The sequence below is a fragment of the Corynebacterium sp. genome (assembly GCF_030152825.1).
In the GTDB taxonomy this organism is placed as follows: Bacteria; Actinomycetota; Actinomycetes; order Mycobacteriales; family Mycobacteriaceae; genus Corynebacterium.
Window position 1 is genome coordinate 1 of the sequence record NZ_JASLIP010000011.1, and the last position, 50364, is coordinate 50364.

The 50364-nt window shown below is 66.6% G+C and carries 43 protein-coding genes, 1 tRNA gene and 1 pseudogene; 22 read left to right on the forward strand and 23 right to left on the reverse strand.

Annotated elements, in window-relative coordinates; translation table 11 throughout:
* Positions 1 to 554 (reverse strand): annotated as a pseudogene (locus tag Q1V78_RS01940) (DNA polymerase III subunit delta'); the annotation flags it as partial.
* On the opposite strand from Q1V78_RS01940, the gene Q1V78_RS01945 reads away from it, so the two are divergent.
* Positions 553 to 2079: an adenylate/guanylate cyclase domain-containing protein gene (locus Q1V78_RS01945; RefSeq protein WP_300611041.1), complete on the forward strand. Its 1527-nt coding sequence runs from the start codon at positions 553 to 555 to the stop codon at positions 2077 to 2079. The pseudogene Q1V78_RS01940 and the gene Q1V78_RS01945 sit on opposite strands and share 2 nt — an antisense overlap.
* A 236-nt stretch (positions 2080 to 2315) precedes the next feature.
* Here Q1V78_RS01945 and topA read toward each other — a convergent pair whose 3' ends face one another.
* Together topA and Q1V78_RS01955 are read right to left on the reverse strand one after the other, a co-directional pair.
* Positions 2316 to 5225: a type I DNA topoisomerase gene (gene topA, locus Q1V78_RS01950; RefSeq protein WP_300611043.1), complete on the reverse strand. Its 2910-nt coding sequence runs from the start codon at positions 5223 to 5225 to the stop codon at positions 2316 to 2318.
* Positions 5226 to 5530: 305 nt separating this feature from the next.
* A complete protein-coding gene (locus Q1V78_RS01955) occupies positions 5531 to 5734 on the reverse strand; it encodes a cold-shock protein (protein WP_300611045.1) in 204 nt (67 codons plus the stop codon).
* 259 nt (positions 5735 to 5993) lie between these two features.
* On the opposite strand from Q1V78_RS01955, the gene Q1V78_RS01960 reads away from it, so the two are divergent.
* Both Q1V78_RS01960 and Q1V78_RS01965 read left to right on the forward strand, forming a co-directional pair.
* Positions 5994 to 8489 (forward strand): DEAD/DEAH box helicase, encoded by a 2496-nt coding sequence (locus Q1V78_RS01960; protein ID WP_300611047.1) that lies wholly within the window; start codon positions 5994 to 5996, stop codon positions 8487 to 8489.
* 331 nt (positions 8490 to 8820) lie between these two features.
* A complete protein-coding gene (locus tag Q1V78_RS01965; protein WP_300611049.1) occupies positions 8821 to 10284 on the forward strand; it encodes a lipase family protein in 1464 nt (487 codons plus the stop codon).
* Between the two features lie 258 nt (positions 10285 to 10542).
* Here Q1V78_RS01965 and Q1V78_RS01970 read toward each other — a convergent pair whose 3' ends face one another.
* The 6 genes from Q1V78_RS01970 to Q1V78_RS01995 form a co-directional block, all read right to left on the reverse strand.
* A complete protein-coding gene (locus Q1V78_RS01970) occupies positions 10543 to 10848 on the reverse strand; it encodes a flp pilus-assembly TadE/G-like family protein (protein ID WP_300611051.1) in 306 nt (101 codons plus the stop codon).
* Positions 10826 to 11146 (reverse strand): hypothetical protein, encoded by a 321-nt coding sequence (locus Q1V78_RS01975; RefSeq protein ID WP_300611053.1) that lies wholly within the window; start codon positions 11144 to 11146, stop codon positions 10826 to 10828. Before Q1V78_RS01975 ends, Q1V78_RS01970 begins: the two co-directional genes overlap by 23 nt.
* Positions 11147 to 11350, reverse strand: a complete 204-nt coding sequence (locus Q1V78_RS01980) for a DUF4244 domain-containing protein (protein ID WP_300611124.1) — start codon at positions 11348 to 11350, stop codon at positions 11147 to 11149.
* Between the two features lie 213 nt (positions 11351 to 11563).
* A complete protein-coding gene (locus Q1V78_RS01985) occupies positions 11564 to 12724 on the reverse strand; it encodes a hypothetical protein (protein ID WP_300611055.1) in 1161 nt (386 codons plus the stop codon).
* Positions 12721 to 13983, reverse strand: a complete 1263-nt coding sequence (locus Q1V78_RS01990) for a TadA family conjugal transfer-associated ATPase (protein ID WP_300611057.1) — start codon at positions 13981 to 13983, stop codon at positions 12721 to 12723. Before Q1V78_RS01990 ends, Q1V78_RS01985 begins: the two co-directional genes overlap by 4 nt.
* Positions 13970 to 15079 (reverse strand): hypothetical protein, encoded by a 1110-nt coding sequence (locus tag Q1V78_RS01995; RefSeq protein WP_300611059.1) that lies wholly within the window; start codon positions 15077 to 15079, stop codon positions 13970 to 13972. The genes Q1V78_RS01990 and Q1V78_RS01995 overlap by 14 nt, the downstream gene beginning before the upstream one ends.
* Positions 15080 to 15360: 281 nt before the next feature.
* On the opposite strand from Q1V78_RS01995, the gene Q1V78_RS02000 reads away from it, so the two are divergent.
* Entirely contained in the window at positions 15361 to 16254 is an 894-nt protein-coding gene (locus tag Q1V78_RS02000) for an HAD family phosphatase (RefSeq protein WP_300611061.1), read from the forward strand.
* A gap of 45 nt (positions 16255 to 16299) precedes the next feature.
* On the opposite strand, the gene Q1V78_RS02005 is transcribed toward Q1V78_RS02000, so the two are convergent.
* On the reverse strand, positions 16300 to 17094 hold the full coding sequence (locus Q1V78_RS02005) for an oxidoreductase (RefSeq protein WP_300611063.1): 795 nt from the start codon (positions 17092 to 17094) through the stop codon (positions 16300 to 16302).
* Between the two features lie 111 nt (positions 17095 to 17205).
* Between Q1V78_RS02005 and Q1V78_RS02010 the strand changes: the two genes are divergently transcribed.
* Positions 17206 to 17724: a phage holin family protein gene (locus tag Q1V78_RS02010; RefSeq protein ID WP_300611065.1), complete on the forward strand. Its 519-nt coding sequence runs from the start codon at positions 17206 to 17208 to the stop codon at positions 17722 to 17724.
* An 87-nt stretch (positions 17725 to 17811) separates the two neighbouring features.
* Positions 17812 to 18681 (forward strand): alpha/beta hydrolase, encoded by an 870-nt coding sequence (locus Q1V78_RS02015; RefSeq protein WP_300611126.1) that lies wholly within the window; start codon positions 17812 to 17814, stop codon positions 18679 to 18681.
* 34 nt (positions 18682 to 18715) lie between these two features.
* Here the strand turns inward: Q1V78_RS02015 and Q1V78_RS02020 are convergent, their stop codons facing one another.
* The 4 genes from Q1V78_RS02020 to nth are packed head-to-tail and all read right to left on the reverse strand — an operon-like array spanning position 18716 to position 22481.
* Positions 18716 to 19909, reverse strand: coding sequence for a MarP family serine protease (locus Q1V78_RS02020; protein ID WP_300611067.1), 1194 nt, complete (start codon positions 19907 to 19909; stop codon positions 18716 to 18718).
* Positions 19910 to 19920: 11 nt separating this feature from the next.
* Entirely contained in the window at positions 19921 to 20733 is an 813-nt protein-coding gene (locus Q1V78_RS02025) for a CoA pyrophosphatase (protein WP_300611069.1), read from the reverse strand.
* Positions 20734 to 20737: 4 nt separating this feature from the next.
* The gene (locus tag Q1V78_RS02030; protein ID WP_300611071.1) at positions 20738 to 21607 is read right to left on the reverse strand and encodes a TlpA disulfide reductase family protein; all 870 of its coding nucleotides are present in this window, start codon (positions 21605 to 21607) and stop codon (positions 20738 to 20740) included.
* A gap of 4 nt (positions 21608 to 21611) precedes the next feature.
* Positions 21612 to 22481: an endonuclease III gene (nth, locus tag Q1V78_RS02035; RefSeq protein ID WP_300611073.1), complete on the reverse strand. Its 870-nt coding sequence runs from the start codon at positions 22479 to 22481 to the stop codon at positions 21612 to 21614.
* Between nth and glxR the strand changes: the two genes are divergently transcribed.
* Positions 22468 to 23151 (forward strand): CRP-like cAMP-activated global transcriptional regulator GlxR, encoded by a 684-nt coding sequence (gene glxR / locus Q1V78_RS02040; protein ID WP_070760459.1) that lies wholly within the window; start codon positions 22468 to 22470, stop codon positions 23149 to 23151. The two genes, nth and glxR, sit on opposite strands and share 14 nt — an antisense overlap.
* Positions 23152 to 23315: 164 nt before the next feature.
* Here glxR and Q1V78_RS02045 read toward each other — a convergent pair whose 3' ends face one another.
* The 4 genes from Q1V78_RS02045 to Q1V78_RS02060 form a co-directional block, all read right to left on the reverse strand.
* Positions 23316 to 24179 carry an MBL fold metallo-hydrolase gene (locus tag Q1V78_RS02045; protein ID WP_300611078.1) on the reverse strand — a complete coding sequence of 288 codons (864 nt, stop codon included), beginning with the start codon at positions 24177 to 24179 and terminating at the stop codon, positions 23316 to 23318.
* A gap of 34 nt (positions 24180 to 24213) precedes the next feature.
* Positions 24214 to 24702: a RidA family protein gene (locus tag Q1V78_RS02050; protein WP_300611080.1), complete on the reverse strand. Its 489-nt coding sequence runs from the start codon at positions 24700 to 24702 to the stop codon at positions 24214 to 24216.
* A gap of 2 nt (positions 24703 to 24704) precedes the next feature.
* Entirely contained in the window at positions 24705 to 24860 is a 156-nt protein-coding gene (locus tag Q1V78_RS02055; RefSeq protein ID WP_095075344.1) for a DUF4177 domain-containing protein, read from the reverse strand.
* A 181-nt stretch (positions 24861 to 25041) separates the two neighbouring features.
* Positions 25042 to 25425, reverse strand: a complete 384-nt coding sequence (locus tag Q1V78_RS02060; RefSeq protein ID WP_300611086.1) for a WhiB family transcriptional regulator — start codon at positions 25423 to 25425, stop codon at positions 25042 to 25044.
* Between the two features lie 653 nt (positions 25426 to 26078).
* Between Q1V78_RS02060 and Q1V78_RS02065 the strand changes: the two genes are divergently transcribed.
* The 3 genes from Q1V78_RS02065 (at position 26079) to Q1V78_RS02075 (ending at position 29548) form a co-directional block, all read left to right on the forward strand.
* Complete coding sequence (locus tag Q1V78_RS02065) at positions 26079 to 28130, forward strand: transglycosylase domain-containing protein (protein ID WP_300611128.1); 2052 nt, start codon at positions 26079 to 26081, stop codon at positions 28128 to 28130.
* A gap of 294 nt (positions 28131 to 28424) precedes the next feature.
* Complete coding sequence (locus Q1V78_RS02070; protein ID WP_300611130.1) at positions 28425 to 29339, forward strand: metallophosphoesterase; 915 nt, start codon at positions 28425 to 28427, stop codon at positions 29337 to 29339.
* A gap of 135 nt (positions 29340 to 29474) precedes the next feature.
* Positions 29475 to 29548, forward strand: a tRNA-Pro gene (locus Q1V78_RS02075).
* A gap of 41 nt (positions 29549 to 29589) precedes the next feature.
* Here Q1V78_RS02075 and Q1V78_RS02080 read toward each other — a convergent pair.
* A complete protein-coding gene (locus Q1V78_RS02080; protein WP_300611088.1) occupies positions 29590 to 29865 on the reverse strand; it encodes a hypothetical protein in 276 nt (91 codons plus the stop codon).
* A 408-nt stretch (positions 29866 to 30273) separates the two neighbouring features.
* On the opposite strand from Q1V78_RS02080, the gene Q1V78_RS02085 reads away from it, so the two are divergent.
* From Q1V78_RS02085 to Q1V78_RS02110, 6 genes are read left to right on the forward strand one after another with little or no spacing between them, the layout of a single operon-like run.
* Positions 30274 to 33645 (forward strand): DUF4040 family protein, encoded by a 3372-nt coding sequence (locus Q1V78_RS02085; RefSeq protein WP_300611090.1) that lies wholly within the window; start codon positions 30274 to 30276, stop codon positions 33643 to 33645.
* Positions 33642 to 34148, forward strand: a complete 507-nt coding sequence (locus Q1V78_RS02090) for a cation:proton antiporter subunit C (protein WP_300611091.1) — start codon at positions 33642 to 33644, stop codon at positions 34146 to 34148. The genes Q1V78_RS02085 and Q1V78_RS02090 overlap by 4 nt, the downstream gene beginning before the upstream one ends.
* Entirely contained in the window at positions 34148 to 35914 is a 1767-nt protein-coding gene (locus Q1V78_RS02095) for a monovalent cation/H+ antiporter subunit D family protein (protein ID WP_300611093.1), read from the forward strand. Before Q1V78_RS02090 ends, Q1V78_RS02095 begins: the two co-directional genes overlap by 1 nt.
* Positions 35914 to 36624 carry a Na+/H+ antiporter subunit E gene (locus Q1V78_RS02100; protein ID WP_300611095.1) on the forward strand — a complete coding sequence of 237 codons (711 nt, stop codon included), beginning with the start codon at positions 35914 to 35916 and terminating at the stop codon, positions 36622 to 36624. The genes Q1V78_RS02095 and Q1V78_RS02100 overlap by 1 nt, the downstream gene beginning before the upstream one ends.
* Complete coding sequence (locus Q1V78_RS02105; protein WP_015382033.1) at positions 36625 to 36903, forward strand: MnhF protein; 279 nt, start codon at positions 36625 to 36627, stop codon at positions 36901 to 36903.
* Positions 36904 to 36906: 3 nt separating this feature from the next.
* Positions 36907 to 37338, forward strand: coding sequence for a Na+/H+ antiporter subunit G (locus tag Q1V78_RS02110; protein ID WP_300611102.1), 432 nt, complete (start codon positions 36907 to 36909; stop codon positions 37336 to 37338).
* A 101-nt stretch (positions 37339 to 37439) separates the two neighbouring features.
* On the opposite strand, the gene Q1V78_RS02115 is transcribed toward Q1V78_RS02110, so the two are convergent.
* Both Q1V78_RS02115 and Q1V78_RS02120 read right to left on the reverse strand, forming a co-directional pair.
* Positions 37440 to 37865: an organic hydroperoxide resistance protein gene (locus Q1V78_RS02115; RefSeq protein WP_300611105.1), complete on the reverse strand. Its 426-nt coding sequence runs from the start codon at positions 37863 to 37865 to the stop codon at positions 37440 to 37442.
* A 52-nt stretch (positions 37866 to 37917) separates the two neighbouring features.
* Positions 37918 to 39534 (reverse strand): catalase, encoded by a 1617-nt coding sequence (locus Q1V78_RS02120; RefSeq protein WP_300611107.1) that lies wholly within the window; start codon positions 39532 to 39534, stop codon positions 37918 to 37920.
* A 228-nt stretch (positions 39535 to 39762) separates the two neighbouring features.
* Between Q1V78_RS02120 and Q1V78_RS02125 the strand changes: the two genes are divergently transcribed.
* The 4 genes from Q1V78_RS02125 (at position 39763) to Q1V78_RS02140 (ending at position 44938) form a co-directional block, all read left to right on the forward strand.
* Entirely contained in the window at positions 39763 to 40425 is a 663-nt protein-coding gene (locus Q1V78_RS02125) for an RNA polymerase sigma factor (RefSeq protein ID WP_300611109.1), read from the forward strand.
* A gap of 48 nt (positions 40426 to 40473) precedes the next feature.
* Positions 40474 to 41958 (forward strand): TIGR01777 family oxidoreductase, encoded by a 1485-nt coding sequence (locus Q1V78_RS02130; protein ID WP_300611111.1) that lies wholly within the window; start codon positions 40474 to 40476, stop codon positions 41956 to 41958.
* A 3-nt stretch (positions 41959 to 41961) separates the two neighbouring features.
* On the forward strand, positions 41962 to 43227 hold the full coding sequence (locus Q1V78_RS02135; protein ID WP_300611114.1) for a ferrochelatase: 1266 nt from the start codon (positions 41962 to 41964) through the stop codon (positions 43225 to 43227).
* A 133-nt stretch (positions 43228 to 43360) separates the two neighbouring features.
* A complete protein-coding gene (locus tag Q1V78_RS02140; protein ID WP_300611116.1) occupies positions 43361 to 44938 on the forward strand; it encodes an ABC transporter permease in 1578 nt (525 codons plus the stop codon).
* Positions 44939 to 45063: 125 nt separating this feature from the next.
* Here Q1V78_RS02140 and Q1V78_RS02145 read toward each other — a convergent pair whose 3' ends face one another.
* Together Q1V78_RS02145 and Q1V78_RS02150 are read right to left on the reverse strand one after the other, a co-directional pair.
* A complete protein-coding gene (locus Q1V78_RS02145; protein ID WP_300611118.1) occupies positions 45064 to 46101 on the reverse strand; it encodes an aspartate-semialdehyde dehydrogenase in 1038 nt (345 codons plus the stop codon).
* Between the two features lie 106 nt (positions 46102 to 46207).
* Positions 46208 to 47473 carry an aspartate kinase gene (locus Q1V78_RS02150; protein ID WP_300611120.1) on the reverse strand — a complete coding sequence of 422 codons (1266 nt, stop codon included), beginning with the start codon at positions 47471 to 47473 and terminating at the stop codon, positions 46208 to 46210.
* 167 nt (positions 47474 to 47640) lie between these two features.
* On the opposite strand from Q1V78_RS02150, the gene Q1V78_RS02155 reads away from it, so the two are divergent.
* Positions 47641 to 48486, forward strand: coding sequence for a DMT family transporter (locus tag Q1V78_RS02155; protein ID WP_300611132.1), 846 nt, complete (start codon positions 47641 to 47643; stop codon positions 48484 to 48486).
* A 100-nt stretch (positions 48487 to 48586) separates the two neighbouring features.
* Complete coding sequence (locus tag Q1V78_RS02160; RefSeq protein WP_300611122.1) at positions 48587 to 50362, forward strand: long-chain-fatty-acid--CoA ligase; 1776 nt, start codon at positions 48587 to 48589, stop codon at positions 50360 to 50362.
* The last annotated feature ends 2 nt before the right edge of the window (positions 50363 to 50364 follow it).

A 50364-nucleotide genomic window follows, 5' to 3' on the forward strand; every position in this document is an offset into this window, starting at 1 on the left:
CGCAGCGTGATCGAGATGTCCAGCGGGTCGGTGGACGGGGCACACAGCACAAACACGGTGTGCGCGGGTGGCTCCTCCACGGACTTCAGCAGTGCGTTCGAACCGGCCTCGTTGAGGCGATCGGCGTCCTCGACAACGACGACGCGCCACCGGGAGACAGTGGGCATCGACGCGGCGGAACTGATGACCTCCCGGACGTCCTCGACAGGGATGATGGAACCGGTCGTCGCGATCCACACGATATCCGGGTGCGTGCCGGCGGCCGCGGACTGGCACTGCTCGCACTCCCCGCAACCCCCATTCGGGCACACCAGCCCGGTGGCGAAGGCCTTGGCCGCGATCGAGCGCCCCGAACCGGGCGGGCCGGTGAACAGCCAGGAGTGCGTCATCGCCTGCGGGTTCGCCGCCGCGCCCACGAGCAGCTCCCGAACCGGCTGGGCGGTGATCTTGCGCCACACGCCGCGGCCGGCTGCGGGGTCGAATCCAGAGCTATCCACGTTCACGAAGCACAGTCTAGCCCCCGCTGTAGACGGGTTCGATAATGTAATAGCCATGCAACAATTCGCGCGCTACTTGAAATGGGTCTGGGGCACCTACTGGCCCTTGTATGCCGCGATGATTCTGATGACGAACGTGGTCGGCGCGATCGCCGTCGCGACCTTCCTGCGCTTCCTCATCCCGCTGCGCGGTGCACGCGAGCTGACCAGCCCAAACACCGTCACCTCGATTGCTTATTTGAGTTATTTCATTTTCGCGATCGTGGCTGGCGTGGTGTTCACGCTGATCTTCTTCGCCCCCGTGTTGCGCTGGCAACGCAACCCCGATGCCTATGACCCGAACATGATCCGGCATCTGGTGCTGCGCATTCCCTTCCTGCAGTCCGTGACGGGTGCGGTGCTGTGGGCCATCGGCGTGGTGATTTTCACGACGGTGGCCGCGCAGTTCTCCTCGCGGTGGGCGATTACGGTAGCCGTGACCGCCGTGCTAGGTGGGTTGATGGTGACGTTGATGACGTACATGGAGGCCGAACGGCTGGTCCGCCCCGTCGCCGCCCGCGCCCTCGAGCAGGGGTCCCTGGAGCAGTCCGACCTTTCGCCGATGTCCACCCGCCTCATGGCGACCTGGGTGCTGACCAACGCGGTGCCGGTGCTGGGCATCCTGCTGCTGATTTTCGCGCAGGCCCGGAGCTTCTTCGACGGCTCCATGGAGGATCTGATTCCCGCGCTCGTGGCTCTGGCGGCCACCGCCCTGGTCACTGGTTTCCTGGGTGCGCGCTTGAGCGCGATGAGCGTGGTGGACCCGGTGCGCGAGCTGCAGTTCGCCATCAACCAGGTGCGCCGCGGCAACCTGGAAACCACGGTGCGTATCTACGACTCCTCCGAGATCGGCGTGGTTCAGGCCGGGTTCAACGAAATGATGCGTGGCCTGCAGGAGCGCCAGCAGGTCTCGGACCTCTTCGGCCGCTACGTGGGCACGGAGGTCGCCCGCCGCGCGCTGGAGGAGGACCCGGAGCTGGGCGGCGAGTCCCGCGACGTCGCGGTGCTGTTCGTGGACGTCATCGGTTCCACGGGCTTCGCCACGCAGCGCTCCCCGGAGCACGTGGTCTCCGCGCTCAACGAGTTCTTCGACCGCGTCGTGGAGGTCGTCCACGAGCACAAGGGAATCATCAATAAGTTCCAGGGCGACGCCGCGCTCGCCGTTTTCGGTGCCCCGCTGCCCCTTGAGGACGCCGCTGGCCACGCGCTGGCTGCCGCCCGGGAGATGCACTCGAAGCTCACGGATCTGGAGTTCGAGGCGGGCGTTGGCGTGGCTGCGGGCTCGGTCGTCGCCGGTCACATCGGGGCGAAGGACCGCTTCGAGTACACCGTCATTGGCGACGCCGTGAACCAGGCTTCCCGCCTGACCGACCTGGCGAAGGACACGCCGGGGCGCGTGCTGACGAGCGCGGCGACGGTGCGGCTCGCCAATGAGGCAGAGCAGCGCCGCTGGACGATGCTGAAGTCCGTGGAACTGCGCGGCCGCCGCCAGATGACGCAGCTGGCCCGCCCGGTGCGCGCCACCCTCGCGGACCGCCACTAGTCGGCGGGGCGCTGTTCGATGGCGCTTCGTAGGCCTTCTTGACTGCCGCTCAGGGCATCTTCTCACTCATCTTCGTACTTACTTCTCACTGTACGAAGATGAGTACGAAGTTAAGTGAGAAGTTCTCGCCGGACCCAGCAGACACAGCGCGCAACTAAAAGCCCGGGTCGTGGCTCCCATTGGGAGATCACGAGCCCGGGCCGAGCGCTGCTTAAGGCTCTAGCGACGCTTGAGGGCTAAGCCTTCTTGGCCGCCTTCTTCGCGGTCTTCTTGGTGCTGCGCTTCGTGGCCTTCTTCGCAGTCTTCTTCGTGCTCTTGCGGGTGGACTTCGCCGGTCCCGCGGCAGCCTTCTCGGCGTCCTTCGCCCGGCGCTCCGAAAGCAGCTCATTGGCCCGCGCGTCCGTCAGGGTCTCCGGGGTGTCCCCGCGGCGCAGCGACGCATTGGTCGTGCCATCGGTGACATAAGGCCCGAATCGACCCTCCTTGACGGACATCGGCTTGCCGGAGACGTCGTTGTCCCCCAGACGCTTCAACGGCGGCTTCGCGGCAGCGCGGCCGCGACGCTTCGGCTCCGCGTAGATGCGGCGCGCCTCGTCCAGCGTGATGGTGAACAGCTCCTCCTCGCTGCCCAGGGAGCGCGAGTCCGAACCCTTCTTCAGGTACGGGCCATAGCGGCCATTCTGCGCGGTGATGACCTCCCCGTCGGCGGGATCCACGCCCACCTCGCGCGGCAGGCTCATCAGCTTCAGCGCATCCTCCAGGGTGACGGTGGCCGGCTCCATGCTGGCGAACAGCGAGGCGGTCTTCGGCTTCAGGGTCTCCTCAAGGATCTCCTTGATCCGCTTGGCCTTCTTATTCTCGAAGGTCTTGGTCTCACGCGACAGGGGCTTCTTGCCCTCCTTCGCACGCTCGGCGTCCTCCTCATCGCGCTCGGCGAGGAAGACCTTCTCCGCCTTCGCGGTGACCTCGGCTTCCTCGTCCTCGCCCAGCACCTCGGTGACGTACGGGCCGAAGCGACCCTCGCGGGCCACGATCATGCGCCCGTTCTCCGGGTTGCGGCCCAGCTCGCGGCCGGACTGCGGGGTGGCGAAGAGCTTCTCGGCGACCTCCAGGGTCAGCTCGTCCGGGGTCATGGACTCCGGGAGGTTGGCGCGCTGCGCTTCCTCCTCGCCCTTATCGTTTGTCACCATGCGCTCGAGGTACGGGCCGTAACGGCCGACGCGGACGACGATCGGCACGCCGTTGGCGTCGTCGAAGAGGTGGAGGGAGTTCACGCGGCGGGCGTCGATGCTCTCCAGGTTCTGGGCGACCACATTCTTCAGGCCGTAGTTCTGGGAGCTGGTGCCGCCACCGAAGTAGAAGCCCTCCAGCCACTTCGTGCGGTCCTCGTTGCCCTCGGCGATGGCGTCCAGCTGATCCTCCATCGCGGAGGTGAAGTCGTAGTCCACCAGCGCGCCGAAGTTCTGCTCCAGCAGCCCGACGACCGCGAAAGCCACCCAGCTGGGGACAAGCGCATTGCCACGAGGCAGGACGTAGCCGCGGTCCTGAATGGTGCGGATAATCGACGCGTAGGTCGACGGGCGCCCGATGCCGAGCTCCTCCATCTTCCGCACGAGGCTGGCCTCGGTGTAACGGGCCGGCGGGGTCGTCGTGTGACCGTCGGCGGTGACATCATCCGCGGTGAGGAACACGCCCTCGGTTACCTGCGGGAGACGCTTCTCCGCGTTATCGGCGACGTCCTTACCTTCCGCGGTGCGGGAGACCTCGACGTAGGCCTTCAGGAAGCCCGGGAAGGTGACGGTGCGGCCGGTGGCGGTGAACTCCACCTCGGTGCCCGCCTCCGGCTCGCCGGACGTGCCCGCGATGGTGACCTTCATGGAGGTGCCGCGGGCGTCGGCCATCTGGGAGGCGACGGTGCGCTGCCAGATCAGCTCGTAGAGCTTGAACTCCTCGGCATCCAGCTTCTGCGCGAGCTGGCCGGGAGTCTGGAAGCGCTCGCCAGCTGGGCGGATCGCCTCGTGGGCCTCCTGGGAGTTCTTCACCTTGCGGGTGTACTGGCGCGGGCCGTCCGCCACGAACTGCTGGCCGTACAGCTGGGCGGCCTGCGCGCGGGCAGCGTTAATGCCAGCAGTGGACAGCGTTGTGGAGTCCGTACGCATATAGGTGATGTAGCCGTTTTCGTACAGGCGCTGCGCGATGCGCATCGTGCGCTCCGAGGTGAAGCGCAGCTTCCGGCCGGCCTCCTGCTGCAGTGTGGAGGTCATGAACGGCGGGTACGGGCGGCGGGTGTAGGGCTTTTCCTCCACGTTTGCGACGTGCAGTTCCTCGCCCTTAATTCCGGACGCCAGCTGCTTGGCGCGCTGCTCGTCCAGGACCAGCGGGGCGCCGGACTTGCTGGCCTTGAGCGTGGCGTCGTCCTTAAAGTCGCGACCCTGCGCGATGCGCTGGCCACCCACGGTGGCGAGCTTGGCCTGGAAGGACGCCGGGTCGCCGTCCAGCCGGGCGGCGGGGTCGATCGTGAGCTCGGCGGTCAGGTCCCAGTAGTCGGCGGCGCGGAAGGCCATGCGCTCACGCTCGCGCTCGACGATCACGCGGGTGGCGACGGACTGCACACGCCCTGCGGACAGGCGCGGCATAACCTTCTTCCACAGCACCGGGGAAACCTCGTAGCCATAAAGGCGGTCGAGTACGCGGCGGGACTCCTGGGCGTCCACGAGGTTGTAGTCCAGCTCGCGGGTGTTTTCCACAGCCTCGAGGATCGCGGACTTGGTGATCTCGTGGAAAACCATGCGGCGGACCGGCACCTTGGGCTTCAGAACCTCCAGCAGGTGCCAGGCGATGGCCTCGCCCTCACGGTCGGGGTCTGTCGCGAGCAGCAGCTCATCGACCTGCTTGAGCTTGGCGCGCAGATCGGCGACGCGCTTCTTCTTATCCGGGGAGACCACATAGAGGGCCTCGAAGCCCTTATCCACGTTCACGCCGAGGCGCGCCCACGGCTCCTTCTTATACTTCGCCGGAACGTCCGCGGCGCCGCGTGGGAGGTCACGAATATGCCCAACTGAAGCCTCGACGATGTAATCGGACCCCAGCATTGGGGCGATCTTCTTGGCCTTAGTTGCAGACTCGACAATGACTAAACGCTTCACGTGACCTCCGCATGGATTTGCTCCTTAGATTGCCACAATAGGCAAGTGATACCTGCTTAGTGGAAATCGGGCGGTGTGTTATCCCCACCTTTTGGGCAGCTCCCCACCCCTGTTGCAACCCGACCGGATGGTGCGAGAAGCCCGAAATAGGTTCTTGCTGCCGTTGGGGATTGAGGTTAGCGGGTGGTGCAAACACGGGGGTGAAGAAAAGCAAAAGGGGACGGTGGAAACCACCGCCCCGGGGCGTTTGCTCTTCGCTGTGCCTACTGCCTAGTCGGCAGTCGGCTTCAGCTCATACTCGCTGCTTACAGCGGCTGGACGTTCTGAGCCTGCGGGCCCTTCGCGCCTTCGCCGACCTCGAACTCGACCTTCTGATCCTCCTCGAGAGTGCGGAAGCCGCTGCTCTGGATCTCGGAGTAGTGGACGAAAAGGTCCGCGGAGCCATCTTCTGGGGCAATGAATCCATAGCCCTTCTCCGAGTTAAACCACTTCACAGTTCCCTGCGCCATTTTCAAACAACCTAACTTTCTTGGCGTACCAGCCCCGCCAACTTTCAGCGGAGCAGGGCCTTCACCGCCACATCAACGGTTGACACCGCGCATGGGATTGGGACCACACACCAGTGTGCCATGTTTTTTTCGCCACCGATAGGGCTTTGAGGTGAACAATCGGTCGAACGCTTAATGCAGCGCTGCCGGGTGCCGCCCCACCCCACCCTTTTAAGGCACCCCGTGCCGTGTCTGGCGCTCGGGCTAGACTGCCCTCATCATGGCTGAGCAGTCCACCACCCCCACCCCCGGCGCAAGTAGCGCGCCCCACTCGCCCAGCGCAGGTAGTGCGCCCCACTCGCCCAGCGCAGGTAGTGCGCCCAACTCACTCGGTGCCGAGCTCATCGAGGACTTGCGCGCGGCCATGCCGGACTCCACCGTCACGCACGTCCGCCACGTCCCGGCGCGCCTGTCCACCCCCGCGGACTGGCCCGACTGGTCGCTCCCCTCGCTCAGGAAGACGCTGCGCCGAGGCGGCGTCCAAAAACCGTGGTCCCACCAGGCCGAAACGGCACAGCATGCGTGGGAGGGCAGGGACGTCATCGTCGCGACCGGAACCGCTTCCGGTAAGTCGCTGGGCTACCAGCTGCCGATCCTCACCACGCTGGCCGAGGACCCGACCGCCACCGCGCTGTACCTGGCCCCGACGAAGGCGCTGGCACAGGACCAGATGCAGGCCCTAGCCCGGCTGTGCGCGGCAACCCCGGAGCTCGCGGACGTCATGGTCGCCACCTACGACGGCGACACCCCACCCGAGGCCCGGCGCGCGATCCGGGAGCAGGCGCGAATCATCGTGACGAATCCGGACATGCTGCACGCCTCGATCCTCGGCAATCCGAAGCGGTGGGCACGGCTGCTGAAAACCCTGCGCTACCTGGTGGTTGACGAGTGCCACGTGTACCGCGGGGTCTTCGGTGCGCATGTGGCGATGGTGCTGCGGCGGCTGCTGCGGCTCACTCCGGGGGCTGGTCCTTCCGGTTCGGGGCTGACTGGTTCGTCGTCGGTGGCGGGTCCGTCGTCGGTGACTGGTTCAGAATCGAGGACGTCAGGACCCACCGTGATCATGGCCTCCGCGACCAGTGTGGACCCGGCTGCGCACGCGCGTCTGCTGACCGGGCGGGCGGAGGTTGCCGCGGTGACGGAGGACGGCTCACCGGCGGGCGAGCGCACGATCGCGTTGTGGGAGCCCGGCTTCCTGGAGGGCGTGGAGGGCGAGCACGGCGCACCGGTGCGCCGCAGCGCAAACTCGGAGGCCGCGGAGGTCATGGCCCGGGTCATCGCAGCAGGTGCGCGGACTTTGAGCTTCGTGCGCTCCCGGCGCGGGGCGGAGATCGTGGCCCTGGCCGCCGCGGAGGAGCTCGGCGGGATGGGCCGGGCGGAAGACGCCGCGCGGGTGGCCGCCTACCGGGCCGGATACACCCCGGAGGACCGCCGCTACCTGGAAAAGGCCCTTGACGAAGGCGAGCTGCTGGGCGTGGCCGCAACCAACGCACTGGAGCTCGGAATCGACGTGGGCGGGCTGGACGCCGTCGTCGCCGCGGGATTCCCCGGCACCATCGCGAGCTTCCGGCAGCAGGCCGGGCGCGCAGGACGGCGCGGGCAAGGGGCGCTCGTGGTGCTGGTCGGCGCGGACGACCCGATGGACACCTACCTCATCCACCACCCGTCGGACCTGCTGGACCGGGAGGTGGAGAACACGGTCTTCGACCCGCACAACCCTTATGTGCTGGCCGATCACCTAGTGTGCGCGGCTGCGGAGCGCGCGCTGAGCGATGGGGAGATCGCGGAGTGGCAAGGCGAAGCGGTGGCCGAGCACCTGATCTCCCGCGGGGTGTTGCGGCGGCGGCCGCACGGGGTGTTCGCGGATCTGCAGGCGGCGGAGCAGATCCACGGGCAGGTGGCGATCCGCGGCGGGGCGGCGGGCCAGGTGGCGATCGTGGAGTCAGAGTCGAGGCGCATGCTCGGCACGGTGGACGAGGCGCGCGCGGTCTCGGACGTGCATTCCGGCGCGGTGTATGTGCACCAGGGCGAGACGTACCTGGTAGATGACCTGGATCTTTCCGCGGGCGTGGCGTGGCTGCATCAGGCGAGCCCGGAGTACAGCACGCGGGTGAAGCGGGATACGGATATCCAGATTCTGCGCACCCAGGGTACCCGTCAGCTGACGGAGGGTGTGTGGCTGGCGGACCTGAATGTGGAGGTCTCGCACACCGTGACTGGCTTTACCAAGCGGCTGCCGGGCGGGGAGATCATCGATAACGTGCCGCTGGATTACCCGCCGGAGCGGCTGCGCACGCGGGCGGTGGCGTACACGATTGCGCCAGATGTGTTGCTTGACCTGGGCCTTCCGGAGCCAACGTGGCCGGGAACCTTGCATGCGGCGGAGCACGCGGCGATCGGATTGTTGCCGCTGATCGCGACGTGTGACCGGTGGGATATCGGTGGGGTGTCGATCGTGCAGCACCCGGACACGGGACTGCCCACGGTGTTCGTGTACGACGGCTATACCGGCGGGGCGGGGTTCGCGGAGAAGGGCTTCGCGGATTTCGGCCGGTGGATGGCCGCGACCGCGGAGGCCGTGGAGTCGTGCGAGTGCGAGGCGGGGTGCCCGTCGTGCGTGCAGTCCCCGAAGTGCGGGAATGGCAATGACCCACTGTTCAAGACGGGCGCGCTGGAGTTGCTCCGTTTCCTGGCTGCCGCGACGGCCCAGAACTAGCCGGCCCGCTGAATGCTCCATCGATGCGTTTTGCAGAGTTTGATGCCGTTTTCCACCCGATTTCCGGCATCAAACTCTGCAAAACACCCTGAGGGAAGCGAGGAGAAGCCGGGGAGGAGCTGCGGGGAAGCGAGGGCCGCGGGGGGATGCCCTGAGGGCAGCCGTGGGGGAGCCGGGGTTCCAGCGAGGACGCAATGCAATGGCACAGTACGAGAACACCGGGCAACGCGGAGCTTTCAGTGAAAAGGGCGAAGCAGACAGACCGGGGCAGCTACTGTGATGAACACCAAGTATTTTTACACACGAAGCTAATAATCGTGAAGGAGCGCCGATGCCCGCCTTTCCTCGCTCACTGAGCACTCGCCCCCGCCGAGCCACCGCCGCGCTGAGCGCCGCGACCCTGGCGTTCGGGGTTCTTGTCGCAGGGAGTGGGGCCGCCACTCCTGCCCCTGGCTCCTCCGCGGGCGGGGCCGAAAACCCGAACGCAGGCTCCTCCCAGGTCTTCGGTTCCATCGCGGACACCACCCCGCGCCCGCTGGTCAACCTCGGCGATCCGATGCGCGACCCAGCCCCGTACACCAAGCCCACTGCGGATTCCGGCCTCGCGTGGAGCTCGGTCCCGGCATCCCCGGGCGAGCACATCGCGCAGGTCCCGCTTGACGAGTCCCTGCGCCTGGCCAACGCAGGCGCCCAGTACCGCGTCGCGCACTCCACCACTGACCAGCACGGAAAGGTCGTGGCCTCCACGGGGGCGATCTTCCTCCCCAAGGGCACCCCGCCCGAAGGCGGCTGGCCGGTCCTCGCCTGGGCCCACGGCACAGTGGGAATGGACGACATTTGCGCACCCAGCATCAACGACCGCGGCGAGCGCGATAGCGCCTACCTGAACCACTGGCTCTCCCAGGGCTATGCCATCGTCGCCACGGACTATGCGGGGCTCGGTACACCTGGCCTCATGAGCTACCTCAACTCTCAGACCACCGCGGATTCCGTCGTGGATTCCGTGATCGCCGCCCACAAGGCCGACCTCTCAGCGGCACTCCCCGCAGAGAGCAAGGGCCAGCCCGTGCTCTCCAAGAAGTGGGCCGTGATCGGCCAGTCCCAGGGCGGGGGCGCGGCACTGAACGTGGCACATGGCGCGACGTCCCGCTCCCAGCCCGCGGGCCTGGACTTCCGGGGCACCGTCGCCACCGGTGCACCCGCTTATATTGAGGAGATCGTGCTCGCGGGCGGCCCCACCTTCCCGGCTATCCCACTGCCAGCAGGCCTGAACAGCTACGCGCTGTACATTCTCGCCGGGTTCCGCGAGGCCAACCCCGATATCGACGTGGACTCCGCGCTAACCAAGGAGGGCCGCAAGATGGTCGATGCTTCCCTGAAGAGCTGCCTCTCCGAGACCGCCGACGCCGTCCGCGGCACCAACCTTGCCCGCGCGTTCAAGAAGCCGTTGCGGGACGTCCCTGGCCTACCGGAGGCGCTGCGCAACTACATGGCGACCCCGACCACCGGCTATGACCGTCCGGTCTTCCTCGGCCACGGCCTGGCGGACATGGACGTCCCCACCCCGATCGGGCTCTCCCTGAACACGGAGATGTGGCTCAAGCAGTTCTCCGGCAGCCCCCGCAACGCGCGCGTGGAGGTCCGCTGGTACCCGACCGACCACGGTGGCACGGTACCGGCGTCCCAGGTTCACTCCACCCCATTCCTGAAGTCCATCTTCGACGACGACGCCGCTCCGGGTCCCGTCGGCTCGCTCGGTTCCGCCGATCCGTCGGGCGCCCCCGCGAAGTCCTAGGCCGTAGTTCCGGCGCCCCGCACCACATCGACACGTTTTGCAGAGTTTAATGCCGCTTTTCAGCCGATTTCCGGCATCAAACTCTGCAAAACTCCCTAGGAGCTCTGCAAAACACCCTCAGGGGAGGCCGCGGGGAGCCGCGAGCAAGCCACGGGGAGCCGTGGGGAGCCGTGGGGGGCCGCGCGAGCGGGGGGGGAAGCTGTAAGGGTGCCCGCGGGGCTCCAATGCCGGCTCACATCGGGCCGGTCCCACGACGGATCACATCGGGCCGGCAACCGCCGTAGCGTGCCGACCCTTCAAGGAAATTTCCACGCCCACTGTGTCCGGCCCCTCCGGCCCCACCTCACAGCCCACCAGTTCCGCGGCGTTGGCCCGCGCGAGGATCCCGGCAATCCCGCAGGCATCCGCGTCCCCGGCCACGTGCGCCTGCGCAGCAGACAGTGCCACTAAGTCGGCGGCCACCACCGCCCGCTGGTGAGCGTCCACCTGCCCGAACCCCAGCACGATCACCCCGCACAGGGTGATGAGCCCCAAGATGGAGCTAACTCCCGCTGCTGTCGGCATTGGGCTCCTCCAGGATCGATTCCTCGACGGTGACGTCGAACAGCGGGGCCTGTTTCGTCAGCCGCACCGTCACCATGGACCACGGCGTCTCCCCCACGGGCTTGCGCGTGATCTCCACCGTCTCCCCCTCGCGGCCGGTGAGTTCGCCATCGCCCACCCCGAGGGCCGCCATGCGCGCGACATCCCGGGCGCTCGAATGCGCCGCCATGCTGGTCGCCAGAGTGCTGAGCCCCGCGACCAGCAGTCCGACGGTCACGGCGATGGCGGTCAGTACGGATGCCCCCTCCACCGTGTTCATCTACTTGCCTTCGCTTAGGGCCCGCTCGAAGATGCCGCTGAGCGCTCTCTCCACTGCATCCGACGTCACCACCGTGTACAGCAGCGCCCCGAGCGCCGCGGCAGCCACGCACCCGAGCGCATACTCAATCGTGCTCATCCCAGATTCATCCTCGTACTGCGCCCTCGCAGCACCCCGAATCCACAGCTCAGCGCGCTGAAACACGGTCAACCCGCCGGAAGTATCCGCAATCGCGATCTCCGTTGTCTGAGTGGCAGTGTTCTTGGTGTTCATGGTCATTGTTCTCTCCCTTTCGGTCTCATTTCTTCGGTGTTCTTGTGTCGCCTTTGACGTATGCCTATTTCCTTCATGCCTTCATTCTTTTGCCCTCGATTTGAGCCCCCTCCTTGTTCCTTTTCGACGTCGCCCCCGCCGGCCTTAGATCCCCGCCAGCCCGATGACCAGTGGCACCAAGCCGATAAGCACGAATGCCGGCAGGAAACACAGGGTCAGCGGTGCGGCGACAGCGATGAGCACGCGTTCCGCACCCGCCTCAACCTGGTTCAGGCTGTGTTGACGGATGCGCCGAGCCTGGGCCTTCGCGCCGTCGGCCAGCCTGGTCCCGGCCCTGGTCTGCTGAGCCGCCTGGCGTGCCACGGGGCCGTAGTGCTCGTGGCTTTTCAGTGGCTCCCAGGCCGCCGGGCCTGCTCCCAGCTGGAGCAACGGCTCAACATCGTGGGCCGGCCCCTTGCCCGGCCCGACCGCTACGCCCCATGCTGCGGCCACCGGTAGCCCTGCAGCCAGGGCCAGCGCAAAGATGTCCAGGTGCCGGGCGACGGCCAGAGCCTGCCCGGTGGGCCCGGCGCGCCGACCCACCCCACCCAGTACCTTGGCGGTCAGCGCCTCGGTCCACAGCACACCGGCGCAGGCGAGCATCGCCCCAATAAGCAGAAGGCCAAGCCCGATCACGCTGCCGAAAAGCGTGCCGCCGGGGTCCAGTCCCATGCTCTGACCGATGCCCACCGCCCCCACGGGCATCGCGAGCAGCAGTACCTCCGTGAGCCGGGCCCCGGCCATCGCCGCTGCGGTTTTCTCTTGCTGGGCAGAGTGCGCTTCCAGATCCGCGACGATGCTGTCCGCCAGCGGCGCGAAGCTCATGCCCGTGCGCTCGGCGAGCTCCCAGAGTTCGCAGAACTCCTCAACATCCTGGACCACCAGCTTGGCAGGGCTAATCCCCTCTCCAACCGCACGCCTGTCACCCGCAGGGCGAATCTCTCCCCGGTTCCGCAGCACCGCCGCGGGGCTTGCGCCCAGGCGGACCTGCCCGGCGATGAGTGCCAGCTGTCCGCCGAGCCCCTCCCCGATATGTCCGCCCTCTCCGACCTCTTCGTCCTCGCAATCCGCGGCCGCGGACTCCACCGCGTCCACCACCCGAGCCCCGGCGGCGACCTCCCGGGCGCAGCTGTCCGCGAGATCCCGGAACAGCTCTAGCTGCCGGCGCTGGACCCTCCCATGACGGATCCGCACGCCCACCCGGTAGCCGGTGAACGCCCCCATCGCGGCCACGGCGGTCAGCGTCAACACGATCAACAAGGTCATGGCAGCTCCTCCCAACCGTCGAGGGGACGCCCGTCCCACACCGGTCGGAGCCGCAGCCCGCGGTGCTTACTTCCTTCCGGCACCGTTCCCGACTCCCTGTCCGTCACCGCGATCGTGGCCACACGCCGTCGCCCACCCGCGCGTTCCAGATGAACGAGGACGTCGATCCCGTCGGCAGCCTGCGCATGCAGCGCCTCCGGGTTCATCCCCGCCATCGCCCCGAGCGCGGCCAGCCGGCCCGGCACCGCTGCCACCGAGTTGGCGTGCATCGTGCCGGCCGACCCGGCGTGCCCCGTATTCAGCGCAACCAATAGATCCGAAACCTCGGCGCCACGGACCTCGCCCACGACGATCCGGTCCGGCCTCATGCGCAAGCACTGCCGCAACAGCAGCTGCATCCCGATCTCGCCCGCACCATCAGCGTTCCCTTCACGCGCGGCCAGGGCCACGACGTGCGGATGCACCGGCATGAGCTCCGGGGTGTCCTCCACCAACACGATGCGCTCGCGCTCGGGAACCTCCCCCAGCAGGGCGGCGAGCAGGGTCGTCTTCCCCGTGCCGGTACCGCCCGTGACCAACAAATTCTTGCGTGAAAGCACGAGCCTGCGCAGCACGTCGCGCACCTCGGCCGGCATCATTCCCGCCTCGCAGAGATCCTCCAGCCCCAGGCGCCCCCTCGTCAGCGTCCGCAGGCTCAAACACGCCCCACCCCGCGCCGGTGGCGAGAGCATCGCATGCACCCGCAGGGCCGCGGCGGGAATCCCGGGCGGCAGGTCGTCGATGATGCCGTCGGCGAAGGGCCGCGCGTCGTCCAGCCGCACCCCACACACCGCGGCGAGCCGTACCGCAAGCTCCCGCACCTCGGGTGGCTCAAGGCTCACCGGGGTGCGCTCAACGCCGTGACCCCGATCCGCCCACACCGCACCGTCGGGATTGACCACCACGTCGGTCACGCCCGGCTCCGCAAGCACCTCGGTGAGCACGCCCAGCCCAGAAAGCTCCCGCTGGATATCCCGCAGTTGCCGCACGGTATCCGGGATATTTTCATACGACGTCGCCCCGGTCACCGCCTCCATCGCGTTTAGGATTTCGGCCTCGCTGGCCTGCCTGGCGCCCTGCACTGCGAGCTGGTGGCGGACCTTATCCAACAAAGAATTATCGGTGGCCACCGCTGCGTCAGCGCCTTGCTCCCCGGTTGCCTCAGCCACGGCCCCTCCCGGGATCAGGCGCAGCTTGTTCAGCCCCTCAGCAATCCACATCCTGGCCCCTCCCCAGCGCGCTCGCTCCCGGCAGATACCCCAGGATGCGCGCGCCGAACTGCAGGTCATTGGCGCTCGCCTCGCCTGAACACCCGTCCAGCGGCTCCGCGGCGATCGCCCCGTCCCACGGCCACAGCTCCACCGGAGCCCTGCCCAGCATCTGCCGCAGCGCGATCGGGGTCTCCAGTCCTGCTTCCTCCCGTAGGACGCCCACCGCCGGCACATCCACTCCGTCCAGTTCCGCCAGGCATCGGCCCAGCGCGTGCACCCCGGCCACGGTCGGGCGGGTCACGCACACCACGAGGTCAGCGCCCCGAGCAGCCGGGCCTGGGGCACCTGCCACCGAACTTCGCGATTCGGCCTGCCCTGGCGGTGCCACGTTCCTGACATCCGCCATCGGGTTCACCCGGCCGCGATCCACCACCGCGACCCCCGCTGCGAGATAACCCGCGACCCCCGCCACGGGGTACTCCGCAGCGGGCTCCGCCGCCTGCCCGTCCCCAGCGCCGAGCCGCCGCGAGCGAAATCTCAGCCCTGTCCCGCCCGGCGCGACCGGCCAATCCTCCACCGGAACGCCCTCGCGCTCCCCTATGCCTGGCTCACCCACGCGCCGCCCCGGCACCGCTTCCCAGCCGAACAGCAGATCGAGCCCCACGGAATCCGGATCGGCGTCCACCAGGCTCACCGGGGTGGCGTCCTGAAAAAGACAGTGCGCCAGGGCCAGCGCGAGGTGCACCGCGAGGCTGCTGGTGCCCGCCCCACCCTGCACGCCGTGGACGTGGATGCGTGGCGTGTCGATCACACCGAGATTCTCGGCGAGTTCCAGCGCCCCACCAGCGGTGACGGCTTCGCTCAGGCTCGCGAGCAAGGCGTCGTCGATGCGCCGCAGACCGCGGTGCAGGCCGTTCGGGAACTTCGACTCCGCCTCGTCCCGCCGCAACTGCTCCCGCCCCGTCGCAGCGACGGCCATGGCGACGGCGTCGGCACTATCGTGATCGGCCACGTCCACGATCACCGGCGTGCGCAGCATGCCCCGCAGCACCTCCGCGTGCCGCGCCCGGTCTGATCGAAGTAGCTTGCTCCCCCATGCATTCATGGCTTCACTCTCACACGCGGGCACCGGGCACCGACAGGCCTGCCAGCAGCCTGTGGACAGACACCCGCCGGGCCGGTGTTCACGCCCCGCTATGGCCCCCGAAGCCCTTTTTTCTGTGGATAACCCGCCCCGCCGCGTCACCGGCCACGCCGCCCACCACTCAGCACGCCCCATCACCCACCGCGCCGCCACGCCATTCACCCCATCACGCGTCCGCACCCACCCACCGCCCCTGTGAAAACTGTGGACTTTTGTGAATATTGATACCTAGAATTGATGCCGTGACGCCTCTACCCAGGATCAGCAACCGCATCGCGAGCCGCCGGACGGCCCCAGGTCGCACGGCCCGGCGCACGCTCGCGGTGTTCGACCTGGATAAAACCATCGTGGATACCAGCGCCTCCATGGCCTACGGTCGCCCGATGGCCAAGCGCGGGATCATCACCACGGGGGAAATGCTGCGCATCGGCGCGATGCTGTTCAGCTACATGATGACCACCCACACGGACGAGAACCTGGACGCCACCAAGGAAGCCCTGGCCTCCATGATCCGCAACCGCCCCGCGGCCTCCCTGCGCGCCATCGCAGAGGACGCGCTGCAGGAGGTGCTGATCCCTTATGTCTACGCCGAGGCCCGCGACTTCATCTTCGAGCACCACAAGTTGGGCCACGACGTCGCCATCATCACCGCATCCGCCCGCGTCCTGGTGGACCCCATCGCCCGCGAGCTCAAGGCGGACTACCTGATCGCCACCGAGCTAGAGGAGATCGACGGCACGTACACCGGCAAGGTTCTGCACTTCAACAAGGGGCAGGCGAAGGTGGACAAGCTGATGGAGCTGGTCGAGCGCGGTGGCTACGACCTCTCCCGCAGCTACGCCTACACGGATTCCCACACCGACCTGCCCCTGCTTGAGGCAGTCGGCCACCCCTATGCGATCAACCCGGATCGCCAGCTACGCAAGATCGCCCGCGAGCGGGACTGGCCGATCGAGTACTTCAGCCGCCCGGAACCGCTCTTCAAACCGGGCAAGGTCATCGCTGGCGCGGGGACGCTCGCGCTCATCGGCGCGGCCACCACCGGCCTGATCCTGTGGTTACGCCAGCGCGCTCAGGACGTCGGTTCCGCCAGCACCCCGCAGCTCCTGGCGCGCCTCATTCCGCGTCGCGCCTAGTAGAACCAGCGCCCAGCTGACACCGGGGTGGCTGCTGCTCCGCTTCTACTGCTTCGCGTCGGCGATGGACTTCGCCTCCAGCGAGCCCTCGGCCAGCCCCTCGGCGTGGAAGATGATCCATTCGGCCATCGCCTCCGAGCCACCCTTCGCAAAGGCCTCCGCCTTCGCGCGGTACTCGTCGCGGTGGCGGTTCCACCAGACCTCCGGCACACCCAGCCCGCGCGGATCCAGGCCGCCGGTGATGGTCGCCAGCCGGGAGCAAGCGCGGGCGGTGACCCCGTTGGCGTCGGCGAAAGGCTCCAGGGTGAGCAGCTCGCCGTGGATGATGGCGGACAGCACCACGGAGTTGACCTTCGTTCCCCCGGCGATGAGGGAACCGAGCAGCTGCAGGCGGCCATCGGTGGCGCGCTTGGGGCGGCCCGGCACGAGAAACTCGGCGTTGTGGGCGGCCTTCGCGCGGAAGTTCTCATCCGACATCTGCGGCGAGGCCACCCCGTTGATCTTCGCGATCACCTGCAGCGGGGCGCGCTGCCAGGTGGTGCGGGTCTCCGCGATGCCATCCGGGGCCAGCAACTCCGCGGCACGCAGGGAACCGGCCAGGATCGGGTCCTCCACCTGGCCGTCCTCGGGCAGCCGCGGGGTGCCGCCGTCCAGCTGGGCGGAGGCGCGGGCCCCGCGCAGCACGGACTCGGAGCCGGTGACGTCCCAGCCTCGCAGGTTGGCGGGGTGGCGGTGCGCGCGGGCGATGAAATCGGAGGCCCGTTCGACGGCCTCGGGCACCCCGGGCAGCTCCGCGAGCGGGGCGAGGGGATCGGTAGTGAAACGACCTTGTGCAGACATGGCCACCACAATAATTCACCCCACCGCCCCACGCTCACCAATGGTCTGGCAAAATGGTGTGCAGTAATTTCTGCGCAGAATATTGACCATTAATTGTCAGGAGTATCGATCATGAGCAATAAGAGCGAAGGCCTATTCACCGATAGCGATAGCTTTAACCCTCATGTCAACGCTATCCCGCTGTCCGACGTGGACACCCGCCCGAAGGGTCAGGGCAGCATCGGCGACCTGGTGAAGGACGCCACCGCACAGGCCTCCTCCCTCATCCGCTCCGAGGTTGAGCTCGCGAAGACCGAGATCGCACAGTCCGGCAAGAAGGTCGGCCTGGGCGTGGGCCTGTTCGCCGCCGCCGGCGTGATCATCGCCTACTCCTCCTTCTTCCTCTTCCTCGCCCTGGCATGGCTGCTGGATCACTTCATGCCGCGCTCCCTGGCCTTCCTCGTGGTCTTCCTGATCATGGCTGTGCTCACCGGCATCCTGGCGCTGGTCGGCGTGAAGCAGCTCAAGGGCGCGAAGAAGCCAGAGCACACGATCAACTCCCTGGGCGAGCTCAAGCAGCTGACCCCGGATAAGGAGCGCTACACCGAGGGCAACTCCGTGGCCACCAAGGAGCCGGGCCTGTTCACCTAGGCCCCACACACGTAGCTTCCCGTGAGCACTCCCTCCCCGCACACCCCGCAGCACACGTTCGTGCATTCGCGGGGTGTGCGTTTGCATGTGCTGCTCCAGGGGCCGGTCAAGCCCAAGGGCTCAAACGAGCGGAACCCGCTGGTGCTGTTCATCCACGGCTTCGGCGGCGGCTACTTCGACTTCGAACCACTCTTCGCCCAGCTGGAGGGCGCCCCGCTGCGGCTGGCTGCGGTGGACCTTCGGGGTTACGGCCGCTCGGATAAGACGCCCCGTGGCTACGACCTGACCACCGCCGCATCCGACATGGCCGGCGTCATCCGCCGCCTGGGGTACAGCAGCGCGCACGTGGTGGGCCACGACTACGGCGGGCTCGTCGCCTGGACGATGGCCGCCCACGAGCCAGAGCGCATCGACCGGCTGGTTACGCTCTCTTCTGCCCACCCCACCGAGCAGGCGAAGTTCCTGTTCTCCCGCCCGCTGCAACGCTGGCGGCACACGCGAGGCACCCTGTTTGCACAGCTCCCCCGCCTCCCGGAACGCTCCCTGACCAAGGACGGCGCCGCCTCGGCCGAGAAGATCTTCCGCACCGGCGTGGCACCGGGCTTCCGCGACACCCCCATCTACCGGGAGTTCGTCATCAAGCGTCGCGAGGCGATGCAGGTGGATAAGGTCGCCCACCTGGCCAGCGAATACCGCCGCTGGGCTTTCCGCTCCCGGTTCCGTCCAGAGGGTCGGATCTTCGACCGCACAATCCCGCACCGCATCGAGGCCCCGGTGTTGGCGATCGACGGGTCGATGGACCCAAACTACTCCCCCGAGCTCGCAGCCCGCTCACTGGAGCGCGGCGCGGCAGGCTCCCGGGCGGAACTGCTCTACGGGGTCGGTCACTACCCGCACATCGAGGATCCCGTCACCGTCGCAGAGCTGCTCCGCGCCGAGCTGCTCACCACCGACTAACCGCGCGGCTCAGCAACGCTTAAGCAACTACTCCCTAGTCAGCCACGCAGCTGCGCGTATCCACCGGCGAGCTCCACCGGGCGGTATCCCCCACGCGCTCCAGCACTTCCTTCTTCGTCAGCGCATAGCCGGTGTCCGCCTCATTCGAGTCCGCGCCGAAGATCAGCCCCAGCACCTCCCCATTCGGGGCGACCAGAGGCCCGCCGGAGTTGCCCTGCACGATCTTGCCGCGCAGCGAGTACGCCTCGCGCTCGACCCGCTGGTCGGCATAGATATTCGGTCCCGCGATCCGCATCTGCTCACGCACGCGAACCGGGGCCGCCTTGAAGGGACCCCCCAGCGGGTAGCCCAGCGCGATGGCGTCGTCCCCGGACACGGCGGGCCTATCCGCCCAGCGCAACGGCTGCAGCTGCAGCTCCCCGGTGGCTCGCAGCAGCGCGATATCGTGCTCCGAATCGTAGAAGACCACATCCGTGTCCACCGGACCGTTGACCGTGGACAGGGTGACCTTGTTCGTCCCCGCGACGACGTGCGCGTTCGTCATCACCACTCCCGGTTCGACGACGAATCCGGTGCCTTGCTGCATCCGGCTGCACTGCTCCGCGATGCCCTCGACCTTGACGATGGACGGCCCGATGGCAGCGACGTCCGGAAGGTCCTGCAGCGCGGGGTCCGGCGGCTGGACCTCACGCTTCGTGACGGAGGCGAAGGGGTCGGTGACCGCGGGGATCTCGCTGCGGTTGATCAGGGCGTTGATGCGAGCGGGCAGGGTACGCATCCAGTTGGGAGCGATCTCGCCGATGGTGGCGATGATGCGGGAGTCCTGCGCCTCCCGGGCGATGCGGGAGTCCTGGCTGCTGACCACGGGCACCGCGATCATCCACATCACCACCATGGCGGTGACGACGGCCACCAGGGACCCCACGGCGGAATCAGCCTGGTAGAGCCGGCGCGTGCGGATGTTGTCGCGGATTCGCTGCCCGATGCCGGACCCCAGGAGGTAGCCGATCACCACGCAGCCCGCGAGAGTAAGCAGCGCGATGACCAGTCGGGAGCCTTCCGTGCCCTCGTCCTGGATAAGCCGGACAACCGGCCCCACGGCTTGCAGCCCCAGATAGCCACCGATCAGCACGCCCGCCAGGCTCAGCAGCGCGGCCACCCCGCCTTGCCGCAGCCCGGAGAAGAAGGCGGCGAGGGCGCAGATCACGAACGCGATATCAACGATCATGGGTGGGGTTTCTACTCTCCTGTTTCCTTCTTACGCTCGGCAGCGAAGTGGGCGCGCAGGGCGCGAGATTCGCCGTTACGGGATTGTTCCAGGGTACGAAACAGATCGAATTGGGTCTCCTCGTCCCAATCCTCGTGCCAGCCCGCGAGGCGCAGCAGGGCGTCGAGGACCCCGGCGGTGAAGCCCCACAGCACCATGCCGGAAACGTCGAAGGCAGGCCCCGACCAGCCGGCGAACCCCAGCTTGAAGCGGTAATCCGGGTGGACTAGCTCGCGGACGGCCACGGGCTGCACCCAGTCGTTTTCCACGGTGGCGGGGTGGACGGGCGAGAACTCCCGCCAGTAGGCGATCACCGGCACGACCGCGAAGTTCGTGCGGTCGATGTACACCGGGTCCATCACGGCCACGGGTTCCACGCCCTCGGGGTTGAGGCCGGTTTCCTCGACGGCCTCGCGGACGGCGGTGTCGATCGGGGTGGCGTCCTGCGATTCCCAAGCGCCGCCGGGGAAGGCCATCTGCCCGGAGTGGTTGCGCATGTCCACCCCGCGGTGGGTCAGGACGACGGTGGCGTCCTCCGGGAAGGGGTGGATCGCGGTAGGACGGTAGTCGGGGTCCCCGCCGAGCAGGATCAGCACGGCGGAGTAGCGCGGCGGCACGCCGTCCTCGTTGGCCTCCGGGACGTGGCGCGCGGGGTCGTTGAGCGCCTCGTGCACGCTGCCGCTGCGCGCGGCGGTGGCCAGCCTGGTGAGCCATTCGGGCAGGTCAGCGGCGAGTGACGGTTGGGTGGCGATGGCGGCACGCCAGTCTTCGAAGGGATAGGGCATGGTGTTAATTCTGCCCGCTCAGGGCGGCGTTCACAGCGGCTTCGAGTTCCTCGTAGTCACGGAAGACTTGGGGGTACATCTGCGCGCGGGTGCCGTCCGCGCGGTAAACCACCGTGATGGGGACGACCTTCGGCAGGCTGGTTGCGGTGTCGAAGCGGTGGGAACGGTCGGCGTAGACGGGCATGGTCGTGACGTTCAGCTCGTCCAGGAAGTCCGCCCCGGCCTGGGACTTCTTGTCCAGGTGGATGCCGGCAACGTTCCACTCCGGGTGTTCCTTGGCGAGCTTGTCGAAGTGGGGGAGCTCGCGGCGGCAGGGCTCGCACCACCAGGCCCAGACGTTGATGATCGTGGGCTTGCCAGCCAGGGCCGCGCCGAGGTCGGCGGTCTCGTTTTTGCCGCTAGTCAGGCAGGGCAACTCGATGCCGGTGAGTTCCGCGTCCGGGACAGGCTGCGCTCCGGCTTCCGGGGCGGGGCAGCGGCGGGGGTTCTTGATGCTGACGGGCTGCTCGGGGCCGGGGTCCGCATCGCCGTCCGCGCCGCGGTCTGACTCGCCTGGAGCGCCGGGCGCCGAGCCGGCGCCACCGACCATGCCCGGTTCGGCTTGCTGCTGTTGCAGGGAGTGAGCGCCGGGCTGATCATCACCGCCGCTCATCACGCCCGCGACCAGCGGGATGGCCGCGACAAGCAGGCCGATGATGATGGCGAAGACAAGCAGGAAGACGCGAGGGCGCGGCGCACCTGCACCGTCCCCGGAACCGCGGGCGACGTCGACGTCCTCGCGAGTCGCGGTGGGTTCGTCGGAACCGCCGCCGGGCGCAGCGTCGTGGTCTGGCCCAGCGCCGTTGGGATGGGAGCCGGAAGGGGTTGTGGCCATGGCGTTAGTCCTCTCCGAATCCGGCCAGGGCGAGCAGGTGTTCGCGGTCTGGCGAGGTGATGCGGGTCATCGCTTCCTCCGGGTCAGGGGTGCCCGCAAGCCCGAAGCTGGGGCACTGCCAGGCCAGGAAGCAGGCGCCACAGGCCGGCTTGCGGGAGTGGCAGACGCGACGGCCGTGAAAGATGACCCGGTGGCTGAACATGGTCCACTCCTTGGGCTCGATGAGCTCCATGAGTTCCCGCTCCACCTTGACCGGGTCCTCCTGCTCGGTGAGCTTCCAGCGGCGCACGAGGCGACCCAGGTGGGTGTCCACGGTGATGCCAGGCACACCAAAAGCATTGCCGAGCACAACATTCGCGGTCTTGCGCCCCACCCCCGGCAGGGCGACGAGCTCCTCGAGGGTGCGGGGAACCTCACCGCCGTGCTTCTCGGCGATGGCGGTGCCGAGCCCGATGAGGGAACGGGTCTTGGCCTGGTAAAAACCGGTGGGCCGGATAACCTCGGCGAGCTCCTCCGGGTCCGCGGCCGCGTAATCGGCAGCGGTGGGATATAACGAAAATAGGACCGGCGTCACACTATTGACCCGCACATCGGTAGACTGTGCAGATAGGACTGTTGCTACGAGAAGCTCCAGTGGCGTCGAAAAGTCGAGCTCCGCATGAGCATCGGGATAGCCGACCGCGAGAGTGCGGTTGAGTTTCCTCGTTCGGCGCTTGAGCGCCAGCGGGGTTTCCACATGCGAAGGATCTGCGGCGCGATGGCTGCCAGGTTTCGGCAAGCGAGGCGCTGAGGTTTTCGGCATGGCTACTACTGTAGTGTGAGTCCGGTTAAACGTCGTCAAGTGGGAGTGTAAGGAACAGATGGCAGAGAACACCGAGATTCTGTCCCGCGCTGGAATCTTTCAAGGGGTAGACCCCGAGGCCGTGCAGGCTCTGGTTGAGCAGCTGGAGACCGTCGACTTCCCGCGCGGAACCACGATCTTCGAGGAGGGCGAGCAGGGCGACACCCTGTATATCATCACCTCCGGCAAGGTGAAGCTGGCGCGCCACTCCGCAGACGGCCGCGAGAACCTGCTGACCGTCATGGGGCCTTCGGACATGTTCGGTGAACTCTCGATCTTCGACCCGGGCCCGCGCACCTCCTCGGCAGTGTGCGTCACCAAGGTCTCCGCTGGCGTGATGACCTCCCAGATGCTGCACGATTGGATCGCCGAGCACCCGGGCATTACGGAGCAGCTGCTGCGCGTGCTGGCTCGCCGCCTACGCCGGACGAATAACAGCCTGGCCGACATGATCTTCACGGACGTTCCGGGCCGCGTGGCCAAGTCGCTGCTGCAGCTGGCCAACCGCTTCGGTATCCAGGAAAACGGCATGCTGCGCGTGCACCACGACCTGACCCAGGAAGAGATCGCCCAGCTGGTGGGCGCTTCCCGCGAGACCGTAAACAAGGCGCTGGCAGAGTTCGCCCAGCGTGGCTGGATCCGCCTGGAGGGCAAGTCGGTGCTCATCGCGGACACCGAGCGCCTCGCACGTCGCGCGCGCTAATCCCCCGGCGCTCACAACGAGGTCTGCGCCCCGTGTTGAAGCACAACGGAGCCAGCCCCGCGCACCGGATCGGCGCGAACCGGAATATAAAAAAGACCAGCCTCTCGGCTGGTCACCCCACTTGAATGCCTAGCGAGTTTCCCACTCGCTAGGCATTATCGCTTTTACTGCTGCTTCTTCAGGTACTCGATCGTCACGCGGGTGGACTGTGCGGCGGCATCGCGCAGCACCGGATCCACGTCCGTGTAGATCTCGTCGACAACATCCATGACGTCGGCGTCCTCACCGAGCTTGGCCAGTGCCTCGCGGACCTGCTCGAGGCGGTGTTGACGGCGCTCGATGTAGCGCTCGGCGAGCTCGCTGGTGTCCTCGCGGTCCGGACCGTGGCCCGGCAGCAGCGGTACGCCAGCGCCGCGGCGCTTCAGCTCCTTGAGGGACTCGATGTAGAGGCCGAGGTCGCCGTCGGTCTCGGAAATCATGGTGGTGTGGCGGCCGGCGATCGTATCGCCGGTGATGATCGCCTCCACGTCCGAATCATCGGATCCACCCTTGGAGTGGATGAGGAAGCACACGGAGTCGGAGGTGTGCCCCGGGGTGTGCAGGACCTCGATCGTCGGGGTGAGCCCCTCGATGCGGATGATCTCGCCATCCTTCACCGGCTCGGCGGCGATGCAGTTGTGCTCGTCGAAGGCGCGAACCGGAGCGCCGGAGAGCTGACGGAAGCGCTGGGCACCGTTGGAGTGGTCGTTATGACGGTGCGTGAGGAGCACGAGGCCGATAGTGGCCTGCGGGCCATCCTCGCCGCTGGTTCCTGCGCCGATGCTCTCCCCCACGGCCTTGCTGTGCAGGACGTTGAGGTGTCCCTCGTCCTGCGGGCCCGGATCGATAACGACCGAGACCGGGTCACCCGGACCGCGAACTACCCAAGAGTTCGTGCCTTCGAGCGCTGCATAGCTGGGGTTTGGCGCCAACACCACACCGACGTTCTCGGTGACCGGGCGAAGCTGACTGTACGCGGGATGTTGCATAACTCTAATTCTACGAAAACTCGCGACTAAAGGCCTATTGACGTACCTGAACGATGATGTCGACCTCCACCGGGGACCCCAGCGGCAGCTCTGCAACACCAACGGCGGCGCGGGCATGCTGGCCAGCGTCGCCGAAAATCTCGCCGAGGATATCGCTCGCGCCGTTGACGACGCCAGGCTGGCCGCCGAAGCCGGTGGCGGAGGCGACGTAGCCCGTGACCTTCACGATGCGTTCGATGTTCTCCAGACCGACCTCTGCGGCCGCGGCCGCCACGGCGTTGAGCACGGCGATGCGAGCCAGCTCGTAGGCCTCTTCCGGGCTGACCTGGGCTCCCGTGTGGGTGCCGATCTCGCCGACGAGGCCGAGCTTCGGCAGCTCACCGTTGACGAACGGCAGCTGGCCGGAGGTGTAGACGACGTCGCCACAGCGGACGGCGGGGACGTACGACGCGACGGCGGCCGCAACGGGCGGCAGCTCGATACCGAGCTCGTCGAGACGGGCTGGAACCTGAGACTTGGCCATGATTAGTCCAGCTCTCGCTTCATGTAGGCGACGTGCTGCTCGCCAGTCGGACCTGGCAGGACGGAGACGAGCTCCCACCCATCCTGGCCCCAGTTATCGAGGATCTGCTTGGTCGCGTGGGTGAGCAGTGGCACGGTGACATATTCCCATTTCTTCATGCCCTCGAGCATAGCGATCGCGCGCGAGTTATGGAGAGGACGAGCTGGGGCTATAGACAGAAAAATCCCCGGCCGGGGAGGTTTTAGAACCTCACCGTCGGGGGAGCTGCAGGCACATCGGTTAGCTTCCAGCTACTGCGAAATTAAAGACGGGCCGGGGTGTGGCCCTACTGAGCGGGGCTTAGGCCTGCCCCTCAGCCTCGCGCTGCGCAGCGGCAGCCTCGAGCTGGCCGGCGAAAAAGTCGGCCCAGTCGGTGACGTCCGGGCGGCGGCGCAGCAGGGCGCGGCGCTGACGCTCCGTCATGCCACCCCAGACACCGAACTCCACCTTGTTATCAAGGGCATCGGCGCGGCACTGCAGAACGACGGGGCAGTGACGGCAGATAGCGACAGCCTTGCGCTGCGCGGCACCCTTCACAAAGAGTTCTTCTGGATCCACGTTGCGGCAGTGCGCGTGGGTAATCCATTCACCGCGGTTCTTGAAAGACTCGCGGGTCGTCAGCTGCTTCACGGTCTGACGCACGGGCTTTGCTGCTGGTCGGGACTGGGAGCTGAATTCAGCCATTCTTCGCCTCCAAGCTGGATCTAACGTTCTTCGTTGCGATGTTCTTTGGGGAACTGATGTGCTTGCTCTTTCCTCAGCGATCAACAGGATGTGTTGCATAGCCTGCTGAAGCATTGCCCAGAATGTTACGGGGATCACATTTTGGATGTCTAATGCATCACAACGCCGGGGGTACTTAAGTGAGGAAAAATTTTTCATAGGCCACGCACCGCTATCACAACTCGCGCAAACATCCTCGACAGAGCACGGGAGCGGACCGTGCACATGGCGCGAAAATAGGTCGCGGCCGGTTTATGCACGTCAGGACAGAGCTTTCTTGAAATACCTTTAAAATGTGATGCGTCCCACATTTTCTGCCGGGCGTGCCCGCACGTGATAATTGTCCCCGAAAAGCCTGAAGAATATCGTCGGATAATTCTTTCCCCAAAACTAGCTCTGGCGGGGGTAGTGAGCCCCTACCCCACCGCACGGTCCCCAGCCGCAGCTTGTGATCTCACAATGCAACCGCGGGTGCTTTAGCCACGCTAAGGGCGTCCCGTGCGTCGACTAATGTGTGTCGCGTGGAGAAGAACAACGAGCAAGACACGGCAGCTTCCGACCGCGCCCGGCCCAGACCGGCCCTTCAGCTGATCGGCGCGACGCTCGGTATCGCCATGCTCCTTGCCCTGGGAATGCTCCCCTTCGCCGGCCTTGGCGGTGCAGTGGTGAACTCCTCCGCGAACACGATGAACGCCAACTTCGCGGATATCGAGACCAAAAAGTCCCTGCCACAAGCCAGCACGGTTCTGGACCGCGAGGGCAACACCATCGCCTGGATCTACGACCAACGGCGCTTCGACGTCCCGGCGGACAAGATCTCTTCCGCGATGAAGGAGTCCATCGTCGCTATCGAGGACCGGCGCTTCTACGAACACAACGGGGTGGATCTGCGTGGTTCGGCCCGCGCGCTCGCAGCCAACCTCTCCAGCGGCGGGGTGGCTGAGGGCGCCTCGACCCTCAATCAGCAGTACATCAAGAACTACCTGTGGCTGATCAGCGCCAAGAATGACGACGAGCGCGCCGCCGCCACCGAAACCAGCCTGGCTCGCAAGCTGCGGGAGATGAAGCTCGCGGGTGATCTCGACGAACGCTTCTCCAAGGACGAGATCCTCACCCGCTACCTCAACCTCATCTCCTTCGGCCGCGGCGCCTACGGGGTCGAGGCCGCCGCCCGCACCTACTTCGACCACTCCGCCGAGAAGCTGACGGACGCCGAGGCTGCACTCCTCGCCGGGGTCGTCCAGTCCACCTCCGCGCTCGACCCGTGGGATAACCCGGACGCCGCGCTGACCCGCCGCAACCAGGTTCTCCAATCGCGCGTCGATAACGGTTCCCTCACCCAGGAACAGGCCGATAACGCGGCCGCCGAGCCACTGGGAATCGCGGAGAAGCCCGCCGGTGAGCCCAATGGCTGCGTCGCCGCCGGGGATGATGGCTTCTTCTGCGACTACGCCCTGAACTGGCTCGAGGAGAAGGGCTTTAACCACGAAAAGATCGCCCGCGGCGGGTACACCATCACCACCACCCTGGACCCGGCCGCACAGCAGCACGCTGTGCAATCCGCCCGGAGCAATGTGGCCCCCGGCCAGCCCGGGGTCTCCGAGGCCCTGAGCTTCATTGCGCCAACGGAGGACTCCCACGAGGTCATCGCGATGGCGTCCTCCCGGAAATACGGGCTGGACCAGGAGAATCACGAGACCGTCCTGCCGCTGCCGCACTCCCTCCAGGGGCACGGCGCGGGCTCGGTCTTCAAGATCTTCGCCGCCGCTGCCGCCATCGAGAAGGGCATGGGGCTGGAGACCAAGCTGAATGTTCCGCCCCGGGTGGAGGTCGACGGCCTCGGCAACGGCGGTGCTGCTGGCTGCCCGCCGGGCAAGTACTGCGTCGAGAATGTCGGCCCCTATAAGCCTTCGATGACGCTGAAGGAGGCGCTGGCGACCTCCCCGAACACTCCCTTCATCTCGATGCTGCAGGATGTGGGCCTGGAACGCACCGTTGATCTGGCCGTGATACTGGGGCTGCGCAGCTACGCGAAGGAGGGCACCTCCGGGGATAAGTCCATCGCGCAGCGCATTAAAGAGGAAAAGACCGGTTCCTTCGTACTCGGCCCCACCCCGGTGGACCCGCTGGAGCTAACGAATGTCGGCGCCACGCTCGCGGACCAGGGCCGTTGGTGCGAGCCCTCTCCCATCTCCTCGATGACGGACGCCTCGGGGAAGAAGGTGGACATCCCCCGCGAGGACTGCGAGAAGGTGCTCAACCCGGCCGTGGCTAATGCGCTGGCCAATGGCATGGCGGGTGACGTATCGAATGGCACCGCCGCGGATGCTGCCCGCGCCACCGGCTGGAGCGGCCCGATCTCCGCGAAGACCGGCACCACCGAGACCAGCAATTCCGCGGCCTTCCTGGGCTTCACCCAGAACGTCGCCGGCAGCAGCTATATCTTCAACGATTCCGGCACCGCCTCCAGCCTGTGCACCTCCCCGGTTCGCCAGTGCGGGTCCGGCAACCTCTACGGCGGCAATGAGCCCGCCCGGAGCTTCTTCACCGCCGCCGGCCCGATCGCGGACTCCTACGGTGGCAAGAAGCTGCCGCCCGTGCGGCAGAAGCAAAAGAAGGGCACCGGCGAGCTCGCCGACGGTGGGGCGGCAGCCGCCCGGCGCTAGCCGGGGCTAGACCGGGCTGGTCCGGGACTGGCCCCGGGGCCTGACGCTCACCCGGGGACCGAGCGGTAGCTGGAGACGGCCGGCTAGAGCGGGCGGGAGGGCCACGACCGGCGAGCGGTGGATAGACTTAAGCCCGTGTTGAAACGCAAGACCTCGAAGTTCCGTGCCCACCTGCCCCAGCTGCCGTGGGTAGCGGGGAAGCCGAACGCCCCGCTGGGGGTTGACGTCCTAAAGAAAAAGGCAGGGAACGGCAACCGCACCGCATCTCGCCTGGTCCGGGTGATCGGCGCTGGGGTGGCGGGGCTCGCCGCGGCGGGAGCCGGCGTGCTGCTCGCGGCGAACCGCGAGATTCGGCAGTTCGAGCTGAAGGAAGTCACCGTCCCGCTGCTGGAACCGGGCACGCTGCCCTCGCACTGGGATTCACTGCGCATCCTGCACGTCTCTGACCTGCACATGCTGGCAGCTCAGCGACTAAAGCAGTCGTGGGTCGCGGGCCTCATCGAGCTCGACCCGGACCTGGTGGTGAACACGGGCGATAACCTCGGCGAGCACGAGGCAGTGCCGGGCGTACTGCGCGCGTTGGGCCCGCTTTTTGAGCGCCCGGGCGTGTTCGTCTTCGGCAGCAATGACTACTTCGCGCCGAAGCCGGTGAACCCTTTCGTCTACCTGCTCGGCAAGAAGCGCAAGCCCTCGCGCGTGCAGTTGCCGTGGCGCGGGATGCGCGCGGCCTTCCTCGAGCACGGTTGGCAGGACGCCACCCACGCCCGCCTGGAGTTCCCACTGAGCACCGATGCGCCGGTGGGCAGCGGGGAGCCGAAGATGATCCGGCTCGCGATCACCGGTGTGGACGACCCCCACCACGACCTGGCGGATTACTCGCAGGTGGCGGGCGCGCCGAACACGGATGCGGACTTGAGCATCGGACTGTCCCACTCCCCCGAACCGGCGGTGCTGGACCAATTCGCGGCCGATGGCTACCAGCTGGTGCTCTCCGGCCACACGCACGGCGGGCAGCTGTGCCTGCCGGGGAGCCGGGCGATCGTGACGAATTGCGGCATCGACCGCTCCCGCGCGCAAGGCTTGTCCCGGTGGACGGAACGGACGTGGCTGCACGTGACGAACGGCCTGGGGAACTCGAAGTACGTACCCTTCCGGATTTTCTGCCGTCCATCCGCGACCCTCATCCACGTGGTGGAGCGGTCGGACTAGCGGGTACGACCTGCGTTCTTAACCCTTAACCCCACCCCGGTTTTTCTCTTCCGGGGATCACGCGTTATAGTAAGGAACCGTTGCGGAGATCTTCCGACCGGATCAGCCGGCAGGAAAGCCCCCGCAGCCCATGACCGGGATATGGCGCAGTTTGGTAGCGCACCTCGTTCGGGACGAGGGGGTCGCAGGTTCAAATCCTGTTATCCCGACAAGTTAATGAAAGCCCTGGCCTTCCGGCCAGGGCTTTTTCTTATCCATGTGGCTTCCGCGCATCCGCACCATCCGGTCCGCATACCGTCTCATCAACACACAGCGCCGCACTCGGCACCCCGCCAAGATCCAACTTCTTGATTCCAAGATACGCGCCGATCAATAACAGGTAGGGAACCAGCATTGCCGCGACGCCGACGAGCACGTCCTTCAATGCGGGTCGCACGCTCAACGGATCGGAGTGGGCAACGTCGTCAGCAAGCTTCACCGAGCGTTCAGCTTCAGTAGCGGTCGTATAGGAGTCTTCGGCATTCATCGCGACCAAGGTCTCAATGAAAGCCGCGACTCATTCGACTGGCACAACAACAGCTGAGCCCCCAGCTCTACCGTTCGCGTGACAGATGTGGCAGGTGTGACAAAAGTGCCGAAAGGGGCCTCGTGTTGGATCTCACAACCTGGCTGATAGACTAAGAAAGTCGCATAACTGCTATCCGCATCACATTGTGACGTTCGAGCCTCCGGGTTTCTCCGTATAGCGCGCCGTCACCGCGAGCCGCGCCGCAGGAAAGCAACCGATGCCCGCGCGCCACAACAGCCACCGGACAACGCAGGTCTGTGCGTTAGACCTTTTGCACGCCGCGCCTCCAGGGTCCGCGACCAGCAGCCGCTGGCTCCGGGTCGCCCGGAGCCGCTGACCGAATCCTTAGTTGGGGTGTTTTAGCACGTGGCTCTGCTCGCGATCCCAGCCACCGTTGCGGTGGCCCTCGTTCTAGTTCCACTGCTGGTCAAAGTTCTCGACCGCAACGCGGGCTGGCCACTAGCAATCACCTTCGTCGCGCTGGCGGGGTACGTCCTCAAGCACGCGCGCGTCCCAATGGAGGGCGGTGCGCACCGCTGGTCAGCCACCTGGATCGAAGGCGCGTTGCCCACCTCCGCCGCACACCCCGAGGGCGGGGACATTACCTTCGGGCTGACGATGGATGCGCTCAGCCTCTTCTTCACGCTGCTTGCCCTGCTCATCGGCGCGATCGTGTTCATCTATTCCACGCGCTACCTGCACCCAGGCGAGAAGATCCTCAGCTTCTACCTGCTGATGACCGCCTTTATGCTCGCGGTGCTGTTGCTGGTTTTGGCTAGCGACGTTGCCCTGCTGTTCATCGGCTGGGAGCTCGTCTCGCTGGCTTCATTCTTCCTCATCGCCCGCTCCGGCAGCTCTGGCCAGGCTGGTGCCACCCGAACCCTGATCCTAACCTTCGTCGGTGGGCTCTTTCTCATCGCCGCGCTGGGCATCATGGTCGGAGTGACTGGTTCCACCCAGTTGGCCGACATCCTCGCGAACCCGAGCTGGGGCAATAACGCGGTGCTCACGGGCGTGACCGCCGTGCTGATCGCGATGGCGGGCTTCTCCAAGGCTGCGCAGATCCCCTTCCACTTCTGGCTGCCGGAGGCCATGGCCGCGGACACCCCCGTTTCCGCGTTTCTGCACGCCGCAGCGGTCGTGAAGGCGGGTGTCTATTTGCTGCTGCGCTTCTCGGGCATCTTCACCGGGACGATGATCTGGCACTACACGCTGATCATCATCGGCATGGTCACCGCCCTCATGGCGGCACTGTTCGCCATGCAGAAGACGGACCTGAAGAAGCTCACCGCGTATTCCACGGTCTCCCAGCTCGGCTGGATCGTGGCCACCATCGGCGTGGGCACCCCCTTCGCCATCACCGCGGCAATCGTGCACACCGCGGCGCACGCGCTCTTCAAGTCCTCCCTATTCATGCTGGTCGGCGTGGTCGACCACCAGGCGGGCTCCCGCGATACCCGACGCCTGGGCTCGCTGTGGCGCCGCATGCCCTTCACCTTCTGGTCCGCAGTCATCGCCGCCGGCTCCATGGCCGCGATCCCGCCGACCCTGGGCTTTGTCTCTAAGGAGGGCATGCTCACCGCCTTCCAGGAGGCACCGTTCTCCCAGGCCGGCGTCTGGGTGCTGCTAGCAGTCGCTGGTATCGGTGCCCTGGCGACGTTCATGTACTCCGCCCGCTACGTCTTCGGCGCCTTCGTCGATGGCAAGACGGACGAGTCCGAGACCCGCGAGGCCCCGGTTAGCCTTTGGCTCCCCGCCGCCCTGCCGGGCCTGCTCTCCCTGCCCGCCGTCTTCTTCCTGGCCTGGCCGGAGAGCTGGATGGATAACATCGCCGTGGCCACCGGCGTGGGCGAGGCGCACACGCACCTGGCGATGTGGCACGGGGTGAACGCCCCGCTCGTGATCTCCGTGATCGTGATGGTGCTGGGCGTGATCGGCATCTTCCAACGCAAGGCCATCTTCCACTGGTTCCAGCACCAGCCGCTCGGCCCCCTCACCGGTGCGGAGATCATCCACCTGGTTACGGAGTGGATGATCCGCTTCGGCCGGGTGGTCGCCACCCCAGCCAACTCCATGGCCGCCAACCGCCACGTGTTCTGGATCCTGGCGATGTTCATCACCCTGGGCCTGTTCAGCCTGATCGGGCCGGGTCGCCTGCACGGTCTCGGTGAACTGCCAGCCCGCATGGAGGGCGCGGACCGCGTCACCGACCTGATTGGCCTGCTCATCATCGGCGCAGCACTCATCGCCCTGCTCGCTACCCGCTCGCGCCTGGCCTCCGTCGTACTCGTCGGCATGGTCGGCGTGGGTGTCTCCTTCATGATGCTCACCCTCGGTGCCCCCGATGTCGCCCAGACGAACCTGCTGGTCGAGCTGTGCGTCACCGTCATCATGATGCTGGTGGTTCGCCACCAGCCGCGCCTGTACCTGCGCGAGGGCGAGAATCGCGCCCGCTTTGCCACCATGATTGCCACCGTCGTGGGCCTGGTGACTTTCTTCGGCGTCTGGCTGCTGCAGAGCCGCCACCCACGCCCGGAGCTCGCGGAGTGGTACCTGGAGAACACCCAGGACGCCACCGGCGCGGACAACGTCGTCGCCGCGATCCTCGTGGAATTCCGTGGCTACGATACGTTGGGCGAGCTGATCGTCCTCGGCATGGCGGGCATCGTCATCGCTGCGATCATCTCCTCCATGCCGCGCTCCCCGAAGCCGGGCTACGGCCCGGGCTCGACCTCCGAGGCATTCCGCGCACCGGGCCAGACCCGCTTCCCGGATGTCCACAAGGTCCCGGAGCTCGCACCGTTCTACTCCAAGAACCTGCGCTCCACCCACCTGAACTCGATCCTCCCGCGCATGACACTGTACCCGCTGATCCCGATCGTGGTCATCCTCTCGCTGATCACCTTCTGGCGCGGCCACAACGCCCCGGGCGGTGGCTTCCTCGCGGCCCTCGTCGCGGCCTGTGGCCTGTTCTTCTGGTACCTCGCGCAGTCCCGCGCACGGAAGCTGGGCTCCGACAACCTGGGCTACACGCTCATCGGTATCGGCATGCTACTGGCCCTGTGCACCGGCCTGCTGGGCTTCCTGCAAGGCTCCTACCTGGCGCCACTGCACGGCACGTTCCTGGGACAGCATCTGACGACCTCGCTGCTCTTCGACGGCGGCATCTACTTCGCCGTCTTCGGGCTCATCGTCGTAGTCATCAACCAGCTTGGTGGCCGCGACCGCCCCGGTAACCAGTACGCGCGCGCAAACCTGGATCGTTACATTCCGGCCAAGATGCACCCAGCCTCCGCCCAGCAAGCCAGCGAATCGGCGAAGCGGACGGTGGCCGAGGCCTTCAGCCAGTCCCCCGTGGCGGTACGCATCGGTGGGTCCAATATCGTGCTCAACCCCTCCGAGGTCAGCCGCGCCGCCCGCGAATCGGAAGCCCGGCACCGCTCGGAGCGTGAGTCCGCAAAGCGGCCCGCCGGCTCTGTGAGCCCGATCCCGGTGGCCAGGCCGGCAGACGCCGCGGAACACGCTACCGAGGCAGAACGCGGCGGCGTCGTTAAGGCAAAGGACGCAGCCCCCGCCCACCGGGAGGAAACCGACGCCGAGTTCAAGGCACGCAAACGCCGAGAACGCCGGCTCACCGGCCACGACGCATTCGACCGAGAACTCGACGAACTGCGCAGCAAACGAGGCCAAGTAAACCCAGCACCCCAGGAAAAGAAGCGGAGAGGAGACGACCAGTGATCATCGCAGCGATCATCGCAATCCTCGTCGGTGGCGGTGTCTACCTCATCCTCCAGCGGGGAATGCTCCGCCAGATTCTGGGGCTGTCCCTGATCAGCCACGGCGTGAACCTCATGATCCTCGGCGCGGGTGTGCCGGTGTGGCGCGGCGAACCGCTGATGAACCGCACCGATGCCGCCGAGGCGGGCGACCCACTACCCCAGGCCTTCGTCCTGACGGCCATCGTGATCTCGATGGCGGCGACAGCCGTCATGCTCGCGCTGGCTGCCGTCGGCCGGGACGATGACACCTCCTCCGCCGAGGACGCCGAGCGCGCCGCCCGCACCTTCCGTGGGCTGTCCACCCTTTCTCGCCACACGGACACCGAGCAGGTGGCCAAGGAGGCCGAGAAGGCGGCTGCTGCGAAGCACACGCCGCAGGCAGACACGCTGGGCGCACCTTACGGTAAGAATGATCCCCACGGCGCCGGCAACAGCAAAAATAATGGCAAGGAGGAGCGCTAATGAATTCCCTACTCCTTGCGGCTAATAACCCACACTCCCCGGACGCGTTCGCCGATGGGGCGGTGCTCGCCCTGTTCATCGTGGTGCCGCTGATCGCAGCAGGCCTGTGTACCTTCCTGCCCTGGGCGAAGGCCCGGAACCTGCTGGCCCTGCTGGTGCCGGCATTCGGAATCGCCACCTCCGGCTGGCTGCTCGTTCGCTTCGGCGGCGACGAGTCCGTGATCGCCGATAACGTCGGTAACTTCGTGGGCGGCGTGGCCATCCCGCTGGCCGCGGACACGCTGAGCGCCTTGATGATCTTCACCACCGCCCTGGTGGCGCTGGTGGCCAACTGGTTCGCCCTCGTCGTGGGCGAGATGCGCGCCCGCTTCTACCCCGCCCTGGCGCTGATGCTGCTGGGAGGCGCGTGGGGCGCGATCCTCACGGCGGACCTGTTCAACCTCTTCGTGTTCATCGAGGTCATGCTGATGCCATCCTTCGGGCTGGTGGCGATGACCGGAACCTGGGGCCGCCTGGCCGCGGCCCGCACGTTCATCGTGGTGAACCTGGTGACCTCCCTGCTGCTGGTCTCCGGCGTGGTGATGACCTACGCCGTGGTCGGCACGACGAACCTGGCTGCCCTGGCTGGCGCCGCTGGTCCGCGTGGCGAGGCGGGCTTTGCCGATGGCATCCACGGCACACAGTGGCAGCTGGTGGTCGCCCTCGGCATGGTGCTGTTGGCCCTGTCGGTCAAGGCCGGTGTAAGCCCAACGCACACCTGGTTGCCGCGGGCCTACCCATTTACTTCCCCGGCCGTGATGGCGCTGTTCTCCGGCCTGCACACTAAGGTCGCGGTCTACGGTCTGCTGCGCATCTACATGACCGTCTTCGAGGGTGATGCCCGCTACGCGTGGGCGATCCTCGTCATCATGGTGCTGGGCATGGTCATCGGCGGGTTCGCGGGCCTGTCGGAGAACACGATCCGTGGGGTGTTGGCCTACCAGATGGTCAACGGCATCCCGTACATGTTGATCCCGCTGGCCTTTCTCTCTGCCCGCCCGACGCTGATGCTGTCCGCTGGGCTGTTCTACATGCTGCACCACATGGTGATCGCCGCCAGCCTCATCATGGCCGGCGGCGCGATCGAGGAGACCTATGGCCACGGCAGGCTACGCCCGCTGCACGGCCTGATGCGTCGCGACCCCTTCGTGGCGGCGGTGTTCGCCGCCGGTGCGCTGGCGATTGTGGGCTTCCCGCCGTTCTCCGGCCTATGGGGCAAACTGGCTCTGGTCTTCGGCATCGCCGAGGACGGCAGCTGGAAGGCCTGGCTGGCGATCGGCACGATCATCCTGACCTCTATCGGCGCGCTGCTGAGCATGATTTATGTGTGGCGCGAGATCTTCTGGGGCCGCCCGATGAACCGCAACGAGGCGGACCCGGACCTTCGCATCAAGCCGAAGTACGTGCTCCCCTCCGCCGCGATGGCCGTTGTCTCCGTGGTGATCTTCTTCGCCGCGGGCCCGATCTTCTCCGTCACCAACCGGGCGGCGGAGGACCTCATCGACACCACCGAGTACGTCAGCACTGTTTTCGACGCCAACCAGTCCGACGAGCTGGTGGGTGGTCCTGGCCCGATCGGCCAGGTGCTGGACCCGGGCCCGTCAGGACTGGCGCATGTACCTGGGACCGATGAGCCGCAGGGAGTATCCGAGGTTGCCCACGGCGGCGCGGGCGCTGCCGATAACGCCCTCGCCGGGAACGCCGGTGACCAGGAAGGAGCACGCTAATGAAGCCCTGGAAAGTCCCCTTCCACTGCCTGTTCTACGCGGGCTGGCTGGTCGGTCAGGTGATCAAGGAGTCGATCGTGATGATGATCGATACCTTCGGCACCGGTCGCCGCATCGCGCCGGTGGTGATCTACTACCCGCTGCGGGTTCGTAAGGAACGCAATATCGCCGCCCTCGCGGCCTCCATCACCATCACCCCGGGCACGCTGGCCCTGGGTGTGACGGGCCCGAAGGAGGTCGATTACGACGCGGAGCGCGGCGAACGTTCCCTCAGCGACGCTTTCGAGGTCAAGTCCAGCGAGTACGAGGTGCAGCACAGCGATACCGCGCAGCGCTACCTTGCGATCCACGCCATGTACGGCCAGGATCCGCTGGAGCTGATGGAGGGCTTCGCCGAGATGGAGGAGACGCTGGTGCCTTCGGTGAAGGGCATCAAGCAGGACTTCGACGTCGACTCCCTCGTGGAGCGCGGTCGTCCGGGACCTCGCGGTTTCCGTGGTTCCCGCGGTGGCCGTGCCTCCGACGAGACGGTCTTCGACGTCGAGAAGGTGGACTCCACCCCGCACGCCGCGGCCTACGTCGCCGCCGTCCTGGGCGAGGACTCCGAGGACGGCGCGAAGGAGGAGGCTCCGAAGCACGATGACTACGGCTTCCGCGACCCCCTCTACCCGAACAAGTACCGCGACCAAAAGAAGAAAAAGGGGAAGTAGATGGAACCCACAACGCTGCTTTACATCCTGGTCGGCATCGCCGCGGCGATCATCGTCCTTGGTTTGGTGACGGTGCTGTACCGTGCAGTGACGACCAAGAATGACGGGCGTCGCGCGGTGCTCGCGGATATGCTCTTCGCCTGCATGATCGCGCTGTTCCTGTGTTTGAGCATCTTTAACCACACGGCGATTACCTACGAGGTCGCGATGTTCGCCGGACTGTTTTCCGCCCTGTCGACTGGTGCCGCGGCCCGCATCATCACCCGAGGGAGGCGCTAAACCATGGCTGTTTCTACCGCTGCTTCCGCTGTTTCCGCGAATGAGCTGCTGCTGGCCGCATCCGAGCAGGTTGAGTACCAGGAGCCGGGCTGGTTCGCGGTCGTGCTGATCGGCATCCTGGCGATCACCGGATCCGTGTTCGTGCTGGTTTCTGCCCGCGCGATGTTCCTGGCCCCGGATGCGCTGAGCCAGCTGAACATGACCGGCCCCGCACTGGGTGTGGGTATTCCGCTGCTGATCTGCGCGAACCTGGTCTTCCACTTCGCCACGGAGGGCTTCGTGCTGGGGTATCTGATCCGCGCGTGCGTGGCGATCACCGCGTTCCTGGTGATCAGCTCGGTGGGTTCCTTCTTCATGGGGCGCGCGCTGCACGCCACCCACTGGGATCACACGGTGCCGCTCTCCGGTGGTACGCGCCCGCCGGAGGCTAAGTAGCCCCACCGGCTCCCCTCCCCCGGCGCTAACCAGATAGCGCGAAGGCCGCCCAGAGGACCTCCTCCGGGCGGCCTTTTACTGTGCGCTAGGTAGTCAGCCGTTTAGGCGACCTTGGCGACGACCTCTACGTCGGTGTCGCCGCGCATTGCCTTGGAGTACGGGCAGAAGGCGTGAGCTGCCTGCACGAGCTCGTCGGCCTGTGCCTGCTCCACGCCAAAGAGGGTGGCCTCGATGCGCGAGGTGATGCGGAATCCTTCGTCGACGGAGTTCAGGGTGCACTCCACCAGGACCTCAGGGGCCTTGGAGAGGTCCACATCGTTGTCCTTCATCTGCTTCTGCAGTGCACCGTTGAAGCAGGCCGCCCAGCCGGCAGCGACGAGCTGCTCCGGGTTGGTGCCCTCGCCGGAGCCGCCGAGCTCCTTCGGCGGGCGGACGTCCACGTCGATCTGCCGGTCCGAGGTAGCGACGTGGCCGTCTCGGCCGCCGCCGGTGGACAGTGACTTCGCGTTGTACAGCGCCTTGCTCATCGAAAACTCCTTCGCTGGTTGCTTCAAACCTTGCTCTGCTGCCCGAGTGTACTTACTTGCTGGCGGTGAAGACTTCCTTCACCCGCGCCGCAAGCTCTTCGTCCACGTGGCCCCAGTAGGTGTAGCACTGCTGTTCCACCTGCTCGGAAACACCGGCCATCGCACCTGCGATGTTCTTGGCCAAGCGCTCGCGCTGCTCGTCATCCATGACCTCGCGGACGAGCTGACCGGCCTGCACGAAGTCGTCGTCCTCCGGGTGGCGGTGGTATGCGCCGAAGGTCAGGTCGCCGCCGTAGTTCTCGTCGAACAGTCCCAGCTCATCAGCCAGGCCGGTGCCGGACTCCGCGCCACGGCCGAAGCCGTACTGGGACTCGCCGGCAGCCACGCCCTTCTGGACCACGCCGGAACCGTCGGAGGTGTCCTGGGTGCCCTCGCCTCGCTCGAAGCGGTTCGGGGAATACACCGGGGTGTCGCGCGGCGGGAACTCGTAGGCCATCGCGCCGTCCTTGGTGTTGTACCGGTTCAGATCCTGGCGGATCGGGCGGTTCACCGGCAGCTGGGAGTTATTAGCACCGAGGCGGTAACGCTGAGTGTCCTGATAGGCGAAAACGCGGGCGAGCAGCATCTTGTCCGGGGAGAAGCCCACGCCCGGCACGATATTCGAGGGCGCGAAGGCGGCCTGCTCGATCTGCGCGAAGTGGTTCTCCGGGTTCTGGTTCAGCGTGAAGTGACCCACGTCGATCAGCGGGTAGTCCTTCTGGGACCAGGTCTTGGTCAGATCGAAGGGGTTCCAGCGGTAGTCCTTGGCCTCCTCGAAGGGCATGATTTGCACCTTGACATCCCAGGTCGGGTAGTCGCCGCGCTCGATGGCGTCGAAGAGGTCCTGACGGTTGTGGTCGAAGTCGCCGGAACCGACGATCTGGTTGGCCTCCTCATCGGTAAGGGTCTTCCAGCCCTGGCGGGTCTTGAAGTGATACTTCACCCAGAATCGCTCACCGGCGGCGTTGATCCACTGATAGGTGTGGGAGCCGAAGCCGTCCATGTGGCGGAAGTTGGCCGGGATGCCGCGGTCGCCCATGAGGTAGGTGACCTGGTGGGCGGACTCCGGGGAACGGGTCCAGAAGTCCCACTGCATGTCCGCAGAGCGCAGGCCGTTGTTCAGGCGCTTCTGGGAGCGGATGAAGTCCGGGAACTTCACGCCATCGCGGAGGAAGAACACCGGGGTGTTGTTGCCCACGATGTCGTAGTTACCCTCCTGGGTGTAGAACTTCAGGCTGAAGCCACGCACGTCGCGCACGGTATCCGGGAAGCCGAGCTCTCCGGCGACCAGGGAAAAGCGGGCGAGCATCGGGGTGACGCGACCCTTCTGGAAGAGGTCGGCCTTCGTGTACTGGGAGACATCCTCGGTAATCGTCAGCTCACCGAATGCGCCGGACCCCTTGGCGTGGACGTTGCGCTCCGGGATGCGCTCGCGGTTGAAGGACTGGTGCTTCTCCACCAGCGAGACATCGTGCAGCGCGATCGGCCCCTGGTCTCCGACGGTGGCGGAGTGCTCCTGGGTGGTGATGGGAGCACCGTTGTTTCGGGTGGCATGACCGGTGACGGGGCACACGCCCCGGGATGCGATGTCCTTCGCGGTCAGGTTGCCGGTGTTCTTCTGGTCAGTCACGGTGATCCTCCTTAGGGAATGTGGCTTCCATCACCCAGGTTGCCACAGTGGCGACTATGCCGCCACAGCGTTTGCCTATCAATCAAGGTCTATTCAATAGGCTAGACCCTATTGAATCGGCGCGCAACCATCGCCCCCGCCTATCAAAGCGCTGGCGGCCGCCACGCCCGCACCCCGGCACGGAGAAAAGCTTCAAAACCGCAGGCCACTGCTAGACTGGCTTTTAACATGAGCAACTTCTCTCCCTCCCCCGCTGGGCGCCACGGCCACACCGCCGAGGTCGACGCGCACGTCACCGACCTCGCGCTGCGTGCTGCCCGGGGAGACAAGGCAGCGCTCAACGAGTTCATCGCCGCCACCCACGACGACGTCTGGCGGCTGCTCGCCCACCTGGCCAACCCGGATCAGGCGGATGACCTCACCCAGGAGACCTACCTGCGCGTGCTCTCCGCCCTCCCCCGCTTCGCCGCCCGCTCCACGGCCCGCACCTGGATCCTTTCCCTGGCCCGGCGTGTGTGGGTGGATAGCATCCGCCACGACATGGCCCGCCCCCGCAAGTCCGCCGCCGAGTGGGAGGACGCCGCCGGCGACACCCCCGCGGCAGAGACCACGGGCGGCTCCAGCTGGGCGGAGTGGCTGGATACCCAAGACATGCTGAACTCCCTGGAGACCGACCGCCGGGAGGCGCTGATCCTCACCCAGATGCTGGGCTACACCTACGCCGAGGCCGCGAAGATCGCGAACGTGCGCACCGGCACCATCCGTTCCCGTGTTGCTCGCGCCCGGGCCGACCTGGTCGACATGCAGCAGGCGCAGCAGCGTCGCCAGGAACGCCAGCAGGCCGAGGCCACCGGGCCCACCCACCTGGGGCGGCGGCTGCGGCAGGCGTAGCGCCCGAGCCTGACGTCCTAAAAATTTAGCGCGCGTACCCTGGGGGTCATGAGCGAGACAGTCTTCGAACAGACCCTAGATCACCCCATTGACCAGGTCTGGGGCGTGCACGCCACGCCGGGGATCGTCACCCGGCTGACCCCTGGTTTCACGCGCGTGCGACTGCTGCAGGAGGCCGGGAACCTGAAAAGCGGGCTTACTCGCATGCGCTTCCCCGGCGGCGTGGTCTGGGAGGGCAAGCACGACCCGGGGTTCTACCACCCGCTCGTCGCGGCCAGCGATGGGCGACCGGCGCACGTGGACTCCCCGGCGCAGTTCTCGGACGTCTGCGCGACTCCCGGGATCGGTTCGGCGTTCGGTTGGCGCCATGTCCATTCTTTTCAGGACGTCCATCCCGGCGGCGGGACGATCTTGCGTGATCGGATCACCACGAACGCGCCCAGCTTCGTCGCAGACCAGCTGCTCAAGGGTGTTTTCGGCTACCGGCAGGCGCAGCTGGCTGGGGACCTGAAGCACCTGCAGCAGGCCCGGGGCTGGGCCGGGGAGTCCACCGGCGAGATGACGATCGCGGTGACCGGAGCAAGCGGTGCGGTGGGCACGCAGCTGTGCGCGCTGCTGCAGCTGGCGGGGCATCGGGTGATCCGGCTGAGCCGGAACCCGCAGCCGCTGATCGATGAGGCGAATGCGCGCCCGGGCGGAGCGGCGGTGCAGTACCGGCAGTGGGACCCGCAGTACCCTGCCGAGGACCTGCTGGCCGACGTGGATGCGGTAGTGCACCTGGCTGGCAGCTCGATTGCTGGCAGGTTTACGGATGAGCACCTGGCGAAGGTCGCGGGCTCGCGGATCGAGCCGACCCGGAAGCTCGCGGAGCTAGCGGCGCGCACGGATCGGGTGCACACCTTCGTGTCCGCCTCGGCGGTGGGCTTCTACGGGGCGGATGCCTCGGAGCCGGTGGATGAGGCCACCCCGGCGGATGAGTCCTCGACGCTGGGCCGGATCGTCCGGGACTGGGAGGCCGCGACGGAGCCCGCGATGGCCGCCGGGCTGCGCGTCGTGCAGGTACGTACCGGCCTGGTAATGGCCGCGGGCACCGCGCTGCTGGATCTGCTGACCGCGCAGGCCAAGCTGGGCGGCGGGGCGCTCGGCGACGGGCGGCAGTTCTTCCCGTGGATCGCGATGAATGACCTGGTGGACATCTACCACCGGGCGCTGACCGACCCGATGCTACAGGGGCCGGTGAACGCGGTGGCGCCGGGGATCGTGTGCAACCGGGAGTTCATGGCCACGCTGGCGGAGGTGGGTGGCAACCCGGTGATCCCAGGGGGTTTGCGGGGCAAGTTGCAGGTGCCGGTTCCGGCGGCCGGGCCCCGCCTGCTGCTGGGTGAGGATGGTGCCGCGGAGCTGGCGTTGGCGGATCAGAATGTCCGCCCCGCCGTGCTGGCCGATATGGGTCACGAGTTCCGCACCCCGGAGTTGACCGACGCGCTGCGGCACGAGTTGGGGAAGAACCCAGCGAGCCCACTACAGTCTTAGGTTATGAGCGCTACGGATTCTGCTTTCGCTGCCGCACCGGCTGGCCGGTCGGCTCTGCTGTTCCTCTCCTTCGGCGGGCCCGAGAAGTCGGAGGACGTGATCCCGTTCCTGGAGAACGTGACCCGCGGCCGGGGTATCCCCCGGGAGCGACTGGAGAAGGTCGGGGAACACTATTACGCCCTGGGTGGGCGCTCCCCCATCAATGATCAGAACAAGCAGATCATCGCGAATGTCGAGGCCGAGCTGGCCAGCCGTGGCGTGGACCTGCCCGTGTTCTTCGGCAACCGCAACTGGGAGCCTTATGTAGAGGACACGATGGTGCAGCTGGCCCGCGAGGGCTTCGACACGGTGTACGTGTTCGTCACCAGCGCGTGGGGTGGCTACTCGGGCTGTGGCCAGTACAACGAGGACATTCGCCGCGCCCTGGATGCGGTGCGCGAGGCTGGGCTTCAGGCACCTAAGGTGCAGCGCCTGCCGCACTTCCACGATCACCCGGCGTTCGTCGCTGCCTTCGCCGCTGCGGTGGACGCGGCGCGCGCGGAGCTTCCCGCTTCCGTTCAGGACGACGCCGACCTGGTGTTTACCGCCCACTCCGTGCCCAATAAGGCGGACGATACCGGCGGCCCGCGCAGCTTCGGGGGCAACCTGTACTCGGAGCAGGTGCTGAATGCATCCCGCCTGATCCAGGAGGCTTCGAGCTTCGCTGGCCGGCCGGGTTCGGCTGCGTCCCTGGGGTGGACGGGTCAGCTGGCGGCGGGCATGCCGGTGGGCGGCCGCGGGGACGGCCCGGCCCACACGGGCGAGACCGCGGGCGTGGATCTGGGCGTGGGCACTCCCTATGACGTGGAGCTGGTGTGGCAGTCTCGTTCTGGCTCACCGCACGTGCCGTGGCTGGAGCCGGATGTGTGCGATCACCTCGAGGCGCGCGTGGCGGCGGGTAATGAGCACCCGATCGTGCTGTGCCCAGTGGGCTTTATCACCGACCACGTGGAGGTCCTGTGGGACCTGGACACGGAGGTCCGGGAGGTCGCGGAGGAGCACGGGGTGCCCTTCGTGCGGGCAGCCACGCCGGGCCTGGATAAGAGCTTCGCCAGCATGATCGTGGACCTGGTCGCGGAGGTCGCTGACGACGAGCTGCCGGTCGCTGAGTTCACCGAGGCGCAGCGTGCTGCTGCGGAGCTGGTGAAGAAGCTGGGGACGGTACCGAACTTCGGCGGCACCTGCGACGGTGCGCCGTGCGCACCGGGTTGCTGCGGGGCCCAGCGCTAAGCCGACCGCGCCGCGTGGCGCCGAGGCCGCGGAGACCTCGCAGCAAGCACGGTTCGCCTACTCCCTGTTCGCCGGGTGGCGGGAGACGCTAGCATCGGGAAGGTCAACCTTCCCCAACCGTCATGAAAGGGTCGTGACGCACGAGATGGCGAATCCCTATAACCAAGACCCCACCGACCCGGCTGAGGGCCCGGACGCGACCGGGCCCGCGGGCGCTGATCGCGCCGCGACAACCGACAGCGCTGCCGCAGCCGAGGGCAGCGCAGCGACCGACGGTAGCGCTGCGGCTCGCGGGGACGTCCCGACCGGCGACGTCGCCGCGCAGGGCACCGCTGCTGACGACACTGTCGCCAACGGCACCGTCACCGACGGCGCTACCCCGGTGAACGGTGCGGTTCCTGCGGACGGCACCGCGGATGACGTCGTCCCGGGCGAAGAACAGGAACAGAAGAAGCTCGCGGGACCGATGGCGCTATCCATCGGCACGGCGATCATGTCGATCGCAGCCATCGCGGTGATCTTCCTGACCTTCCTGTGGCCCGCCCAGAATGCCGAACCGCAGAACATCCCGGTGGGCATCGCGGCCTCGGAGAAGACCTTTAATGAGCTTGACAGCCAGATGAAGGAGGTCGCGGAGCAGAACCAGCTCGCCATCCCCTTCAAGATGGAGCGCTACGAGGACGCCTCCGCCGCGCGCACCGCGGTGAAGAACAACGACGTGCAGGGCGCGTTGGTGATCTCGGATGAGCCGGGTCAGGTGCGTGCGCTGCTGGCGTCCGCGAATGGCCTGGAGCCTTCCCGCTCTATCGCGGAGTTCGCCCAGGAGGTCAACCAGCTGCCGGCGCAGCGCGCGCAGCTCGAGGGCAAGCAGCCTTCCGAGGAGGTCATGCAGGCCGCGATGGCCGGCCCGGATATCCAGGACCTGGTCCCGATGTCCGAGCAGGAGCAGCAGGGCAAGACGCTGGGGAAGATGACGCTTCCGCTGGTCTTCGCCGGTCTGCTGCTGGGGCTTGCTTCGGTGGGGCTGCTGCGCGGTGCGCAGCAGCGCGTGCTGACTCTGCTGGCGGGCTCGGTGCTCGGCGGCCTGATCGCGGCTGTGGTCACCGTGCTGACGGTGGGTTATGTGGACGGGAACCTGGTCTCCCTGTGGCTCTCCTTCACCCTGGGCATCCTGGCTGTTGCCGCTCCGGTGGCGGGCCTCGGCTCCCTGCTGGGCAGCTACGGGGCGTGGATCGGTGTGGCGATCCCGGTGCTGGCCTACCCGCTCTCCGGGGCGAACGAGCCACGCGAGTTCCTGGGTACGCTGGGCAACCTCGGCGAGGCCCTGGCCCCGGGTGCGGTGACGAAGCTGAACAAGCTGCTGGTGCACTTCCCGGATGCCGCGCTGTGGCAGCCACTGCTGGTGCTGCTGGCCTGGTCGGTGCTGGGCATCGCGCTGATCGCGGTGGGTCAGCTGCGCGATGAGCAGGAGGCCAATGAGGATCAGCAGGTCTTCGGCGAGACTGGCGAGCCCGTTGGCGCGGAGGACAGCGCGCAGGCCGGCGCGGGCACCCCGGGTGCCGCGAATGGCGCGGGCGCTGAGAACGGCGCTCTTGCTTGGAATGGCACTGCCACCCACGGCACCCCGCAGGCGAATGCTGGCGAGGGCATCGATCCTGCTGAGGGCACCACCCCCGACGAGGGCACAAGCAACAACACTGACCGCGGCTAGCCTCCGCGAGGAACCCCTCGGCTAAGACAAAGGGAGCGGCCTAGCGTGATGCTAGGCCGCTCCCTTTCGCTATGCGCCCGGCTGCGCCAGGCAGTGCTCAGCAGTCCCCGAGCACTGGCAGCGGGCTACTTATCGAGCAGCAGCTCCGCGATCTGGATGGTGTTCAGCGCGGCGCCCTTGCGCAGGTTATCGCCAGCAACGACGAACACCAGGCCACGGTTGCCGTCGACCGCCTGGTCCTGGCGGATACGGCCCACGAGGGTGTCGTCGATGCCGGTGGCCTGCAGCGGGGTCGGGACGTCTACGACATTCACGCCCGGGGTGGACTCCAGGATCTCGCGGGCGCGGTCCGCGGTCAGCTCATTGGCGAACTCTGCCTGCACGGTCATCATGTGACCGGTGAACACCGGGACGCGCACGCAGGTTCCGGAGACCTTCAGCTCCGGGATGCCCAGGATGCGGCGGGACTCGTTGCGCAGCTTCTGCTCCTCGTCGGTCTCCCCAGTGCCGTCATCCACGAGGTTGCCGGCCAGCGGCAGGGAGTTGAAGGCGATCGGCGCCACGTAGGGGCCGAGGTCTTCTGCGGTGAAGGCAGAGCCGTCCTCCACGAGCTGCTCCATCTTGTCCAGGTTCTCGCGCAGCTGGTTCATCAGGGTCTGCACGCCAGCCAGCCCGGAGCCGGAGACCGCCTGGTAGGAGGAGACGTGCAGGTGGGTCAGGCCGGCTTCCTTATGCAGCGCGCCCAGTGCCGGCATGCAGGCCATGGTGGTGCAGTTCGGGTTCGCGATGATGCCCTTGCCGGCACCAGTCTTATCGCCGGGGTTGACCTCGGAGACGATGAGCGGAACCTCGGTGTCCTTGCGCCAAGCGGAGGAGTTATCCACCACGGTCGCACCGGCCTCCGCGAAGCGCGGGGCGTGCTCCCGGGAGGTCGCGCCACCCGCGGAGAACAGAGCGATATCGATGCCCTTGAGCTCCTCGGTCGGCGTGGCGGCGACGTCCTCAACAACAATCTTCTTGCCACCGAACTCCAGCTCCTTGCCTGCGGAGCGGGAGGAGGCGAAGAAGCGCACCTGATCGGCTGGGAAGTTGCGCTCCTGGAGCAGGTCGCGCATCACCTGGCCGACCTGGCCGGTGGCGCCGACGACAGCAAGCGTGGTCACGGGAAATCAGTCCTTAAAAGATTGTTTTAGAGAAGTTTTATGGGGCCGCGGGGGCACTGCGGGGCGCGGTGCGCACCCGGCGCCCCAACGGCCCCCAGCGTAGTGTTTAGCGGCCGGTTCCGGCGTAGACGGTGGCCTCTTCGTCGCCACCCAGCTGGAAGCGGTCGTGCAGGGCAGTGACGGCCTTATCGACGTCGTGCTCGCGGATCAGCACGGAGATGCGGATCTCGGAGGTGGAGATGAGCTCGATGTTGACGTTCGCGTCGCGCAGCGCCTCGGTGAAGTCGGCGGTGACACCCGGGTGGGACTTCATGCCGGCGCCGACGAGGGAGACCTTGCCGACCTGGTCGTCGTAGAGGACGTTCTGCCAGTCGCCGGACTCCTGCATTCCCTTGAGCAGCTTCACGGCGCGGGCGGCGTCCTCGCGCGGGCAGGTGAAGGTGATGTCGGTGCGGTTGTCGTCCAGCTTGGAGACGTTCTGCAGCACCATGTCGATGTTGATCTCGGCGTCCGCGACGGCGCGGAAGATGCGGGCGGCCTCGCCCGGCGCGTCTGGGATGCCGACGACGGTGATCTTCGCCTCGGAGCGGTCGTGGGCAACGCCCGTGAGTACTGCTTCTTCCACTGGAATATCCTCCATCGATCCGGAAACTAGGGTGCCATTGTCGTTGCTGTATGAGGAGCGCACGCGCAGGGGGACGTCGAAGGCCCGGGCGTACTCCACGGAGCGGAGCATGAGGACCTTGGCGCCGACGGCGGCCATCTCCAGCATCTCTTCGAAGCTGATATTATCCAGCTTCTTTGCATCGCTGACGATGCGCGGGTCGGCGGTGTAGACGCCGTCGACGTCGGAGTAGATCTCGCAGACGTCCGCGTTCAGGGCTGCCGCGAGGGCGACGGCGGTGGCGTCGGAACCACCGCGGCCGAGGGTGGTGATGTCCTTCGTCTCGCGGTTAACGCCCTGGAAGCCTGCGACGATGCAGATCTTGCCCTCGTCGAGCGCCTCGCGGACGCGGCCTGGGGTGACCTCGACAATGCGTGCGTTGCCGTGGCGCTCGGTGGTGATCACGCCGGCCTGGGAGCCGGTGAAGCTCTGCGCGTCGGCGCCCAGCGACGCGATTGCCATGGCCACGAGGGCGTTGGAGACGCGCTCACCGGCGGTGAGGAGCATGTCCATCTCGCGGGCCGGTGGCACGGGGTTGACCTGCTCGGCGAGGTCCAGGAGTTCATCGGTGGTGTCACCCATGGCGGAGCAGACGACGACCACGTCGTTGCCCTGCTTTTTAGTGTCCACGATCCGTTCCGCCACGCTGCGGATGCGCTCTGCTGATTCCAGCGAGGAGCCGCCGTATTTTTGCACGATGAGTGCCATGTAGTTTTGGCCCGCCTTCCCGGATGCTCGGAGTTATTTGGGGTGGTTTTCGTGTTGCCGTTGTGGGGCGTGTTACGTGTCACACAGATTACAGTAGGCGCAGGCGCACCCCTATAGTAGGTCGCTCGCCGGGGGCAACCGGGCCTGGTTTAGGGTGGAAGCCGATGATGCATAGTAACGCACTGGCGATTTTCTTCGGTCTCGCCTCCGCGCTCACGATCGCGTGGGGCACGGTGGTTCGGCACCGGGTCGCCGAGGATTCCGGTGGGACGGATACCTCTTCTGTGGTCGCGGCGATCACCCGTGTGCGGTGGTGGGCCGGGCTGGGTCTGTCCTTTTTGGGCTATGCCTTCCAGATTGTCGCGCTGGCTTTCGGCACATTGTTGGTCGTGCAGCCGATTCTGGTGCTCTCCCTGATGTTCACCCTGCCGCTCTCAGCGAAGCTTTCTGGCCGCCGAATTTCGAAATCGGAGACGGCGTGGGCGGCGTTGCTGACGGTTGCGGTGGCGGTGATCGTGGTTTTGGGTCGCCCCCAGGCTGGGGTGGCGCAGCCTTCCCTGCCGCGGTGGCTGACGGCGCTGGGTATCGGCGTGGTGATTTTCACGGTGATGTACCTGATTTCCCGGGGGCTGCGCCATGCGAATCGGGCGCTAATCTTGGGCTCGATCACCGGCGGGATCATGGGTTATGTGGCGGTGCTCTCCAAGGCCGTGACGGATATTTTCTCCCGCTCTGGGGTGCTGAATCTGCTGATCAGCTGGGAGCTGTGGGGGCTGATTGGTCTCGCGGCGATCGGCACGGCGGTGCAGCAGGCCTCCTTCAACGCGGGCCCGTTGAAGAACTCTTTGCCGGCGATGACGGTGGTGGAGCCGATCTTCGCTTTCGCGCTGGGGTACACGATCCTGGGCGAGAAGTTCGACGTCTCCGGCTACCAGTGGATTTACATGGCCGCCGCGTTGATCATCATGATCGTCTCCACGGTGGTGCTCTCCCGGAAGACGATCACCGACTAAAGCGAAGTCGACACGCGAGTAAGGGAGGCTGGCATATCATCGTGAATCGGGCTTAATTCACCCCCACCTACTGCCCTCAAACGTCCGGAGGAACCCCACCGTGAGCACCGCACCGTCCCAGAACAGCTCTTCTGACCAGGCCAAGCCGTGGCTGAAGTTCTATACGGAAGGGACCGCCCCAAACCTGGACTACGGGGAGACCACCCTGGTCAGCATCTTCCGGGATGCGGTGAGTAAGTACGGCAAGCGGGATGCGATGTGGTTCCTGGGCACGCAGATCACCTACAGCGAGTTCGGTGAGCTGGTGGATAAGGCCGCGGCCGTCCTGAAGGAAAACGGCGTGAAGCGCGGCGACCGGGTGGCCGTCGTCCTCCCGAATTGCCCGGCGAACCTGGTGGCGTTCTACGCGATCGTCTCGCTGGGGGCCACGGCGGTGTACCACAACCCGCTGTACACGGCGCACGAGCTGGAAGGGCCGTTCGCGGATCACGGCGCGAAGGTCGCGGTGTTCTGGGATAATTCGGCCGATAGTGCGCAACACCTGGTGGACACCACCCCGCTGGAGAAGGTGTTCACGGTGAACATCACGAAGTCGATGCCGCTGCTGCAGCGGGTCGCGCTCTCCCTGCCGGTGCCGGCGCTGCGCAAGGCGAAGGCGAAGCTGACGGGTGGGCCGACTCAGTTCGAGGACTGGGACGCCGCCGTGGACGCGATGGCTCCGGGGTTGGGTCGCCGCGCGATTCAGGATGCTCTGCCGATGGTGCAGCCGGAGTCCCCGGCGTTGATTCTGTACACCTCGGGCACGACCGGTTCGCCGAAAGGCGCGGTGCTGAGCCACCGGAATATCTGCGCGAACCTGATCCAGGGCAAGGCGTGGGTGCCGGGCCTGGGCGAGCAGGCCGATCCGGAGCGGATGCTGGCGGCGCTGCCGATGTTCCACGCTTATGGCATGACGATGAACGGTGCGCTGGCACCGCTGATCGGCGGGGAGTTGCTGCTGCTCCCGGCACCGGAGCCTTCCCTGTTGCAGCAGGTGATTAAGAAGAAGAAGCCGACCTGGGTGCCGGGCGTGCCGGCCCTGTACCAGGCGATCGTGAAGCTGGCGGAGGAGAAGGACCTCGACCTGTCCACGATGCGGAACTCCTTCTCGGGTGCTTCTGCCCTGCCGGTGGAAACGGTGGAGAACTGGGAGAAGCTCACCCACGGCCGCCTGGTTGAGGGCTACGGCCTGACCGAGACCTCCCCGATCGTGCTGGGTAACCCGATGAGTGATGACCGTCGCCCCGGCTACGTCGGTGTTCCGTTCCCGGATACGGAGGCCCGTGTGGTGGATCAGGACGACCCCACGAAGGTGCTGGACTACGGCGAGGAGGGCGAGCTGGTGGTGCGCGGGCCGCAGGTCTTCGGCGGCTACCTGCACCAGGAGCAGCTCAACGAGAAGATCTTCGCGGATGGCTGGTTCCGCACGGGTGATATGGCCGTGATGGAGGCCGATGGCTTCGTGAAGATCGTCTCCCGCCTGAAGGAAATGATCGTCACCGGCGGGTTCAACGTCTACCCCGCCGAGGTGGAGGAGGCTCTGCTGGAGCACCCGGAGGTCAAGGAGGCCGCCGTGGTGGGCCTGTCGAAGGAGGACGGCTCCGAGCGCGTGGTCGCCGCGGTGACGCTGGCGGAAGCCGCGGAGGGCGAGGAGCACGAGCCGCGCCGCGTGGGCGAGAAGCTGCACGATTCGCTGCGCCAGCATTGCAAGAAGGTGCTGACTGGCTATAAGGTGCCGCGGGAGTTCTTCCACGTGGCAACGCTGCCGGCTGACCAGATGGGCAAGGTACGCCGCACGGAGATGCGCGCGATCCTGGAGGAGCTGGAGCGCCGCTAGTT

Coding starts and splice junctions, on each gene's coding strand:
- Q1V78_RS02010 (WP_300611065.1), top strand. CDS start 17,206: ATGAGCAATAAGAGCGAAGGCCTATTCACCGATAGCGATAGCTTTAAC.
- Q1V78_RS02095 (WP_300611093.1), top strand. CDS start 34,148: ATGAATTCCCTACTCCTTGCGGCTAATAACCCACACTCCCCGGACGCG.
- Q1V78_RS02045 (WP_300611078.1), bottom strand. CDS start 24,179: ATGCAACATCCCGCGTACAGTCAGCTTCGCCCGGTCACCGAGAACGTC.
- Q1V78_RS01995 (WP_300611059.1), bottom strand. CDS start 15,079: ATGAATGCATGGGGGAGCAAGCTACTTCGATCAGACCGGGCGCGGCAC.
- glxR (WP_070760459.1), top strand. CDS start 22,468: ATGGCAGAGAACACCGAGATTCTGTCCCGCGCTGGAATCTTTCAAGGG.
- Q1V78_RS01965 (WP_300611049.1), top strand. CDS start 8,821: ATGCCCGCCTTTCCTCGCTCACTGAGCACTCGCCCCCGCCGAGCCACC.
- Q1V78_RS02125 (WP_300611109.1), top strand. CDS start 39,763: ATGAGCAACTTCTCTCCCTCCCCCGCTGGGCGCCACGGCCACACCGCC.
- Q1V78_RS01985 (WP_300611055.1), bottom strand. CDS start 12,724: ATGACCTTGTTGATCGTGTTGACGCTGACCGCCGTGGCCGCGATGGGG.
- Q1V78_RS02060 (WP_300611086.1), bottom strand. CDS start 25,425: ATGGCTGAATTCAGCTCCCAGTCCCGACCAGCAGCAAAGCCCGTGCGT.
- Q1V78_RS02050 (WP_300611080.1), bottom strand. CDS start 24,702: ATGGCCAAGTCTCAGGTTCCAGCCCGTCTCGACGAGCTCGGTATCGAG.
- Q1V78_RS02155 (WP_300611132.1), top strand. CDS start 47,641: ATGCATAGTAACGCACTGGCGATTTTCTTCGGTCTCGCCTCCGCGCTC.
- Q1V78_RS02080 (WP_300611088.1), bottom strand. CDS start 29,865: ATGAATGCCGAAGACTCCTATACGACCGCTACTGAAGCTGAACGCTCG.
- Q1V78_RS02100 (WP_300611095.1), top strand. CDS start 35,914: ATGAAGCCCTGGAAAGTCCCCTTCCACTGCCTGTTCTACGCGGGCTGG.
- Q1V78_RS02025 (WP_300611069.1), bottom strand. CDS start 20,733: ATGCCCTATCCCTTCGAAGACTGGCGTGCCGCCATCGCCACCCAACCG.
- Q1V78_RS02130 (WP_300611111.1), top strand. CDS start 40,474: ATGAGCGAGACAGTCTTCGAACAGACCCTAGATCACCCCATTGACCAG.
- Q1V78_RS02105 (WP_015382033.1), top strand. CDS start 36,625: ATGGAACCCACAACGCTGCTTTACATCCTGGTCGGCATCGCCGCGGCG.
- Q1V78_RS02030 (WP_300611071.1), bottom strand. CDS start 21,607: ATGGCCACAACCCCTTCCGGCTCCCATCCCAACGGCGCTGGGCCAGAC.
- Q1V78_RS02065 (WP_300611128.1), top strand. CDS start 26,079: ATGCTCCTTGCCCTGGGAATGCTCCCCTTCGCCGGCCTTGGCGGTGCA.
- Q1V78_RS02005 (WP_300611063.1), bottom strand. CDS start 17,094: ATGTCTGCACAAGGTCGTTTCACTACCGATCCCCTCGCCCCGCTCGCG.
- Q1V78_RS02135 (WP_300611114.1), top strand. CDS start 41,962: ATGAGCGCTACGGATTCTGCTTTCGCTGCCGCACCGGCTGGCCGGTCG.
- Q1V78_RS02150 (WP_300611120.1), bottom strand. CDS start 47,473: ATGGCACTCATCGTGCAAAAATACGGCGGCTCCTCGCTGGAATCAGCA.
- Q1V78_RS01955 (WP_300611045.1), bottom strand. CDS start 5,734: ATGGCGCAGGGAACTGTGAAGTGGTTTAACTCGGAGAAGGGCTATGGA.
- Q1V78_RS02115 (WP_300611105.1), bottom strand. CDS start 37,865: ATGAGCAAGGCGCTGTACAACGCGAAGTCACTGTCCACCGGCGGCGGC.
- Q1V78_RS01990 (WP_300611057.1), bottom strand. CDS start 13,983: ATGTGGATTGCTGAGGGGCTGAACAAGCTGCGCCTGATCCCGGGAGGG.
- Q1V78_RS02110 (WP_300611102.1), top strand. CDS start 36,907: ATGGCTGTTTCTACCGCTGCTTCCGCTGTTTCCGCGAATGAGCTGCTG.
- Q1V78_RS01960 (WP_300611047.1), top strand. CDS start 5,994: ATGGCTGAGCAGTCCACCACCCCCACCCCCGGCGCAAGTAGCGCGCCC.
- Q1V78_RS01945 (WP_300611041.1), top strand. CDS start 553: ATGCAACAATTCGCGCGCTACTTGAAATGGGTCTGGGGCACCTACTGG.
- Q1V78_RS02055 (WP_095075344.1), bottom strand. CDS start 24,860: ATGAAGAAATGGGAATATGTCACCGTGCCACTGCTCACCCACGCGACC.
- Q1V78_RS01970 (WP_300611051.1), bottom strand. CDS start 10,848: ATGCCGACAGCAGCGGGAGTTAGCTCCATCTTGGGGCTCATCACCCTG.
- Q1V78_RS02020 (WP_300611067.1), bottom strand. CDS start 19,909: ATGATCGTTGATATCGCGTTCGTGATCTGCGCCCTCGCCGCCTTCTTC.
- Q1V78_RS01975 (WP_300611053.1), bottom strand. CDS start 11,146: ATGAACACGGTGGAGGGGGCATCCGTACTGACCGCCATCGCCGTGACC.